This window comes from Tsukamurella sp. II2bb, from assembly GCF_057815145.1.
Genome location: NZ_JBYPZI010000001.1, coordinates 731,494 through 788,404, shown reverse-complemented (window position 1 = coordinate 788,404; position 56,911 = coordinate 731,494). Strand labels below are relative to the sequence as shown.

50 protein-coding genes and 1 pseudogene (2 of these 51 running past the window's edge) are annotated in these 56,911 nt (G+C 72.1%); 20 read left to right on the top strand and 31 right to left on the bottom strand.

From position 1 onward, the window contains the following. The 3 genes from AC21LY_RS04155 to ppk2 all read right to left on the bottom strand — a co-directional run. A protein-coding gene (locus tag AC21LY_RS04155; RefSeq protein ID WP_489045057.1) for an alpha/beta fold hydrolase crosses the window boundary here: on the bottom strand, positions 1-111 show its 5' portion. The gene continues 720 nt to the left of window position 1, outside the view; the window shows 111 of its 831 coding nt (coding positions 1-111); it begins with the start codon at positions 109-111; its stop codon lies off the left edge, out of view. Beyond that, positions 108-977, bottom strand: a complete 870-nt coding sequence (locus AC21LY_RS04150; RefSeq protein ID WP_489045056.1) for a hypothetical protein — start codon at positions 975-977, stop codon at positions 108-110. Before AC21LY_RS04150 ends, AC21LY_RS04155 begins: the two co-directional genes overlap by 4 nt. An 84-nt stretch (positions 978-1,061) precedes the next feature. Continuing rightward, positions 1,062-2,000, bottom strand: a complete 939-nt coding sequence (gene ppk2 / locus AC21LY_RS04145; RefSeq protein ID WP_489045422.1) for a polyphosphate kinase 2 — start codon at positions 1,998-2,000, stop codon at positions 1,062-1,064. Positions 2,001-2,088: 88 nt separating this feature from the next. On the opposite strand from ppk2, the gene AC21LY_RS04140 reads away from it, so the two are divergent. After that, positions 2,089-2,739 carry a TetR/AcrR family transcriptional regulator gene (locus tag AC21LY_RS04140; protein ID WP_489045055.1) on the top strand — a complete coding sequence of 217 codons (651 nt, stop codon included), beginning with the start codon at positions 2,089-2,091 and terminating at the stop codon, positions 2,737-2,739. 10 nt (positions 2,740-2,749) lie between these two features. Here the strand turns inward: AC21LY_RS04140 and AC21LY_RS04135 are convergent, their stop codons facing one another. Genes AC21LY_RS04135 through AC21LY_RS04095 form a run of 9 tightly spaced genes read right to left on the bottom strand, consistent with a single transcriptional unit; the run spans position 2,750 to position 13,514 of the window. Then, a complete protein-coding gene (locus tag AC21LY_RS04135) occupies positions 2,750-3,850 on the bottom strand; it encodes an isochorismate synthase (protein ID WP_489045054.1) in 1,101 nt (366 codons plus the stop codon). Next, positions 3,847-4,470, bottom strand: coding sequence for an isochorismatase family protein (locus AC21LY_RS04130; RefSeq protein WP_489045053.1), 624 nt, complete (start codon positions 4,468-4,470; stop codon positions 3,847-3,849). The genes AC21LY_RS04135 and AC21LY_RS04130 overlap by 4 nt, the downstream gene beginning before the upstream one ends. Continuing rightward, the gene (locus tag AC21LY_RS04125) at positions 4,467-6,131 is read right to left on the bottom strand and encodes a (2,3-dihydroxybenzoyl)adenylate synthase (protein WP_489045052.1); all 1,665 of its coding nucleotides are present in this window, start codon (positions 6,129-6,131) and stop codon (positions 4,467-4,469) included. Before AC21LY_RS04125 ends, AC21LY_RS04130 begins: the two co-directional genes overlap by 4 nt. Next, complete coding sequence (locus AC21LY_RS04120; protein ID WP_489045051.1) at positions 6,128-6,877, bottom strand: SDR family oxidoreductase; 750 nt, start codon at positions 6,875-6,877, stop codon at positions 6,128-6,130. The genes AC21LY_RS04125 and AC21LY_RS04120 overlap by 4 nt, the downstream gene beginning before the upstream one ends. Next, on the bottom strand, positions 6,877-7,743 hold the full coding sequence (locus tag AC21LY_RS04115) for a siderophore-interacting protein (RefSeq protein ID WP_489045050.1): 867 nt from the start codon (positions 7,741-7,743) through the stop codon (positions 6,877-6,879). Before AC21LY_RS04115 ends, AC21LY_RS04120 begins: the two co-directional genes overlap by 1 nt. A 3-nt stretch (positions 7,744-7,746) precedes the next feature. Beyond that, positions 7,747-9,579 (bottom strand): ABC transporter ATP-binding protein, encoded by a 1,833-nt coding sequence (locus AC21LY_RS04110; protein ID WP_489045049.1) that lies wholly within the window; start codon positions 9,577-9,579, stop codon positions 7,747-7,749. Then, on the bottom strand, positions 9,576-11,270 hold the full coding sequence (locus tag AC21LY_RS04105) for an ABC transporter ATP-binding protein (protein ID WP_489045048.1): 1,695 nt from the start codon (positions 11,268-11,270) through the stop codon (positions 9,576-9,578). The genes AC21LY_RS04110 and AC21LY_RS04105 overlap by 4 nt, the downstream gene beginning before the upstream one ends. 1 nt (position 11,271) lies before the next feature. After that, positions 11,272-12,207, bottom strand: a complete 936-nt coding sequence (locus AC21LY_RS04100) for a methionyl-tRNA formyltransferase (RefSeq protein WP_489045047.1) — start codon at positions 12,205-12,207, stop codon at positions 11,272-11,274. Beyond that, the gene (locus AC21LY_RS04095) at positions 12,207-13,514 is read right to left on the bottom strand and encodes a lysine N(6)-hydroxylase/L-ornithine N(5)-oxygenase family protein (RefSeq protein WP_489045046.1); all 1,308 of its coding nucleotides are present in this window, start codon (positions 13,512-13,514) and stop codon (positions 12,207-12,209) included. Before AC21LY_RS04095 ends, AC21LY_RS04100 begins: the two co-directional genes overlap by 1 nt. 124 nt (positions 13,515-13,638) lie before the next feature. Between AC21LY_RS04095 and AC21LY_RS04090 the strand changes: the two genes are divergently transcribed. From AC21LY_RS04090 to AC21LY_RS04080, 3 genes are read left to right on the top strand one after another with little or no spacing between them, the layout of a single operon-like run. After that, positions 13,639-20,511, top strand: coding sequence for an amino acid adenylation domain-containing protein (locus AC21LY_RS04090; protein WP_489045045.1), 6,873 nt, complete (start codon positions 13,639-13,641; stop codon positions 20,509-20,511). Next, entirely contained in the window at positions 20,508-21,545 is a 1,038-nt protein-coding gene (locus AC21LY_RS04085; RefSeq protein WP_489045043.1) for an iron-siderophore ABC transporter substrate-binding protein, read from the top strand. The genes AC21LY_RS04090 and AC21LY_RS04085 overlap by 4 nt, the downstream gene beginning before the upstream one ends. Next, positions 21,542-21,775 (top strand): phosphopantetheine-binding protein, encoded by a 234-nt coding sequence (locus AC21LY_RS04080; protein WP_489045042.1) that lies wholly within the window; start codon positions 21,542-21,544, stop codon positions 21,773-21,775. The genes AC21LY_RS04085 and AC21LY_RS04080 overlap by 4 nt, the downstream gene beginning before the upstream one ends. A gap of 40 nt (positions 21,776-21,815) precedes the next feature. On the opposite strand, the gene AC21LY_RS04075 is transcribed toward AC21LY_RS04080, so the two are convergent. After that, entirely contained in the window at positions 21,816-22,712 is an 897-nt protein-coding gene (locus tag AC21LY_RS04075) for a siderophore-interacting protein (RefSeq protein ID WP_489045041.1), read from the bottom strand. Between the two features lie 20 nt (positions 22,713-22,732). Continuing rightward, on the bottom strand, positions 22,733-23,728 hold the full coding sequence (locus AC21LY_RS04070; RefSeq protein ID WP_489045040.1) for an ABC transporter substrate-binding protein: 996 nt from the start codon (positions 23,726-23,728) through the stop codon (positions 22,733-22,735). A gap of 106 nt (positions 23,729-23,834) precedes the next feature. Here AC21LY_RS04070 and AC21LY_RS04065 point away from each other — a divergent pair, with 106 nt between their 5' ends. Beyond that, positions 23,835-24,761, top strand: a complete 927-nt coding sequence (locus tag AC21LY_RS04065) for an LLM class F420-dependent oxidoreductase (RefSeq protein ID WP_489045039.1) — start codon at positions 23,835-23,837, stop codon at positions 24,759-24,761. 4 nt (positions 24,762-24,765) lie between these two features. Here AC21LY_RS04065 and AC21LY_RS04060 read toward each other — a convergent pair whose 3' ends face one another. The 3 genes from AC21LY_RS04060 to groL form a co-directional block, all read right to left on the bottom strand. Next, a complete protein-coding gene (locus tag AC21LY_RS04060) occupies positions 24,766-25,281 on the bottom strand; it encodes a mycothiol transferase (protein WP_489045038.1) in 516 nt (171 codons plus the stop codon). A gap of 36 nt (positions 25,282-25,317) precedes the next feature. Next, on the bottom strand, positions 25,318-27,252 hold the full coding sequence (htpG, locus tag AC21LY_RS04055; protein ID WP_489045037.1) for a molecular chaperone HtpG: 1,935 nt from the start codon (positions 27,250-27,252) through the stop codon (positions 25,318-25,320). A 190-nt stretch (positions 27,253-27,442) separates the two neighbouring features. Further along, positions 27,443-29,065 (bottom strand): chaperonin GroEL, encoded by a 1,623-nt coding sequence (gene groL / locus AC21LY_RS04050; protein ID WP_489045036.1) that lies wholly within the window; start codon positions 29,063-29,065, stop codon positions 27,443-27,445. A gap of 310 nt (positions 29,066-29,375) precedes the next feature. Here groL and AC21LY_RS04045 point away from each other — a divergent pair, with 310 nt between their 5' ends. After that, a complete protein-coding gene (locus tag AC21LY_RS04045; RefSeq protein ID WP_489045035.1) occupies positions 29,376-29,837 on the top strand; it encodes an SRPBCC family protein in 462 nt (153 codons plus the stop codon). Between the two features lie 3 nt (positions 29,838-29,840). Here the strand turns inward: AC21LY_RS04045 and AC21LY_RS04040 are convergent, their stop codons facing one another. Together AC21LY_RS04040 and AC21LY_RS04035 are read right to left on the bottom strand one after the other, a co-directional pair. Next, a complete protein-coding gene (locus tag AC21LY_RS04040) occupies positions 29,841-31,043 on the bottom strand; it encodes a DUF7373 family lipoprotein (protein ID WP_489045034.1) in 1,203 nt (400 codons plus the stop codon). Continuing rightward, positions 31,040-32,206 (bottom strand): DUF7373 family lipoprotein, encoded by a 1,167-nt coding sequence (locus AC21LY_RS04035; RefSeq protein ID WP_489045033.1) that lies wholly within the window; start codon positions 32,204-32,206, stop codon positions 31,040-31,042. The genes AC21LY_RS04040 and AC21LY_RS04035 overlap by 4 nt, the downstream gene beginning before the upstream one ends. Before the next feature lie 74 nt (positions 32,207-32,280). Here AC21LY_RS04035 and AC21LY_RS04030 point away from each other — a divergent pair, with 74 nt between their 5' ends. Genes AC21LY_RS04030 through AC21LY_RS04005 form a run of 6 tightly spaced genes read left to right on the top strand, consistent with a single transcriptional unit; the run spans position 32,281 to position 39,086 of the window. Next, on the top strand, positions 32,281-33,657 hold the full coding sequence (locus AC21LY_RS04030; protein WP_489045032.1) for a M20/M25/M40 family metallo-hydrolase: 1,377 nt from the start codon (positions 32,281-32,283) through the stop codon (positions 33,655-33,657). Continuing rightward, positions 33,654-34,868 (top strand): molybdopterin molybdotransferase MoeA, encoded by a 1,215-nt coding sequence (locus tag AC21LY_RS04025; protein WP_489045031.1) that lies wholly within the window; start codon positions 33,654-33,656, stop codon positions 34,866-34,868. Before AC21LY_RS04030 ends, AC21LY_RS04025 begins: the two co-directional genes overlap by 4 nt. Before the next feature lie 9 nt (positions 34,869-34,877). Then, complete coding sequence (locus AC21LY_RS04020) at positions 34,878-35,183, top strand: GlsB/YeaQ/YmgE family stress response membrane protein (RefSeq protein ID WP_489045030.1); 306 nt, start codon at positions 34,878-34,880, stop codon at positions 35,181-35,183. A gap of 58 nt (positions 35,184-35,241) precedes the next feature. Further along, the gene (locus AC21LY_RS04015; protein WP_489045029.1) at positions 35,242-35,964 is read left to right on the top strand and encodes a phosphatidylserine decarboxylase; all 723 of its coding nucleotides are present in this window, start codon (positions 35,242-35,244) and stop codon (positions 35,962-35,964) included. Positions 35,965-36,002: 38 nt separating this feature from the next. Further along, a complete protein-coding gene (locus tag AC21LY_RS04010) occupies positions 36,003-36,857 on the top strand; it encodes a CDP-alcohol phosphatidyltransferase family protein (RefSeq protein WP_489045421.1) in 855 nt (284 codons plus the stop codon). A 30-nt stretch (positions 36,858-36,887) separates the two neighbouring features. Further along, entirely contained in the window at positions 36,888-39,086 is a 2,199-nt protein-coding gene (locus AC21LY_RS04005) for an AAA family ATPase (protein ID WP_489045028.1), read from the top strand. A 42-nt stretch (positions 39,087-39,128) separates the two neighbouring features. On the opposite strand, the gene AC21LY_RS04000 is transcribed toward AC21LY_RS04005, so the two are convergent. Next, positions 39,129-39,524, bottom strand: a complete 396-nt coding sequence (locus AC21LY_RS04000) for a hypothetical protein (protein WP_489045027.1) — start codon at positions 39,522-39,524, stop codon at positions 39,129-39,131. A 123-nt stretch (positions 39,525-39,647) separates the two neighbouring features. Here AC21LY_RS04000 and AC21LY_RS03995 point away from each other — a divergent pair, with 123 nt between their 5' ends. The 6 genes from AC21LY_RS03995 to mnhG are packed head-to-tail and all read left to right on the top strand — an operon-like array spanning position 39,648 to position 46,169. Continuing rightward, positions 39,648-42,545, top strand: a complete 2,898-nt coding sequence (locus AC21LY_RS03995; RefSeq protein WP_489045026.1) for a Na+/H+ antiporter subunit A — start codon at positions 39,648-39,650, stop codon at positions 42,543-42,545. Further along, the gene (locus tag AC21LY_RS03990) at positions 42,542-43,126 is read left to right on the top strand and encodes a Na(+)/H(+) antiporter subunit C (protein ID WP_489045025.1); all 585 of its coding nucleotides are present in this window, start codon (positions 42,542-42,544) and stop codon (positions 43,124-43,126) included. Before AC21LY_RS03995 ends, AC21LY_RS03990 begins: the two co-directional genes overlap by 4 nt. Before the next feature lie 11 nt (positions 43,127-43,137). Then, on the top strand, positions 43,138-44,829 hold the full coding sequence (locus AC21LY_RS03985) for a Na+/H+ antiporter subunit D (protein ID WP_489045420.1): 1,692 nt from the start codon (positions 43,138-43,140) through the stop codon (positions 44,827-44,829). After that, positions 44,822-45,520 carry a Na+/H+ antiporter subunit E gene (locus AC21LY_RS03980; RefSeq protein ID WP_489045024.1) on the top strand — a complete coding sequence of 233 codons (699 nt, stop codon included), beginning with the start codon at positions 44,822-44,824 and terminating at the stop codon, positions 45,518-45,520. The genes AC21LY_RS03985 and AC21LY_RS03980 overlap by 8 nt, the downstream gene beginning before the upstream one ends. Next, positions 45,517-45,840 carry a monovalent cation/H+ antiporter complex subunit F gene (locus AC21LY_RS03975; RefSeq protein WP_489045023.1) on the top strand — a complete coding sequence of 108 codons (324 nt, stop codon included), beginning with the start codon at positions 45,517-45,519 and terminating at the stop codon, positions 45,838-45,840. The genes AC21LY_RS03980 and AC21LY_RS03975 overlap by 4 nt, the downstream gene beginning before the upstream one ends. Then, positions 45,837-46,169: a monovalent cation/H(+) antiporter subunit G gene (gene mnhG, locus AC21LY_RS03970; RefSeq protein ID WP_489045022.1), complete on the top strand. Its 333-nt coding sequence runs from the start codon at positions 45,837-45,839 to the stop codon at positions 46,167-46,169. Before AC21LY_RS03975 ends, mnhG begins: the two co-directional genes overlap by 4 nt. Positions 46,170-46,193: 24 nt before the next feature. Here the strand turns inward: mnhG and AC21LY_RS03965 are convergent, their stop codons facing one another. The 11 genes from AC21LY_RS03965 to napA form a co-directional block, all read right to left on the bottom strand. After that, positions 46,194-47,207, bottom strand: coding sequence for a pyridoxal-phosphate dependent enzyme (locus tag AC21LY_RS03965; RefSeq protein ID WP_489045021.1), 1,014 nt, complete (start codon positions 47,205-47,207; stop codon positions 46,194-46,196). Continuing rightward, positions 47,204-48,124, bottom strand: a complete 921-nt coding sequence (locus AC21LY_RS03960; protein WP_489045020.1) for a GHMP family kinase ATP-binding protein — start codon at positions 48,122-48,124, stop codon at positions 47,204-47,206. The genes AC21LY_RS03965 and AC21LY_RS03960 overlap by 4 nt, the downstream gene beginning before the upstream one ends. Continuing rightward, a complete protein-coding gene (locus AC21LY_RS03955) occupies positions 48,121-49,326 on the bottom strand; it encodes an MFS transporter (RefSeq protein WP_489045019.1) in 1,206 nt (401 codons plus the stop codon). The genes AC21LY_RS03960 and AC21LY_RS03955 overlap by 4 nt, the downstream gene beginning before the upstream one ends. Beyond that, complete coding sequence (locus AC21LY_RS03950; protein WP_489045018.1) at positions 49,323-50,129, bottom strand: Rossmann-like domain-containing protein; 807 nt, start codon at positions 50,127-50,129, stop codon at positions 49,323-49,325. Before AC21LY_RS03950 ends, AC21LY_RS03955 begins: the two co-directional genes overlap by 4 nt. After that, complete coding sequence (locus AC21LY_RS03945; protein ID WP_489045017.1) at positions 50,126-51,127, bottom strand: ABC transporter substrate-binding protein; 1,002 nt, start codon at positions 51,125-51,127, stop codon at positions 50,126-50,128. Before AC21LY_RS03945 ends, AC21LY_RS03950 begins: the two co-directional genes overlap by 4 nt. Before the next feature lie 26 nt (positions 51,128-51,153). Beyond that, complete coding sequence (locus AC21LY_RS03940; protein ID WP_489045016.1) at positions 51,154-51,903, bottom strand: ABC transporter ATP-binding protein; 750 nt, start codon at positions 51,901-51,903, stop codon at positions 51,154-51,156. Next, positions 51,900-52,970: a FecCD family ABC transporter permease gene (locus AC21LY_RS03935; protein ID WP_489045015.1), complete on the bottom strand. Its 1,071-nt coding sequence runs from the start codon at positions 52,968-52,970 to the stop codon at positions 51,900-51,902. Before AC21LY_RS03935 ends, AC21LY_RS03940 begins: the two co-directional genes overlap by 4 nt. 75 nt (positions 52,971-53,045) lie before the next feature. Then, entirely contained in the window at positions 53,046-54,182 is a 1,137-nt protein-coding gene (locus tag AC21LY_RS03930) for a glutamate--cysteine ligase (protein WP_489045419.1), read from the bottom strand. A 2-nt stretch (positions 54,183-54,184) separates the two neighbouring features. After that, positions 54,185-54,919, bottom strand: coding sequence for a superoxide dismutase[Cu-Zn] (gene sodC, locus AC21LY_RS03925; RefSeq protein WP_489045014.1), 735 nt, complete (start codon positions 54,917-54,919; stop codon positions 54,185-54,187). 119 nt (positions 54,920-55,038) lie between these two features. Further along, positions 55,039-55,506 carry a LytR C-terminal domain-containing protein gene (locus AC21LY_RS03920; protein WP_489045013.1) on the bottom strand — a complete coding sequence of 156 codons (468 nt, stop codon included), beginning with the start codon at positions 55,504-55,506 and terminating at the stop codon, positions 55,039-55,041. Between the two features lie 19 nt (positions 55,507-55,525). Then, positions 55,526-55,852, bottom strand: coding sequence for a nucleoid-associated protein NapA (gene napA, locus AC21LY_RS03915; protein WP_489045012.1), 327 nt, complete (start codon positions 55,850-55,852; stop codon positions 55,526-55,528). A gap of 177 nt (positions 55,853-56,029) precedes the next feature. Between napA and AC21LY_RS03910 the strand changes: the two genes are divergently transcribed. Together AC21LY_RS03910 and AC21LY_RS03905 are read left to right on the top strand one after the other, a co-directional pair. Continuing rightward, positions 56,030-56,620 (top strand): peptide deformylase, encoded by a 591-nt coding sequence (locus AC21LY_RS03910; protein WP_489045011.1) that lies wholly within the window; start codon positions 56,030-56,032, stop codon positions 56,618-56,620. Continuing rightward, a pseudogene (locus tag AC21LY_RS03905) lies at positions 56,505-56,911 on the top strand (GNAT family N-acetyltransferase, cg3035/Rv0428c family) (its annotated part continues 259 nt past the right edge of the window); the annotation flags it as partial. The gene AC21LY_RS03910 and the pseudogene AC21LY_RS03905, both read left to right, overlap by 116 nt.

Genomic DNA, 56,911 nt, shown 5'->3' with positions numbered 1-56,911 from the left:
GATCATCAGCACCGGTGCGGCCGGGTCGGGCCCGCGGAAGATCCGGACGGGGTTCGTGGTCCCGTCCTTGTACGTCAGCGTCGCGACGGTGGGCCGGGCCGTGGAACTCACCAGTTCCGCCGTTCCGCCCGCCGTGCGGCGACGGCGCCGAGCCCGCCGAAGATCAGGCCCAGCAGCGCGAGCGCACCGCCGAGCGCCGCCTCGGTCACGATCCAGGGGGTCAGGCTGGTCGTCACTTCGCCGAGCGCGGCGTCGATCACCGTCGGGCTCAGTCCGCCGGTCCCGCCCCTGCCCGTCACGTACGACGGTGCCGCCACGCACAGCATCCAGGTGACGCCCGCGGCCACCGAGACACCGAGCCCCAGGTAGAAGAGCATGAAGCCGCGGCGGTGCGCCGCGAGTAGTGCCAGCAGCGCCGCGACGGCCGCGACCAGGGGTGCGATCCACGCGACCTGCCGCATCTGATCGGCCACGTCGGCGTACCGCCCGGCGCGGAACAGGTCCCGGTTCGCACCGGTCCCGGACAGGTCGATCGTGACCCGCTCCGGAACGGTGACCTTGACGTTGTTCGCCTCGGCGACCGACTTGATCATCGGCGCCAGGTCGATCTCGGCGGTGGTGGCACCCCGCAGCCGCTGCTCCGCGGTGGGCCGTACCAGGAGCCACGTGTGCACCTGCCCCACGGCCTCGGTGAAGGCGGGCGGGAACTGCGGGCCGTGCACGTAGGTGGAGACGTAGGGCGTGATCGCCGACAACGGCGGGCGGGCGTCGCCCTGCTCGGTGAGCAGTCGCTGCACCTGCTGCGCGATCTCCTGCGCCATCGCGTCCTGGACGCCCCGATCGTGCCCGAGCGGCTCCATGAGCTGCATGAACTGGGCGCGGTCGAGCACGGTGCTCTTCGCCCAGACCGCGGGCACCGCCACGAAGGTGGCCGCGATCGCCACCAGAACGAGCAGGAAGGACGTCAGAGAACGCACGGCGACAACGGTACTCGACGGTGCCGTCGGGCCCGGTCCGCTCCGCGCACCGTCACACCTCCGGACGGTGCGTGCCGCGCACCGTCAGTCCCCGATCAGGTCCCGGCCCCGCCCGACGATGAGCGGGTCGGGTCCGGTCGCGAGGACCTCGAGGTCCTTGTTGTCGTAGTCGAACTTGTCGAGGATGTAGCGCATGGCGTTGAGACGGGCGCGCTTCTTGTCGTTGCTCTTGACCACGGTCCACGGCGCGTCGTCGGTGTCCGTCGCCGCGAAGACCTCCTCCTTCGCCGCGGTGTAGGCGTCCCACTTGTCCAGCGAGGCGAGGTCCATCGGCGAGAGCTTCCACTGCCGCACCGGGTCGATCTGCCGGATCGCGAAGCGGGTGCGCTGCTCGAGCTGCGTCACGGAGAACCAGAACTTGGTCACGTCGATGCCGTCCTCGACCAGCATCTTCTCGAACAGCGGTACCTGATGGGTCCAGCGCTCGTGCTGTTCCTCGGAGCAGAAGCCCATCACCCGCTCGACGCCGCCGCGGTTGTACCAGGAACGGTCGAAGAGCACGATCTCGCCCTTGGTCGGGAAGTGGTCGATGTACCGCTGGAAGTACCACTCGCCGGCCTCGCGCTCGGTGGGCTTGACCAGCGCCACCACGCGCGCGCCGCGCGGATTGAGGTGCTCCATGAAGCGCTTGATGGTGCCGCCCTTGCCGGCGGCGTCGCGCCCCTCGAAGACGATGACCAGCCGCTGGCCGGTGTCCTTGACCCAGCGCTGCAGCTTGAGCAGCTCGATCTGCAGCAGCCGCTTGTCACGCTCGTACTCCGAGCGCGGCATCCGCTCCGAATACGGGTAGCCCTCGCGCCAGGTGTCGACGACGTGCCGCTCGGGGGTGAGCAGCACCGGATCGTCGTCATCGTCGTCGTTGACGGAGAAGCCCTCCGTCGCGCGGAGGTCGACGATCCTCTGCAGCGCCTCGCGGCCGCTGACCGCGCTCAAATCGATGCCCACGGGCAGGTCGAGATCCATCACGCGCGGAAGGTTACGGGCACGTGCGGACCGGCCGGTGAACGTCGCGTGAACGCGTGGGGGCCGGCCGATCGGTAAACTGTGCGGAATGCCTACCACCGCCAACCGCGGGCGCCGTCGTGCCGAACACCTCGGGCCCGAGCGCCGCCGCCCCCAGGTCCTCGACGCCGCGCTGGAGATCGCGGCGCGCGACGGCCTGGCCGCGGTGACCATCGGCACCGTCGCCGACCGCCTGCAGGTCACCCGGCCCGTGATCTACTCCTGCTTCCCCGACCGCGTCGCGCTCATCACCGAGCTGCTCGACCGCGAGACCGAGACGATGATGACCTACGTCCTCGCCTCGCTGCACAACGCGCACGGCGAGGACCCGGAGACGGCCTTCATCATCGGGATGCGCGGCCTCCTCGACGCGGTCAACGAGCGCGCCGACACCTGGCAGCTGCTGTTCTCCGGCGTCACCGACCCCGAGGTCGTGCACCGCGTCCGGGACGCCCGCGCCAGCCTCGCCCGGCAGGCCGAGGAGTGGATCCGCCCCGCCCTCATCCGCTGGTGGGACATGCAGGACCTGGACGAGAAGCTGCCGATGCTCATGGAGTTGTTCATCTCCGCCTGCGAGGCCGCCGTCCGCTCGATGCTCGACGGTCGCCCGGACGACGCCGGGCCCCAGTGGCGCGGCGATTCGGAGCGGATCGGCCGGTTCTACGGATCCGCCGTCTACCGCGCCTTCCACGGAGCCTGACGACCCCGCCTCAGCTCCGCGCGGTCTCGGTGAGCCGGAACGGGCCCAGGACCGTGCGCAGCTTGTTGCGGGTCTCGGCCAGCTCGGCCTGCGGATCGGAGGCGCCGACGATGCCGCCGCCCGCGTAGGCGCGCAGGCGCGCACCGTCGAGCTCGGCGCAGCGGATGCTGACCCGCCAGTGCCCGTCGCCGTTCGCGGCGGTCCAGCCGACGGCGCCGGCGTAGAAGCCCCGCTCGCCCTCGATCTCGGCGATCGCGCGCGCGGCGGTGCGCCGGGGGAAACCGCAGACGGCGGGCGTGGGGTGCAACGCGAGCGCGAGGTCGAGCGCCGTGGTCGCGGGATCGGCGAGGCGGCCCTCGATCCTGGTGCCGAGGTGCCACACGGGCCCGGCCCGGGTGACCGACGGTGCCGCGGGTACGTCCAGCTCGGCGCACAGGGGCGCGAGCGCGGCGGCGATCTCGTCGACGACGTAGGCGTGCTCCTCGCGGTCCTTCTCCGAGTCCAGCAGGCCCTCGGGCGAGGTCGCGGTTCCGGCGAAGGGATGGCAGAGGACGGTGCCGCCCATCCGCCCGACCAGGATCTCCGGGCTGGAGCCGACCAGCCAGCGGCCGCGATGGCCCTCGCCCGCGGCGCCCAGGTCCACCGCGAAGGCATTGCCCTCCAGGTCGCGCCGCTCGAGCGCGGCGGCCAGGGCGAAGGGGTCGAGCGGCGCGGCCGCCTCGAAGTCGACGGCGCGCGCGAGGACCACCTTCTCCAGCTCCGAGCCCTCGATCAGGGTGAGGGCTCGGCGCACCCGCTCGACGTGCTCGGCCGGCGCCGGGTGCTGCGCGATCTGGGTCAGGGTGGGCAGCTCCACGGCGGCCCCGCTCACTCCGCTCCCGGCGGCCGCCGGCACGGCGCCGAAGTGCTCGGGCACCGTTAAGGCCGCCGGGTCGGCGAGGTCGAAGGGCACGGCGCCCACCACCGCGGGCACGGTCCCGGCGCGGAGCGCGGCGGCCGCGGAGCGCGGGTCGGTGAAGGTCCCGACGGTGCCGCGGGCGGCCAGACGCTGGCCGGCGGCGGTCAGCAGGAAGTGCGGGCGCTCGCCCTCCCCGCTCGTCGGTGCCGTCATCGCAGTGCCTCCAGAATCTTCGCCGTACTCTCCACTCTGCCGCATCGGCCCGACACGTAGGTGAGTGCGTGGGCGTGATCCTGTGCGGAGAAGTCCGCGACGGCGTCGCGCACCACGTAGGACTGCACGTCGCGCATGAACGCGTCGAGCGCGGTGGTCATGACCCCGATGTGGGCGTAGATCCCCACGATCACCAGCTGATCGCGGCCCCAGGCCCGCATCCGCTCGGCCAGGTCCGACTTCGCGAAGGCGCTGTACCGCCACTTGGTGAGCAGCACGTCGTCGTCGGCCGGGGCCAGCTCGCCGATGATGCTCTCGTTCGCGGCCGTGAGACCGGGCCCCCAGAAATCGGCGAGCAACGCGCGCTCCTGCGGGTCCTGATCGCCCGGCTGCGCCGTGTAGACCACGGGCACGCCGGCGGCGCGGGCCGCGGCACGCACCGCCGCGATGTTCGGCACGACGGTGCGCAGCGGCTCCGCATCGGCGACGAACGGGCCGACGAAGTGCTCCTGCATGTCGTGGATCAACAGGACCGCCCGCGCGGGCTCGACCCGCCAGTCGACGGTGTCGGCGTACTCGAACTCCGGCAGGTCGTAGACGACCGTCTTCGGCAGGCTCACAACGTCTTCCCTTCCGTACGCCCGACGAGGTCCGCCAGGGCGCGCCGCAGCTCGCGGCGACTGATCTTGCCGACGCCCGTGGTGGGGAACGCCTCGGCGAACTCCACCCGGTCGGGCACCTTGTACTCGGCTACCCCGCGGGACCGGACGAAGCTCTTCAGCTCCGGCACCGTCGGGCGCTGCACGCCGGTGAGGACGACGGCGCAGGTCCGCTCCCCCAGGAAGTCGTCGGCCACCGCCACCACGGCCGCGTCGATCACCAGCGGGTGGGCGAGGAGGTGGTTCTCCACCTCCTCGGCGGCGATCTTCTCGCCGCCGCGATTGATCTGGTCCTTGGCGCGCCCCTCGACCACGAGGTGCCCGCTCGGCAGCCGGCGCACGATGTCGCCGGTGCGGTAGAAGCCCTCGGCGTCGAAGGACTCGGCGTCGACGCCGCCCAGGTAGCCCCGGATCGTGTACGGGCCGCGGGTCCAGAGGTGGCCGGGCTCCCCGTCGGCGACCGGCGCGCCGTCGTCGTCGAGCACGCGCACCTCGTCGTCGGGCGAGATGGCGCGCCCCTGGGTGCCGAGCACCAGGTTCTCGGGATCGTCATCGCGCGTGTAGTTGACCATGCCCTCGGCCATCCCGAAGACCTGCTGCAGACGACACCCCAGCTCGGGCGTCACGCGCCGCGCCGCCTCGGGCGGGAACCTCGCGCCGCCCACCTGCAGGACGTCCAGGCTGCCCAGATCCGCTGCGGCGGTGGGCGCGGCCTGCAGCCAGAGCATCGCGAGCGGCGGCACGAGCGAGGTCATGGTCACCCTCTCGGCCTCGATCAGCGGGAAGGCCTTCGACGGTGCCGGGTCCGTCCCGAGTACGACGGTGCCGCCGGCCCACAGCACGCCCAGAATACCGGGGCTGCTCATCGGGAAGTTGTGCGCCACAGGGAGAACCACGAGAAAACGAGTGGCGGGACCGAGCCCGCAGATCCTCGCCGACTCGCGGACGGAGTACAGGTAGTCGGCGTGGGTACGCGGGATCAGTTTGGGCACACCCGTGGTGCCGCCGGAGAGCTGCAGGAACGCCAGGCCCTCGGGATCGACGGTGGCGGGTGCTCCGTCCGCGCCCCCGGAGACGGTGACATCAGTCCCGCTCGCCACGCTCCCGGCGACCGGCGCGTCGTCGACCGGCGCGTCGTCGACGACGAACACCTCCACGCCCGTCTCCGCGGCGACCACGGCCGCCATGCCGCGGTGGTCGAAGCGGTTGATCGTGGCAGCGGTGATCAGCGCCCGCGCGCCGGAGGCCCGCACGAAGTGCACGAGCTCGCTGCGGCGGTGAGCGGGCAGCGCGAAGACCGGGACGGCGCCGATCCGGAACAGCCCGAACAGCACCGTGACGAACTCGGCGGTGTTCGGCAGCTGGAGGACGACGCGGTCGCCCTCGGCGATGCCGCGGGCGCGCAGCCCGGCGGCGGTCGCCGCGGCGGCGGCGTCGAGCTCGCGGTAGCTGAGCCGGACGGCCCCGCCGGCGACGTCCTGGGCGACGAGGGCCTCGGCATCGCCGAAGCGTTCCGCGGCCTCGGGCAGGAAACCGGCGAAGGTCTCGCCGGTCCAATAGCCGGCGGCGCGGTAGCGCGCCGCGAACTCCTCCGGGAAGTAGCGGGTCTGCGTGCTGATCATGCGGTCGCGCCTCCGTCGACGGTCAGTACCTGCGCGGTCACGTGCCGCGCGTCGGGCGAGAGCAGGTAGTCGATCGCGCCGGCGACGTCCTCGGGATCGGCGATGCGGCCCAACGGGATCGGGAGCCGGTGCCGGGCCGGGTCGCCCGCGATCGCGGCCTCGGCGGCGGCCGCGCCGCCGAACGCGGTCTGCATGGGCGTGTTCGTGGAGCCGGGCGCGACGACGTTGATCCGCACGCCGCTGCCCGCCACCTCCAGCGCGAGCGCGAGGGTCGCGTTGTGCGCGGCGGCCTTCGACGCACCGTAGGCACCGAGCCCGACCCGCGGGCCGTTGCCCGCGTTCGACCCGACGACGACGGCGGCGCCGGCGCCCCGCTCGGACATCCGGCGGACGGCCGCCGTGAGAACGTGCACGGTGCCGGTGAGGTTGACCGCCAGCGCCGCGGCCCAGTCCTCGGGAGAGGTGTCGAGAACGGCTCCCGTCACGAGGATTCCGGCGCAGTGGGCGAGCGCGTCGACGGGCCCGTTCGCCTTCTCGGCGGCGGCGAGGGCCGCCTCGACCGCGGCGCGCTCGGTCACGTCCAGGACGTGCGAGGTGGCGGTGCCGCCCGTAGCCGCGACGGCGCGCGCGGTGGCGATCAGGCCGTCGGCGTCGCGATCGGCGAGGGCGACGGGGCCGCGGCGGGCGAGCCGGAACGCGGTCGCCGCGCCGATGCCGGACGCGGCGCCGGTGATGAAGGAGTGCATCAGTGCTCGTCCTCGTCGAAGTCGGCGACGCCGAGTTTCCAGTAGCCGGTGATGTGCTGATCGTGCTTCGGCGATCGCCAGGCGTCGGCGATCCAGCGGCGCAGGGACTTGAGCGCACCGGCCTCGCCCGCCATCCAGCAGTACCACCGCTCACCGTCGGGAATCCGCTGCGGGAGAGCCGCGACGGCACGCAGGAGGACATCGGAGGTGCCCGGCTCGTCGGCGCCGCGGTGCAGCCACCGCACCTGGAAGCCGGGCGGCGGGTCGAGCGCGATCTCCTCGGCGGCGTCGGCCACCTCGAGAAGCGCCCACCCCCGCGCGTCGCGCGGGAGCTCCTCGAGCCACCGGTCGATCGCGGGCAGCGCGGTGATGTCGCCGACCAGCAGGTAGCGGTCGTAATGGGGCGGCACCAGGACGCCGCCGGGCGGCCCGGCGACGTGGATCGTCGCGCCCGGGCGAACGGTCTCCGCCCAGTCCGAGCCCACTCCACCCGGGTGCAGCGCGATGTCGATGTCGAGCTCCCCCGCGGCGGCGTCGTAGCGGCGCACGGTGTACTCGCGGGTGATCGGCCGCGGGTCCCGCGGCCAGCGCAGCATCAGGCCGTTCTTCTCCGGCAGGACAGGCACGCCGTCCTCGCCCGGCAGGACGATCTTGACGTGGTCGTCGCTGGCGTGGGTCTGGAAGCCCTCCAGTTCGGGGCCGCCCAGGGTCACGCGGAGCAGGCCGGCCCCGACCCGCCGCGTGCCGCGGACCTGCAACTCGCGCAAGCCGATCGGGTAGGGCACCCGCTCGGCACCCTCGGTCGCGCCGCCGAGCACCTCGGCGATCCGCTCGTGATGCCGGGCGCGATGATCCGTTCGCGTCATGTCCTACTCCTCCTCATCGGGACTGCATGTCGACTGCAGGTGCGGCGGCCGCCCGCGCGCCCACGCTGCCCACAGCCGGGCGTACTCACCGCCGGCCGCGACGAGTTCGGCGTGCGTGCCGCGTTCCGCGATCCCGCCGTCGCGCAGGAGGACCACCGCATCGGCCCGGGCCGCCTGGGCGAGGCGGTGCGCCACGACGATCGCGGTGCGCGCCGCGGTGATCCGCTGCGCCGCGTCCTCGAGCTCGGCGGCGCCGGACGACCCCGCCTCCGCGGTCGCCTCGTCGAGCACCACCACCGGCGGGTCGAGCAGGGCGACGCGCGCGAGCGCGACCTGCTGCGCCTGCACCGGCGTCAGGGCGATCCCCTGCGCCCCGACGACGGTGTCGAGCCCGGACTCGAGGTCGTGGATCCAGGCGGCGCCCGCGGTCTCGAGCGCCGCGGTGAGCGCCGCGTCGTCCGCCTCCGGCGCTACCAGCCGCAGGTCGTCCCGGAGCGGTCCCGCGAAGACGTGCACGTCCTGGGTCACGAGGCAGAGCAACCGCGCGCGCCGCGCGGGGTCGATGCCGGCGATGTCCGCACCGTCGAGGCGCACGGATCCGCCGCCGGCGGGACGGGCCCCCGCGAGGACCGCCGCGAGCGTGGACTTGCCCGCTCCCGAAGCGCCGACCACGGCCACCGTCGTCCCGGCCGGGACCGTCAGATCGATGTCGCGCAGCACCTCGCGCCCGCCGTAGGAGAACCGCACCCCCTCGAGCCGGAGGTCGCCCCGCACGCCGCCGGCGCGCAGAACCCCGGACGGGGGCTCGGGCCGGGGCTCGCTCTCCGCCTCGGCGATCACCCCGACGATGCGCTGCAGCGAGGCCATGGCCGAGGAGATCGGATCCACGACCAGCATGAGCTGCCCGATGGGACCGAACAGGCGCAGGAAGTAGAGGGTCGCGGTCGTCACCATGCCGACGGTGACCGCCCCGTGGTCCACGAGCAGGAAGCCGATGCCGAGCAGCAGGGACATGCCCAGCCACTCCGCAGCGTTGACCCGCCCGAACAGGCGGTTGCCCACGATCCGGATCGCCACCGCGAGCCGCACCACCGCCCACGAGTGCTCCCCGATCCGCGCGCGCCGGTCCTCCTGCAGGCCGAACGCACGAACCGTCGTCAGGCCCCGGACCGAGGCCAACAGCTCGGCGGCCCGGCGGCCCCGTCGGCGCCGCTCCTCGAGGTACTTCTCCGGGGCCTGCCGCCGGTAGCGGCGGATCGCGGAGATGTAGACCGGCGCGAGGACCACCGCGACCAGGAGGAAGCGCCAGTCCAGGGCGGCCATGCCGGCCAGAGTCACGACCACCGCGAAGCCCGCGCCGGTGATCGCCGGGAGGGTCTCGTTGACGGTCCTGGTGAGTTCGGTGACGTCGTCGGTGGTGCGGGCGATGAGATCGCCCGCACCCACGCGTTCGAGCCGCGCCAGGGGCAGGTGCATGCCGCTGTCGATCACGCGCTCGCGCAGCCTCGCGATCACGCGGTCGACCGCGCCGGCCATGAGGACGAAGCCGGACGCCGTGAGCACGGCCGAGACGACGGTCGCCGCGAGCATCGCGCCGCCGGCGAGCCAGACCGCCGGGGCGCCCGTGCGGCCGAGGAGCGGTCGCCCGGACTGGGCGAGGTCGACCACGGCACCCATCAGGCGGGGCGTCACGAGCGCGGCTCCCGCTCCGCAGATCAGCAGGACGACGGCCGCGGCGATCCTGACGCGGTGGGGCCGGAGCGCCGCGCCGACGACGGCGCGGATCCGAGTGCCGTCTGCCACGGACAGCTGTCCGGCCTGCACGGGGGCGCTCACGGGAGCATCCCCGCGGTCGCGGCCCGGGGACGCCGCGCGGTGTCCGGGGCCGTCGCCGCGTGCCAGGCCGGCGAGCCGGTGAGGACCACGGTGGTCCTGCCCGCGCGCAACCGCACGACGCGGTCGACGACGGTGGCCTCGGTGACGGAATCGATCGCCGTCGTCGGATCGTCCAGGACGAGGACGTCGGGATCGGCGTAGAGCGCGCGGGCCAGCGCGACGCGCTGCCGCTGCCCTCCGGACAGCGCCGCGCCGCCCTCGCCCACCTCGGCGTGCAACCCCGCACCGGGTGCGGTGTCGGCGATCAGGTCGTCGAGGCCCGCCGCCAGGACGGCCGCGTCGATCGTGACGGAGCCGCCGCCCGGGCGGGCCCCGAGTTCGACGTTGTCGAGCACGGTCCCGTCGAACAGGTCGCCGTGGTGGGGTGCGACGAGCACCGCCTCGCGCAGACGCTCCGGTGCGATCTCGCCCACGTCGACGGTGCCGATCCGCGCGAGGCCGGGGGGCGGCGCGTCCGACAGGGCAAGGGCGGAGGTCACGGCGGCGGCCGTCGCCGGCGGCAGGTCCAGCACCGTCAGGCCTCCGGGCCGGACGACGATGTCGGCATCCTCGACCCGCAGCGTGAGCGGGCCGGCGGGCACGTCCGCGTCGCCCTGATCGGGCAGGAGCGGAGGCGCCTGCAGAACGGAGAGCACGCGTGCGGCGGACGCCTTGCCCGACGCCCACATGACGCTGGCGACCCGGCCGATGAAGTTCATCGGCTCGGTGAGCAGCTGTGCCAGGCCGATCACCGTGATCAATTGCCCGATGGTGATGCCGCCGTGCACGGCCTGCAGGCCCGCGACGAGCGCGATGGCGGCGACGAAGACGCCGCCGAAGATCGTGAGCGCGGCCGTGAGGGTCGCCGACGCGCGGTTGGCGTGCAGCGTCGCCGCCAGGGCCCGCCGGGACCGTCCGCGGTACCGCTCGACGGCGGCGTCCTCCGCCCCCAGCCCCTTGACCACGCGCACGCCGTGCATCAGGTCCGTGGCGACGCCCGCGGCGCCCGCGGCCTCCGCCTGCTGCCGCGCCACGCGCGCGGACAGCGGCCCGCCGATGCGGTCCGACAGCACGACCACCGCGACCGCGCCGAGCAACGTCGCCACCCCGAGCGGCCAGGAGATGGTCAGCAGGACCGCCGCGGCGAAGACGATGCCCACGAGGTTGCCGATCGGGTAGATCAGCACGCCCTTGGCGCGGGCCACCGCGTTCGTGTCGGCGGAGGAGATCGAGAGCAGCTCACCGGGCATGCGGCGCGGGCCGCCGAGCCCGCGCGGGTCGAGGACGCGGTCGCTGATCCGCATGCGCAGCGCGTGGTCGACGAAGTTCATCGCGATCCAGCCGAGGCGCGAGGAGAACCGGAAGCTCAGCGAGAGGACCGCGAAGACGATCCCCAGCACGAGGATCCAGCGCAGGAGTGCGGCCCCGTCGCCGGTGGCGACGCCCCGGTCGATCGCGAGGCCGACCACCACCGGCACGAGCATCTCGCCGAGCTGGTGCAGCGCGGACAGCACGACCGCGGGCACCATGTACCGGGGGTGGGCGATCATGCTGCGCCACAGGAGGGTGCGCGGCCCCGTGTCCGCGTCCACAACGGGAACGCCGAGCACCGCGTCGGCGCGCGGGGGAAGGGTCTTCGGGTCGTGATCCATCTCAGCCGAGGTACGCCCCGGAGTCGCCCAGGATCTTGGCCGCCGGGTGCTCGTCCCCGTCCGCGGTGCGCACGCGCTCGACGATCAGAGCCGGATTCCCGCCGCGCCAGGCGTCGGGGCCCGCGACCACGGCGATGCCCTCGCCGTCGGGCACGCAGACCCGCCCGGGGGTGCCGCCGTACCGCTTCGACGAGACCGACGCCGCGGTGACCGCGAGCCGCTCGCCGCGGAAGAGTGTGTGCGCGTTCGGATACGGGTCCGACTGCGCGCGCACCAGGCGTTCGATGGCGTCGGCCGGCCAGGACCAGTCGATCCGGCTGTCCGCGTCGGAGCGCTTGTGGAAGTAGGTCGCGGCGGCAGGGTCCTGCGGGATCGGTTGCGCCGTCCCCGCTTCCAGCTCGCCGAGGGCGCGGGCCACCAGCGGTCCGATCAGGTCGACGGTGCGGTGGAACAGGTCGACGGTCCGGTCCCGGGGGCCGACGGCGATGGATTCCTGCGCGATGATCGGCCCGGTGTCGAGCCCGGAGTCCATGAGGTGGGCGGTGACGCCGACGTGCGTCTCGCCGTTGATGAGCGCCCAGATCAGGGGCGAGAACCCCGCGTACGAGGGCAGGAGGGAATCGTGGATGTTGAGCGTACCCAGGCGGGGCATCGAGTGGATCGACTCCGGCAGCCAGGTGCGCCAGTTGTTGGCGACGATGATGTCGGCGTCCGCCGCCGAGACCGCCTCGTAGAGTGCGTCGTCGGGCTTGCGGGCCACGTGGACGGGCACGCCGCGGCTGGTGGCCAGCTCCTCGACGGAGTCGTTCCACATCATCTCGTAGGGATTGTTCGAGACGGGGTGGGTCACGGCCAGGGCGACCTCGTGCCCGGCGTCCAGCACGGCGGACAGGGTGCGGTGCCCCCAGGTCTGGAAACCGAAGGTGACGACGCGCATCAGGCCCCCTTCGCGACGGCGACGGTGGCCGCGGTCGTCTCGTTCTCGCGCTCGATCCCGTCCAGGATCTCCCCGGCGCGGACTGCGACGTTGGACAGGAGCGTGGACCCGAGACCGTGCGTGGCCTCGGTCGCACCCTGCACGTACAGGCCCCGCACCGGCTCGCCGTCGACGACGAGGCGGTAGTCGCGGGCCACGGAGGTGCGGTCCGGCGTGAGCCCCCACCCGGCGAGCACCTCGGACACTCCGGTGGAGCGGAAACCGGTGGCGCACACCACCGCCGTGTAGTCCGCCGCGGTCCGCGCACCCGACATCCGGTCGTGCAGCGTGACCCGCACGCCCACGCCCGACGGGACCGCCGAGGTGACGGTGGTCGCGGGCCGGAAGCGCAGTCTGCGCCGCCCGGTGACCTTCTCCTGGTACTCGACCGCGTACAGCTCGTTGATCAGGTCGAGATCCACGCAGCCGTAGTTCGTGGTGGCGTGCCGGGCCATCAGCTCGGTGCGCACCGGCTCCGGGGCGCCGAAGAAGTCGTCGACGGCGTCGGGATCGAAGACGCGGTTGGCGAACGGACTGTCGTCGGCGGGCTGGAAGCCGTAGGAGTTGAACACGGATTCCACAAAGGCGCTCGGGAATGCGCGGTGCAGGTGCTGCACCACCTCCGCCGCGCTCTGCCCTCCGCCGACCACGAGGAAGCGGTGTTCGGCGTCCGCGTCGAGGTCCTGCGCGGCGAGGTGCTCGAGCAGCCGGTGATTGTGGAAGACCCGCGGTCCCGCGACCGCCCAGGCGGGCAGCCGCTCCCGGAGCCCCGTCGCGACCACGACGGAGCGGGCGCGCGACCGCGACCGTCCCTCGGGCCCGGAGTGCTCGACGATCCACCGGGCACCGTCGGCGGCGCCGGCCTCGGCTGGCTCGACGGCCACGACCTCGGTGCCGTAGGCGATCCGGGCGTCGACGGTGCCCGCGACCCACCGCAGGTAGTCCGTGAACTCCACCCGGGTGGGGAAGAAGGTCTGGTGGTTGACGAAGTCCACGAGGCGTTCCCGGGCCTCGAGGTAGCTCAGGAAGCTGAACGGGCTGCGCGGATTCCGCAGCGTGGCCAGATCTTTGAGGAAGGCCACCTGCATCGTGGCACCGTCGAGCAGCATCCCCGGGTGCCAGGCGAAGGCGGGCTTGCGCTCCAGGATCTCCATGGTGATCGGCGCACCACCGGTGCGATTGCGTTCATCGATCGCCGCCGCGAGCGCGAGGTTCGACGGCCCTGCGCCGATGCCGACGACGTCGGCGGTGGTCTCTTGCTGTGCCATGAGTCTCCAATTCACTTCCGAACGCGATATAGATAGGATAGGCATACCTACCTAAGACGTCCATCGGCTGAGAGGAGTCCTCCTGTGTCGATCACCACAGACACCTGCTCGGCCGCTCGCACTAGTGGTTAGCCTAACCAAATCCATCGGGGCCGGCGCAAGCGCACCGGCGAACCTCAAGGGGAATGCCATTTCCAGGATCGACACAGAACTCGGATCCGCGCAGGTCGGCGACCTGGACCCGGCCGCCTACGACCTGTGGCTGGCGCACCGGACGGCGGCGCACCCGGCCGTGTACACGACGGCCGAGGCCGCCTACCTCGGTGACCGGATCGACGCCGACGCACTCGCGGAGGCGACCCGGGCGGCGCTCGACGAATCCGGGCTCGCGGGCGTGCGGTTCGTCGAGCGGGACGGGATGGTCCTGCGCGTCTCCGGCGCCGGCGCGCCCCGCGTGCGCCGGGCACACGTGCCCGACCTGGACGCGGCCCGGGCCCTGTTCCGCGAGATCGCCACCGCCGTGGTCGATCCCGAGGACGAGGAGCTGGTGGGCGCGACGGTCGCCGAGGTCGCGGACGATCCCTCCGGCACGCGCACGGCCTGGTGCCTCTGGGCGCACCACCTCGTGCTCGACGGGTACGGCTACGCGCTCCTGCGCCGGCGGATCGCCCAGCACTACACGGCGCTGACCGGCGGCGGCGAGGCCCCGCCGGCGCGCCTGCTCCGGCCCGGCGCGCTCCCCGCGCACGGCGGCCCGGTCACCCAGGACGGCCCGGTGACGCCGTTGAGCCGCTGGTCCGAGGCCGACGCGCCCGCGAATCCCGCGCCGGTCCGGGCCGGTCGCACGATCGATGCCGGCCCGCTTCCCCCGGCGTGGGCGTCCTGGGCCGTCGGAGCCGTCGCCGCGTACACCGCCCGCCTCACCGGCGCCGCGGACGTCACGGTCGGTGTTCCCGTGCTCGGGCGCACGCCGTCGACGATGACCTCGCCGCTGTCGGCGGCTCGGATCGCCCCGCTCCCCCTCACGGTGCACCGTGACCGCAGTCCCGCCGCGCTCGCCGCCGGCGTGGAGTCGGCGCTGCGCGACGCGACCGCGGGCGGGCATCGGCGGACCGGGCCGGGCGTGCTCGTCAACGTCAAGCCCTTCCCCTCGTCGCTGCTCCTGGGCGGCGAGGAGGCCGCGGCCGAGGTGATCGCCGAGGGGCCGATCCCCGACGTCTCCGTCTCCGTCGAATCCGTGCGCACCGCGGACGGACCCCGGCTGCGGCTCGACCTGGCCGCGAATCCGGCGGTGTACTCCGCCGGCGAGATCGACGCGCACGCCGAGCGGCTCGCCGCCTTCGTCACCGCCTTCCTGACCCGGCCGGACGCACCGCTGGGCACGCTCGAGTGGCTCACGGCGGCCGACACCCGAGCGTGGCGCACCGCGACGGGCGAGGAGACCCTGATCGACGTCTTCGATGCGCGGGCCGCCGAGAACCCCGGCGCGACGGCCGTTCTCGCGCCGGACGGCACCGCGCTCTCCTACGCCGATCTCCGTCTCCGGTCGCAGGCTCTGGCCGGCCGGCTCCGCGAGGCCGGCGTCGAACCCGGCGACCTGGTGCGGATCTCCGTGCCGCGCGGCATCGAGGTGGTCACGGCGATCCTCGGCGTCCTGCGGGCGGGCGCCGCGTACCTGCCCGTCGACCCGGGGACGCCCTCCGCGCGTGCCGATTTCATCGCCGACGACGCCGCACCGGTCGCCGTGGTCGGCGAGGGCGGCACCGTCGCACCCCTCGAGCCCCGCCTGGGCGCGGCCCGGGTACCGCACGGGACGGCGTACGTGATCTACACGTCGGGCTCGACCGGCGCCCCGAAGGGCGTGCCGATCCCCCACGCCAACGTGCTGCGCCTGTTCACCGCGACCGCCCTGGAGTTCACGCCCGCCGACCGCTGGATCATGTTCCACTCCTACGCCTTCGACTTCGCGGTGTGGGAGCTGTGGGGCGCGCTGCTGCACGGCGGCGCCGTGGTCGTGCCGGCGCGGTCCGACGTCACCGATCCCGGGCGGACGGCGGAGCTGGTGGAGCGGTACGGCGTCACCGTCCTGAACCAGACCCCCGCCGCGTTCTACGCCCTCCAGCACGAGCTCTCTGCCGCCGCCGCGGAGCGCCTGCGGTACATCGTCTTCGGTGGAGAACGGCTCGAGCCGGCCAGACTGCGTCCGTGGTTCGACCGGTTCGGCGACCACGTCACCGGTACCGGGCCCGCGCTGGTGAACATGTACGGCATCACCGAGACCACGGTGCACGTCACCGAGCACGTCCTCCGCGCGACCGACGGCCCCGCGTCGATCATCGGCCGCCCGCTCGCGGACCTGCGCGCGTACGTGCTCGACGAGGACCTGGAGCCGGTACCGCCGGGCCGCATCGGCGAGATGTACGTGGCCGGACCGGGTCTCTCCCCGGGCTACCTCGGGCGGCCCGAGCTGACCGCCGAGCGCTTCGTCGGCGATCCCTTCCGCCCGGGCCGGATGTACCGCACGGGGGACCGCGCGCGGATCACCGCGGACGGGCTCCTCGAGTACGTCGGGCGCACCGACGACCAGGTCCAACTCCGCGGCCACCGCATCGAACCCGCGGAGATCGACGCCGCGGCGGTCGACCATCCCGACGTGGCCGGTGCCGTCACCGTGCTCACCGCCCTGCCCAGCGGCGACGACGGGCTCGTCACCTACGTGCTGGCCCCGCCCGGGTGCGAGCGCGATGTCGTCGCGCACCTGCAGGCCCGACTGCCGGGCTACATGGTTCCCGCGGTCGTCGTACCGCTGCCGGACTTCCCGCTCACGGTCAACGGCAAGGTCGACAGGCGCGCCCTCCCGGCACCGTCGTTCGACGGTGCCGCGGCCGCCGGGGAGCCCGCTCCGACGGGACTGCTCGGCGCCGTCTGCGAGGTCTTCGCGGACGTGACCGGTGCCCCTGCCGTGCACCCCGACGCGGGCTTCTTCGCCCTCGGCGGGCACTCCCTGCTCGCGGTGACCCTGGTCCGCCGTCTCGCGGAACTGCCCGGGCTCGAGGCGATCCGGGCGGCGGACGTCTTCGCCGGCCCCACCCCGCGGGAGATCGCGGCGCTCGGCCGCGAGCCGGCGACGCCGCTCCCCGACGCCGCCGGGCCCACCGCCGGGGCGGCCGGGCCCGGTCCGACACCGCTGTCCCCCGCCCAGGAACGGCTCTGGCTGCTCTCGCGGCTCGACGGTGCCGACGCCTACCTACTCGGCCTGATCCTGACCCCGTCGGACGGGAAGCCGCTCGACACCGACGCGGCGATCGCCGCCCTCACGGACGTGGCGCGCCGCCAGGAGAGCCTGCGGACGCGGTTCCCCGTCCGGGACGGCGCGCCCGTCCAGGAGGTCCTGACCTGGTCTCCGCGTCCCACCGCCGTGGCCGACGTCCGGGCGGCCGTATCCTCCGCGCTGGAGCGGGGATTCGACCTCGCGGTCGCCCCGCCGGTGGCGACCTTCGCCTCACGCGAGGCGATCGGCGTCGCGATGCATCACGTGATCGGCGACGAATCCTCCCGGCAGCGCTTCACCGAGGAGTTCGCGCGCGCCTACGCGGCGCGGCTCGCGGGCGGCCGGGTCGAGGAATGGCCCGCGGACGCACCCGGCTACCGCGATGTCACCGTCTGGCAGCGCGAGAGCGGCGCGGACCCGGCGCGCGACCTCGACTTCTGGCGCTCCACCCTGGCGGGCGCGCCGGTGGAGCCGCTGTGGCGCACGGACTTCCCGCGTCCGGCGCTCCCCAGCGGGGCGGGTGCGGTGGCGAGTACGACCCTCGGTGCACCGGAACACCGCCGCCTCCGAGCCGCCGCCGAGGCGGCCGACGCGAGCGTCTTCATGGCGCTGCACGCGGCGCTCGCGATCACCCTGAACCGGTTCGGCGCCGGCTCCGACCTCTGCATCGGAACGCCGGTCGCAGGGCGGAACCACCCCGCCACGGACGCCCTCATCGGGTGCTTCGTCAACACCGTGGTCCTCCGCACCGACCTGACGGACGCCGCCACCTTCGGCGACGTGCTCGCCGCGGTACGGACCCGCGACCTCGCGGCGTTCGCACATTCCGGAGCGCCCTTCGACGCGGTGGTCGACGCCGTGAACCCGCCGCGTGCGAGCGGGCGGCATCCGCTCTTCCAGGTGATGGTGTCGCACTGGGCCGACGGCACCGCGGACGACGTCCTGATCCCCGAACTCGTGGAGACCGGGACGGCGAAGTTCGACCTGTCGTTCCGGTGCGTGGAACACACCGACGCGAACGGCGCCGCGGGGATCACCGTCGACCTGGAGTACTCGACCGAGATCTTCGCCCCGGCCACCGCACGGCGCCTGCTCGAGCGGTTCCGCCTGGCCCTGCAGACCCTGCCCGCGGCACCGTCGACGCCCCTGACGGCGATCGACCTGCTCACCGACGCCGAGCGCCGGGACCTGCGGGCCTGGTCCGCGCCCGAGCATTCCGAGCCCCGCCGGGAGTTCTCCGAGATCTTCCTGCCCGTCGCGCGCACCGCCCCCGGCGCAGAGGCCCTCGTCTGCGGCCGCGACCGGTACACCTACGGCGAACTCGTGGCGTGGACCGATGCGCTCGGCGCGCACCTGTGCTCGCTCGGCGTCGGCCTGGGCGACGTGGTGGGGATCGCGCTACCGCGCGGGGCGGAGATGATCGCGGCCGTCGTCGCGGTGCTGCGCACGGGCGCCGCGTACGTGCCGCTCGATCCCGGCTACCCGCCCGAGCGGCTCGCCGACATGATCGAGGATGCCGATCCCCGGCTGATCCTGCGCGACCCCGCCTTCGTCGCGGCCTTCGCCCCGGGCGGGGCCCTCGCCGTCGCCGGCGCTCCGCCGGTCGAGGACGTCCGGCGCGCGGCACCGTCGCCCGACGACCTCGCCTACGTGATCTACACCTCGGGATCCACCGGCCGGCCGAAGGGCGTGGAGGTGGCGCACCGCGGCATGGCCGACCTGCTCGTCCTGCAGCGGGACGTGATCGGCATGGGGCCGCACACCCGAGCGCTGCACTTCTCCTCGATCAGCTTCGACCTCGGCTTCTGGCAGCTGATGTGGGGCCTCTGCTCGGGCGGCGCGCTCGTGGTCGCGCGCGAGACGGACCGGCTGCCCGGCCGTCCCCTCCTCGACGTGATCGAGGCCGAACGGGTGAACTTCGTCGGCGTCCCGCCGTCGTTCGCCGCGGCGTTCCCGCCCGACGCTGACCTCGCCCCGGGGATCGACCTGATGCTCGGGGCGGAGAAGCTGACGCCGTCGCTGATCGCACGGTTCGCTCCGGGCCGGCGCCTGTTCAACGCCTACGGCCCCACCGAGTGCACCGTGAACGCGACGCTCGCGTCGATCACCCCGGACCACACCGGGCCGGTGCCGATCGGTCCGCCCGACCCGGGCATGCGGGCCCACGTGCTCGACGACGCCCTGCGGCTGGTCCCGCCGGGCACCGTCGGGGAGCTGTACCTGGGCGGGCCGTCGGTGGCCCTGGGCTACCGGAACCGGCCGGAGCAGACGGCGGAGCGGTTCCTGGACGATCCGTTCGTCCCCGGTGGCCGGATGTACCGCACGTCCGATCTCGTGTGGTGGGGCGACGACGGGCAGCTGTACTTCGCCGGGCGCGCCGACTCGCAGGTCAAAGTGCGCGGCTTCCGTATCGAACTCGGCGAGATCGAGGCCGTGATCGCCGCCGATCCGGCCGTCGCCGACGTCGCCGTCACCGTGGCCGGCGAGCGGATCGTGGCGTACACCACCACGGTCGGCGGAGCGGCCCTCGACGCCGACGCGTTGACCCGGCGCGCGCGCTCGCGGCTGCCGCAGTACATGGTGCCGGCGATCTTCGTCCCGCTGACGGAGTTCCCGCGACTGCCGAACGGCAAGGTCGACCTGAAGTCGCTACCGGAACCCGCTTCGGCGCACAAGATCTCGGGACGCGGGCCGCGCACGCCACGGGAGGAGCGGGTCTGCGCCATGTTCGCCCGGGCACTCGGGCTGGACGCGGTGGGCATCGACGACAACTTCTTCGACCTCGGCGGCCACTCGCTGCTCGCCGCCCGGCTGATGCCGGAGATCGGCGCGGAGTTCGGGGTCCAGGCCACTGTCGCCACGCTGTTCGCCGCGCCCACCGTCGGCGAGCTGGTCGCGCGCCTGGAGTCCGGTGCGGGCGAGGAGGACTCGGGGCTGGGATCGGTACTGCCGTTCCGCACCACGGGCGACGGTGCCCCCGTCTTCTGCTTCCACCCCGCGGGCGGAATCAGCTGGGGCTATGCGGGACTGCTGCGCCATCTCGACGAGCGCTTCCCGCTGTACGGGATCCAGGCGTCCAACCTGGCCACCGGCGCGCGCCCGCCGGGCACCCTCCGCGAGATGGCGCTGGAGTACCTGGAGCGGATGCGCGAGGTCGCCCCGCACGGGCCGTACCATCTGGTCGGCTGGTCGCTCGGCGGCGTCGTCGCACATGCGATCGCCGCGGAACTGCAGGCCGCCGGGGAGCCGGTGGGCGTGGTCGCGATGCTCGACTCCTTCCCCTCCGATGCGTGGCCGTCGGTCCCCACCGAGGAGGATGCGCTCGCGGCGCTGCTGTACATGGTCGGGTACGACCCGCAGCCCCTGGTGGACAAGGGGATCACCAGGCAGGCCGTCATCGACGTCCTGCGCTCGGAGGGCAGTGCGCTGGCGGGCATCACCGAGGTCACCCCCGGTGCGATGATCGACAACTTCGCGAACGCCGTGCACCTCGAAGCCGAGCCGTACCAGGCGGTCGTCGACGCGGACCTCGTCTTCTTCACCGCCGCACGTGATCCCGCGACGTCTGCGACGTACCCGCTGTGGCGCCCGTACTTCACCGGCACGATCCACAACCACGACGTGGACTGCGAGCACAAGGACATGACCCAGCCCGGGCCGATCGCCGTGATCGGCCGCGACCTGAACTCCGCACTCCTGCGGGCAGAAGAAAGGAACACCCCGTGACCGTGAGCCTCCTCCGTGGGCCCCGTCGAGCACGTCTCGCCCTCGCCGCCACTGCGGCCGTGACCATGCTGGTCACGGCCTGTGGTTCGGGCGGATCGTCCGGCGAGCCGTCGGCCTCGTCCGCAGCGGCGGGTTTCCCCGTGTCGATCACCTCAGCCCTCGGCACCGCCGAGATCGCGAAGAAGCCCGAGCGCGTCGTCACGCTCGGGTGGGGCAGCACCGAGGCGGCGATCGCCCTCGGCGTGGTCCCCGTGGGCATGCGGGACATGAAGTCCGACTGCGGTTGCGACAGCGGGATCCTGCCCTGGGTGCAGGACCGGCTCGGCGACGCCAAGCCGGCGCTGCTCGCCGAGTCGAGCAAATCGATCCCGCTCGAGCAGATCGCCGCACTCAAGCCCGATGTGATCCTCGCCGTGCAGTCCGGGCTCACCGCGGACCAGTACACGCAACTGAGCAAGATCGCGCCGACCGTCGCCTACCCGGGCCGCACCTGGCAGACCTCGTGGCAGGACCAGACCTCGCTGGTCGGCAAGGCACTCGGTAAGGACGCCGCGGCCACGACGCTGATCAGTGAGGCGGAGAAGAGGATCGGGGACGTGAAGAACTCCCACCCCGAGTTCGCCGGTAAGACGATCGCCGCGGCCAGCGCCACCACCACCGACGGGCTGAACCTCTACTTCGACACCGACCCCCGAACGAAGCTGCTGCAGGGCTTCGGGTTCACCCCGCTGCCGTCGTTGGCCGCGCTGCGGGAGGCGACGCCGCCCGGCAAGTTCGCCGCACCGGTCAGCTGGGAGAACGTCGCGCAGTACAACCCGCAGGTGCTCACCTCCTGGTTCATCGACGCCGCCAAGCAGAAGGCGACCGAGGAGAACCCGGTCTTCGCGAGCCTGACGGCCGTGCAGCACAAGGCCTACGTGCCGCTCACCGATCCCACGCTGGTCTTCGCGGTGAGTTCCCCGAACGTGCTGAACCTCCCGTGGCTGCTCGACAAGTACGTGCCGCTCCTGGCCACCGCGGCGCAGAACGCATGACGGGCGCCGCGCTCACCGCGTCGCGGGTCCGGGCCGAGGTCGCCGAACTGCTGGAGACGGACGCCTCGTCGATCCCCCTGGACGACAACCTGTTCGACCTGGGCCTGGACTCCATCCGGATGATGACCCTCGTCGAGCGATGGCGCGCCGCGGGGGCCACGGTCGAGTTCCCCGATCTCGCCGAACAGCCCGAGCTCGGGCACTGGTTGACCGTCCTCGGCGCGACGTGATGAACCGCCCGCCTTCAGTGACACCGTCCGGATGGAGCGGCTACAGGCCCGCCGCCTCGAGCGCCTGCTCGTAGAGATCCGTCGCCTCGTCGCGGGACATCCCCGCGGCGAGGGCGTCGGCGAAGACCGCGCGCAGTCGCTCCTCGCCCGCCTCCTGGAACCGGCGGTTCCACGCCTCGGCGTCGAACCGCCAGTAGCCCACGATGTCCGCGCGCCGCCGGTCCCAGCCGAGCCCGCGCACGTGCTTCTTCGCCGCGCGGGAGTCCGCCGCCTCCCCGGCGAGCCAGAGGTAGTGATCCGTGGGCAGGTCGACGGTGCGCAGCACCTCCGGGAGGCGGCTGGGCGCGGCACCGTTGCCGGTACCGATCACCTCGATCACCTCCGTTCCGGGCCGCTGCGGAAGGTAGGCGATCTCGCTGGGGTGCAGGACCTCCGCCACGACCGTGACGTCGATCCCGACGGGGGTGTTCTCGAGGATCCGGGCGAGCGCGGGGAGCGCGGCGAGGTCGCCCGCCAGCACGTGCCGCAGCGCGTCCGCGGGCGGCGCGTACCAGGACCGCGGGCCCGCCGCGAGAAGCCGCCAGCCCGGTCGCGCCGCGCGGAACCACTCCATCGCGGGACCGTGCCCGTGCTCGGCGACGTCCACGACCATGCGGCGGGAAGCGTCGTCGAAGCTACGGACCGTGTAGTTCCGATGCCCCCGGCTCCGTTCCGGGTCCGCGATCTCCCAGCCGCCCAGCGCGTTCGCCGCATCGGAGGGCCGCGTTCGCAGTTCCTCGCCGTCCGCGGACAAGTAGAAGGCGATCGCCTCGTCTCCCGGCGCGATCGGGTCGTAGCCGAGCCCGGCGTCGGGGTCCACGTCGAACTCCACGCGGAGGAGGTTCTCCGCGACCCGGGAGGTTCCGGCGACGGTGAGGACGAAATCGTTCCACTGCATGCGCTGCTCCTTCGCTCGAGCTATTTCCGGAATGCCCGCTCCACCACGTCCAGCGTGGCCATGGCCTTGTCGAAATCGGGGCGTTGCACCCAGTAGGGCAGGTCGAAGGCCCGGTTCGCGGCGAAGGCCGGAAGTGAGGCGTAGACGGGCTGGGTGCGCAGCGACGCCGCGTCGAAGGTCTGGCCGCTGAATCCGACGATGAACACCGAGGGCTGCGTGATCGTGCTCGGCAGCTGCTCGGGCGTGACCTCGAAGGAGTCGCCACCGGCCGTGTAGGGCTTGAACTTCCCGCTCGCGAAGATCGGCGCGGGCTCGATGCCCAGCTTCGCGAACTCCGCCGGCACGCCGCGGTTCTCGATCAGGCCGTACGCCTTGCCCTGCGCGGTCATGGAGAGGAAGGCCACCGGGCCGGGAGGCGGGGTGATCGCGGCCTTGACCTGCGCGACGCGCTCGTCGTACTTCTTGACGGCGTCCTGGTACACCCGCGGCTGGTCGAAGGCCTTCGCGAGGAACTCGAACTGCTGGTTCCTGCTCTCCAGCTTGTTGTCGACCACGAGCGTGGGCGCGATAGCCGTGAGCCGGTCGTAGGCGTCGCCCGCCTGCTTGAACGGGAAGCCGAGGCCGCCGCCGACGATGAGGTCGGGCTTCTCGGCGGCGATCGCCTCGATATCGTAGCCGCCCGCGGGCCAATGCATGAACTTCGTGCCGGCCTTGGTGAAGTCGTCCTTCCACGTGGCGAAGGGCTCGGCCTTCGCGGGATCGCGGTCGGTGTACTCGGTGACCATGGCGACCACCGGCAGGCCGAGGTCGTAGAGGTAGCCCGCGAGATTGTAGTTCAGCAGCACGACGCGCTTCGGCGCGGCAGGAATGGCGATACTCCCCTTCACGGTGCTGACCGTGCGTGTCGCAGACGCCGCGGCGCCGGGACCAGTCCTGCCGCCGCAGCCGGCGAGAAGGCCTGCGGCGAGGACGGCCGCGCAGAGGGCAGCGACGAGGTTGCGCAGGCGGGTGGCCATGAGGCAAGCCTTTCCATCGACGATTTAGGGCAGGCTCATCAAATCATAGCCCCGGGCGGGACTGCGCCACCTCGTCCGGCCCCGGGGGATGGCACAGTGGTCTTCCATGGAGCTACGCATCTTCGTCGAACCGCAGCAGGGAGCCACCTACGCCGACCAGCTGGCCGTCGCCCGGACCGCGGAGGCCGCCGGGTTCGGCGCCTTCTTCCGGTCGGACCACTACCTGGCGATGAACGTCGACGGCGCGCCCGGTCCCACCGACTCGTGGATCACGCTGGGCGCGATCGGCCGCGAGACCTCCACCATCCGGCTCGGCACACTGGTCACCTCCGCCACCTTCCGGTTCCCCGGGCCGCTGGCGATCTCCGTCGCGCAGGTCGACGAGATGTCCGGCGGGCGCGTGGAACTGGGCCTCGGCGCGGGCTGGTTCGCCGAGGAGCACGCCGCGTACGCGATCCCCTTCCCGGACGTAAAGGAGCGCTTCGCCCGGTTCGAGGAGACCCTCGAGATCGTCACCGGCCTGTGGGAGGCGCAGGACCGCTACACCTTCCGCGGCGAGCACTTCTCCCTGGTCGACTCCCCGGCGCTGCCGAAGCCCGCGCAGGCGCACGTGCCCATCGTGCTCGGCGGCGCCGGTAAGAAGCGGAGCGCCGCCCTGGCCGCGCGCTTCGCCGACGAGTACAACACCCCCTTCGTGTCCGTCGCGGAGTCCGCGGGGGTGTGGGCCCGGATCGACGCCGCAGCCGCCGCCGCGGGCCGGGATCCGCGGTCGATCGTCAAGTCGGCCGCGCAGGTCGTGTGCGGCGGTCCGGACAGCGCGACCGTCGCGCGGCGGGCGGCTACCATCGGGCGCGAGCTGCCCGAGCTGCGCGAGAACGGCCTCACCGGGTCGGCCGCGGAGATCGTCGACAAGCTGGGCACCTTCGCCGAAGCGGGCGCCTCGCGGATGTATCTGCAGGTGCTCGACCAGAGCGATCTCGACCACGTCGAATGGATCGGGTCCGAGGTCCTGCCGCAGGTCGCGGGGCTGTAACCGCCTACGGGACGAGGGCGCCCTTGAGGTACGCGGCCGCGCCGAGGTGCTGCGCGCAGTCGTCGACGATGCTCACCAACCGCACGGCGACGGTCACGGGCGGGTCCCACGCCTCGTCGACGACGCGGGCCAGCTCGGCCGGAGTGACCTCCGCGAGGTAGCGGGTGGCCAGCGCGTCGACATCGCGGTAGTAGCCGACGAGCAGCGCGTCGCTGCCGTGCACCTTCGCCGCCTCGGCCCGGCTGTGGCCGTAGCCGGTGGACTCGGGCGGGAGATCGAGGTCGAACCGGCCGTACCAGTCGTTCGCGGTCCAGGCCTCCTCCACGCCCGCGATCGGCGCGAGCTGCGCGTCGATCACCCGAGCGCTGTGCCACACGAGCCACGCGATCGTGTTGGCGTCCGGCACGATCCGGCGATTCGCGATCTCCGCCGTGAGCCCGTCCGTCACCGCCTCCGCGTGCTCGCGAAGACGCGCGAAGGCGTCGATCAGCAGGTCCCGGGAAGCCGTCGCGTCGTCCATGACCCCGACGGTACGCCTACCGCCGGGGTCGCGGACTCAGCTCAGGCCGCGGGCCAGGTGCCGGGCGAGGATCGCGGCGAACTCGGCGGGCTCCGCCGGCGCGCCACCCTCCGCGAGCACCGCCGTGCCGTACAGGATCTCGGCGGCGTCCTTGAGCGCCTCGTCGTCACGGGCGTCCTCGTCCTGCGCGATCCGGTCGCGCAGGCCCTTGACGAGATCGTTCTCGGGGTTCAGTTCCAGCGTGCGGCGGGTGCGGGGCACCTCCTGGCCGCTGGCGCGGTACATCTGCTCCAGCTGCGGCGTCAGGTCGAACTCGCCGCCCACGAGGCACGCGGGTGAGGTGGTCAGGCGGGAGGTCAGGCGCACGCCCGAGACCTTGTCGGTCAGCACCTCGGCGAGCCACGTGGTGAGCGACTCGAAGCCCTCGGCGTCGGGCGTCTCGTCGCCGAGGTCGGCCTCGCCCTTCGCGACGGAGACGAACCGCTTACCGTCGAACTCCGCGCCGGTGGTCCACAGCTCGTCGACCTGGTCGGTGAGGAGCAGGACCTCGAAGCCCTTGGCCGCGAACGCCTCCAGGTGCGGGGAGGATTCGAGCTGGCGCCGCGACTCGCCGGTCGCGTAGTAGATGACGTCCTGCCCCTCGGGCATGCGGGAGACGTACTCCTGCAGTCCGGTGGTGCCGTCCTCGCTGAAGGTCGACGCGAACGACGATGCCTTGAGCAGGGTTTCGCGGTTGTCGTGGTCGTCGAGCAGGCCCTCCTTGAGGACCGCGCCGAAGGCCGTCCAGAAGGTCTCGTACTTCTCCCGCTCGTTCTCGCGCATCGCGGTGATGGTCTGCAGCACCCGCTTGACGAGCCGCTTGCGGATCATCACCAGGTGGCGATCGTTCTGCAGGATCTCGCGGGAGACGTTGAGCGAGAGGTCCTGCGCGTCCACGACGCCGGTCACGAACCGCAGGTACGGCGGGAGCAGCGCCTCGCAGTGATCCATGATGAAGACGCGCTTGACGTACAGCGCCGGCCCCGGCTTCGTGTTGCGGTAGAACATGTCGAAGGGCGGCATCGTCGGGATGAACAGCAGCGCCTGGTACTCGAAGGTGCCCTCGGCGCGGAACGCGATCGTCTCGAGCGGCTCGTCGAAGGCGTGGCTGATGTGCCGGTAGAAGTCCGCGTACTCCTCGGCGGAGACCTCGTCCTTCGGCCGGGCCCACAGGGCCTGCATGGAGTTCAGCGTCTCGGGACCGGCCTTCTCGGCACCGTCGGCCTCGTCCTCGCCGGCCTCGTCGGCGGCCTCGGATGCGGGAAGCACGAGGCGGATCGGGAAGGCGATGAAGTCGCTGTAGCGCCGTACGACGGTGCGCAGGACGTGCGGGGACGTGTAGTCGTGCAGGCTCTCATCGCCGTCGGCGGCGCGCAGGTGGAGGGTGATCGTCGTGCCGTGCTGCGCGGGGACGTCCTCGCCGGTGAGATCGGTGATCGTGTAGGTGCCGTGGCCCTCGGACTCCCAGCGGGTCGCGGTGTCCTCCCCCGCCTTGCGGGTGGTGAGCACGACGCGGTCGGCGACCATGAACGCCGAGTAGAAGCCGATGCCGAACTGGCCGATGAGCTCCGCCGAGGCGCCCTGCTCCTTGGCCTGCTTCGCGGCCTCCAGCTTGCGCTTGAGCTCGCCGGTGCCGGACTTCGCGAGGGTGCCGATCAGGTCGACCACCTCGGCGCGGCTCATACCGATGCCGTTGTCCGCGATGGTCAGCGTGCGGGCCTCGGAGTCGGGGCGCAGTTCGATGTGCAGGTCCGAGATGTCGGCGCCGAGGTCCTTGTCCTGGTACGACTCGAGCCGCAGCTTGTCGAGGGCGTCGGAGGCGTTGGAGATCAACTCGCGGAGGAAGACGTCCTTCTCCGAGTACACGGAGTGGATCATCAGCGAGAGCAGCTGATCGGTCTCGGCCTGGAACTGGAGGGTCTCTGCGGTCACGTCGTCACCTTTCTGAACACGGACGAGGGAGTGATTGACAACTAGTCGTTCCGAAAATCGGGTTCTGCGGGGCTTCGCGGCAAGATTTCCGTCACGGACCCCCGCAAGACCCGAATCTCGGAACAGGGCGGGCCCGGCACCGTCGGAAACGACGATGCCGGGCCCGGGAATCCCTAGCTGGAGGCAGGACTCAGAAGTCCATGCCGCCCATGCCGCCGGTCGGGTCGACCGGGGCACCGGCCTTCTCCGGCTTGTCGGCGACGACGGCCTCGGTGGTGAGGAACAGAGCCGCGATCGAGGCCGCGTTCTGCAGCGCCGAGCGGGTGACCTTCACCGGGTCGTTGATGCCGGCGGCCAGCAGGTCCTCGTACACGCCGGTGGCGGCGTTGAGGCCGGTGCCGGCGGGCGAGTTGCGGACCTTCTCGGCGACGACGCCGGGCTCGAGGCCGGCGTTGACCGCGATCTGCTTGACGGGGGCGTCGAGCGCGACCTTGACGATGTTCGCGCCGGTGGCCTCGTCACCCTCGAGAGCGAGGGAGTCGAAGACGGAACCCGACTGGGCGAGAGCAGCGCCACCACCGGCGACGATGCCCTCCTCGACGGCGGCCTTGGCGTTGCGCACGGCATCCTCGATGCGGTGCTTGCGCTCCTTGAGCTCGACCTCGGTCGCGGCACCGGCCTTGATGACGGCGACGCCGCCGGCCAGCTTCGCGAGGCGCTCCTGCAGCTTCTCGCGGTCGTAATCCGAGTCGCTGTTCTCGATCTCGGCGCGGATCTGCGAAACGCGGCCCTCGATCTGCTCCTTGGAACCGGCACCGTCGACGATGGTGGTCTCGTCCTTGGTGACGACGACCTGGCGCGCCTGGCCCAGGACCTCGAGGCCGGCGGTGTCGAGCGACAGGCCGATCTCCTCGGAGATGACCTGGCCACCGGTGAGGATCGCCATGTCCTGCAGCATCGCCTTGCGGCGATCGCCGAAGCCGGGGGCCTTGATGGCGACCGACTTGAAGGTGCCGCGGATCTTGTTGACGATCAGTGTCGACAGGGCCTCGCCCTCGACGTCCTCGGCGATGATCGCGAGCGGCTTGCCGGCCTGAATGACCTTCTCCAGCAGCGGCAGCAGGTCCTTGACCGTCGAGATCTTGCCGGCGACGAGCAGCACGTAGGCGTCCTCGAGCACGGCCTCCTGACGCTCGGCGTCGGTGGCGAAGTAGCCCGAGATGAAGCCCTTGTCGAAGCGCATGCCCTCGGTGAGCTCCAGCTGGAGACCGAAGGTGTTGCTCTCCTCGACGGTGATGACGCCTTCCTTGCCGACCTTGTCCATGGCCTCGGCGATGAGCTCACCGATGGCCGGGTCGCCGGCCGAGATGCCCGCGGTAGCAGCGATCTGCTCCTTGGTCTCGACCTCCTTGGCCTCCTTCAGCAGGTGCTCGGAGACAGCCGCGACGGCCTTCTCGATGCCCCGCTTGAGGCCCAGCGGGTTCGCGCCCGCGGCCACGTTGCGCAGGCCCTCGCGCACGAGCGCCTGGGCCAGAACGGTGGCGGTGGTGGTGCCGTCGCCCGCGACGTCGTCGGTCTTCTTGGCGACCTCCTTGACGAGCTCGGCGCCGATCTTCTCGTAGGGATCCTCGAGCTCGATCTCCTTGGCGATGGAAACACCGTCATTGGTGATCGTGGGGGCGCCCCACTTCTTCTCCAGCACGACGTTGCGGCCCTTGGGGCCGAGCGTCACCTTGACGGCGTCGGCGAGGGCGTTCAGGCCCCGCTCAAGACCGCGGCGGGCCTCTTCGTCGAACGCGATGATCTTGGCCATTGCGAAGTGATTCCTCCAGATAGGGGCCTGGTCGGCCCGTACTTTGGACACGTCTCTAGGTCGATTCGATGCCCGCGACGGACGACCCGGCGTGTCACCTGCGCGGGTCGCGCGCAGGGCCCGGTCTCACCTCTTCGACCTAGCACTCACGTTATCCGAGTGCTAAGTCGTTTCTAGCACTCGGCACGGTCGAGTGCAAGGTCGATCGCCTCGGCCGCGAGCACCTGCCGCCGGCGCCCGGCAGCACGGCGGCGCCGGCGTACGGTCGTGCGCTGCTCCGGCCGTTCCTACCCGCGGGTAGGATCCGGTCATGGCAACCCCCGTTCTGGAATCGAGCGTCGTGATCGACGCACCCGTGGAGAAGGTCTGGGCCGTCGTGTCCGACCTCGAGGCGATGGGCCGTCGCAGCCCGCAGTGCAAGAAGGTCTTCGTCTTCGGCGGGCCGATCAAGGTCGGCACCCGCATGCTGAACATCAACCGGCAGGGTTGGAAGGTCTGGCCGACCAACACGCAGGTCACCGAGTTCACGCCGAACGAGCGCGTCGCCTTCCGCGTGGCCGAGAACCACACCGTCTGGAGCTTCACACTGGTCCCGGACGGGGACAAGACCACCGTCGTCGAGCGGCGCGAGGCGGCCGGCGGCAAGACCACCGCGGTGAGCAGCGCCCTGGTCGCGGCCCTTCTCGGCGGCAACGAGGACTTCGAGCGCGGCCTGCTGGTCGGCATGAAGCAGACGCTCTCGCACATCAAGACCGAGGCCGAGGCGGTGTAGCCGCTACTTCTGCCCCTGCAGGATGAGGTACGAGGCACCGATCGCCTGGAACGCCTGAATCCGCTGGGTCGAGCCGACCTCGGCCAGGTATCGGCCGACCTGCACGAAACAGGACGTGACCTTGGTATCCGAGCCGGCGTAGCTCGGATACGTGAAGCACCTGGCTGCCGGAGCGCCCGTGACCTGCTCCTCCACCACCCCGGTGTACGACTCGCGGGTCTCCTTGGAGAACTCGTCGAGCACGTGCTTCGCGCCCTGCTCGTCGCGGGCCCGATACACCGCGTTCGCGCCTCGGCCGATCACGTCCACGCCCGCGTCGGCGAAGGTCTTCACCGACCGGGCGACATCGGACTGCTCGACGACGGCGACTCGGGCCGGGATCGAGTAGCCGCCGTCGCCGCGGGCGGGGGCCAGCGTCAGCCTGGCCACGCCCGACTCGTCCCGAGCCAGGCTCGTCACCCTGTCGAGCGGAGTGGGAGCGAACCCGTCGAGGTTCTTCGTCTGCTTCTCGAAGAAAGTGCGGATCTGCTCCACACTGAAACCTCCGTACACGCCGATCACGTACTGCTTGTGGGCAAGGAAGGCGATGGTCGACGCGCCGGTGGTACCGCCGTAATCCGTCGTGTACGCGACGGCGGAGGCGAAGTCGGGAATGGAGGTCGCCACCTTCTTCGGAGTCGGCTTTCCCGCGTAGTCCGTGCCGTCCGCCAACAGCGCCGGCGAGACACCGCGCGCGGCGGCCTCGGGTGACGGCATGCGGACCACCGCCACCGTCACCCCTCGGACGGGCCGACCGGAGGCCGTGGACCCGGGCCTGACGTCGTTCGCGCCGGCCATGGTGCCCAGTTCGGCGGTCCTGCCGAACTGAGCCTGTGCGACATCGCCGAAGACGCTCTTGATGGAGACGTCGTCGAGGGCGGAGACACCGGCGGCGGGCTGCAGCGAGCCCGCGGTCAGCTTGCCCCGGTACTGCATCGCGGGATCGACCTCGTAGATGAGCGGGATGGTCGACGCGAGCCGCAGTCCCTCCAATTCCAGGCCGAACGACTGGGTCACCGCCCCGAGTGTGCGCGGTGCGTCGGCGTACGAGCCTATGTCGGGCTTCGGCACGCCGGACGGGTCGGCGACGGGGGTGCCGGCCACCGTCGTCGAGCAGGAGGCGAGCAGGACCGCCGAGACGACCAGGGCGGCGACGCGGGATCTCATTTCGCCTGCTGCAGGATCAGGTACGAGGCGCCGAGGGCCTGCTGCGCCCTCGCCTCCTGCACGTCGGTGACCTCGGCGAGGTAGCGGCCGACGGGGACCACGCAGTAGGTCCTGAAGTCCTTCGCCCCCGTGTACTGCGCGTACTTCAGGCAGCGGCCGCCCGGGACCCCGCGGACCGTCCCCTCGGTGGCGTCCTTGCGCAGGCTCTTCGTGTCGGTCAGAGCCCGGTCCGCGAGCAGCTTCGCCCCCGCCTCGTCCTTGGCGCGGTAGACCGTGTTGCCTGCATTGGCGACGTAGTCGACGCCGCCGTCGGCGAACTCCTTCACCGCGGCGGTCACATCCGTCGAGAAGGCTGCGATGACCCGCGCAGGCAGGGTGGCCTCGAAGACCGTGGGGGACTGCTCGGCGAGGGTGTACCGCAGCAGATCGTCATGGTCGCGGGTGAGGGTGGAGAACTTGTCCACCGGCGTGGGGGCGAAGTCCTTCAGGGCCGGGATCTGCTGGTCGGCGTACTTCTTGATCAGGTCGGCCGACCCGCTCGTCCACACGGCGATGACGAAGCGGCCGCTCACGACCAGGCCGACCGTGACCTTCGTGGTTCCGGTGGTCTTCGTGTACGCCTTCGCATCCGCGTACCCGGGGACGGCGACCGGGGTCTTCGGCGCGGACGCCTCGCCGTAGAGCGGCGCGTCGGGCGCGAGCAGCTTCGGGTTGGCCACCGCCGCACGGGCGCCCGCCTCGTCCTTGAACCGGAACAGGCCCGTGAGCAGCTCGACGCTGGGCGCGGTCGAGTCGGAGCCGGGCACCTTCGACGTGGCCGAGGTGGTCGCCCCCACTTCGTGGCCCGCGAGCGCCGTTGCCACGCTGTCGCCGTACAGGAGCTTGAGGATGGAATCCATTTGGCCGACGTGCGGCGACTGGCCGTAGCGGATCGCCGGGTCGATGTCCGGGGCGAGCGGCATGATCGCCATCATCCGGAAGCCCTCCGCCGCGGCCCGCGTCTTCTCCGTCATCGGGCCGATGGTGCGCGGCGCCGTCGCGTACGAGCCCGTATCCGGGCGCGGCACGCCCGACGGGTCCGCCTGCGGCGAGCCCGGCACCGTCGTCGAACAGCCCGCGAGTACGAGCACGGTCGCCACCACTCCCAGCGACTTGCGCAACATGGTTCCTCCTCCAGGTTCACACAAGTGAACCACGGCGGGCCTGCGGCGCACTTACGTCGCGCTAGGGTTGACCGATGACCGAGCGCAGCCTGCGGGACACCGTCGAGAACCTGATGGACAAGGCGAAGTCGGACCTGGCGGAGCTGGTCGCGCATCCCTCCGTGCACGGCTCGCCCGAGTTCGGGCTCGGGCCGAACGCGGCCTCGGCGCAGTGGGTCGCGCGGGCGTTCGCCGACGCGGGGGTCGACGGCGTCGAACAGGTCACCACCGTCGACGGGTCGATCGCGATCGTCGGGCACACGCCCGCGCCGCCCGGTGCTCCGACGGTGCTCCTCTACAGCCACCACGACGTGCAGCCCCCCGGCCCGCGGGAGGCCTGGGACTCGGACCCGTTCACGCTGACCGTCCGGCCCGGGCCGGACGGTGCGGAGCGCTGGTACGGCCGCGGGGCCGCCGACTGCAAGGGCAACCTCGTCGCCCACCTGACCGCGCTGCGGGCCGTCCGCGCCGCCGACGGGACCTTCCCGGTGGGCGTGCGGATCCTGATCGAAGGATCCGAGGAGGGCGGCGGCGCCGGCCTCGAGGACCTGGTAGCGCAGCGACCCGAGCTGGCGCAGGCGGACCTCATCGTCATCGGCGACACCGGCAACGTCGCCGTCGGCCGGCCGACGCTGACCACCTCCCTGCGCGGCGTGGCGAGCGTGCGCGTCGCGCTCAGCACGGGCACGTCCGACCTCCACTCCGGCGCCTTCGGCGGCGCCGCCCCCGACGCGCTCGCCGCCCTCATCGCGCTGCTCGCGACCCTGCGCGACCACGCCGGCGACACCACGATCGACGGGCTGGACAGCTCCGGCGTCTGGTCCGGCGCGCCCTACGATCCGGCGCAGTTCGCCGCCGACGCCGCGATCCACGACGGTGCCACGATCCTCGGCTCCGGGACCATCGCCGATCAGCTGTGGGCCCGGCCGGCGGTCACCGTCATCGGCCTCGACGCGCCCGCGACGGCCACCGCCGCCGCGGCGATCCAGCCCCGCGCCACCGCTCTGCTGAACCTGCGGGTCCCGCCCGGCACCGACCCGCATCGGGCGGGCGAGCTCCTCGTCGCGCACCTGCGGAATCACGCGCCGTGGGGCGCGCACGTGGACGCCGCGGTCGAATCCGTCGGCGAGCCCTTCGCCGCCGAGACCACCGGCCCCGCCTACGGGGTCCTTCAGGACGCCCTGGTCGAGGCGTACGACGGTGCCGAGGTCGCCCTCAGCGGCCAGGGCGGCTCGATCCCGCTGTGCACGCAGCTGCGCAGGGCGGCCCCGCACGCGGAGATCGCGCTGCTCGGCGTCGAGGAGCCGCAGTGCCGGATCCACGCGCCGAACGAGTCGGTCGACCCTGAGGAACTGCGGCGCACCGCGCTCGCCGAGGCGTTGCTGCTCACCCGCCTGGCCGCACGGTCATGAGGTCCGTCGACGAGCACCGGGCCGCGGTCGCCGCGCTGGTCCCGCGACGACGGGTCGTCGACCTGCCGCCCGAGGAGGCCCTCGGGCTCACCCTCGCGCGCGATGTCGTCGCGCCGCTCGCGCTGCCGCCGTTCACCAACTCCGCGATGGACGGCTACGCGGTCCGCGCCGCCGAGGCCGCCGCGGGGGCCGTGCTCCCCGTCGCCTTCGACGTCCCCGCCGGCCGGACCGACCTGCCGCCGCTCCCACTCGGGGCCGCGTGCCGGATCATGACCGGCGCCCCGGTGCCCGACGGTGCCGACGCCATCGTCCCCGTCGAGCGGACCGACGGCGGCCTCGAGCGGGTGCGGATCGACGAGGCGCCCGAGCCCGGCCGGTTCTTCCGCGCCGCGGGCAGCGATATTGAGGCGGGCGAGGTGGCACTGCGCGGCGGCGAGCGGATCGGGCCCGCCGCCGTCGGGCTCCTGGCGGCGCTCGGCCACCCGACGGTCCGCGTGACCGCGCCGCTCCACGTGGCGGTGCTGTCCACCGGGTCCGAGCTGGTCCCCCCGGGGACGCCGCTGCGGCCCGGGCAGATCTACGAGTCGAACGCGCCGATGCTCGCGAGCGCGATCCGCGAGGCCGGCGCGACCGCCGAGGTTCTGCGGTTCGTCGAGGACCGGCCCGAGACGCTCCTCGCGCGCCTCGCCGAGCGGGTCGCGGCCGGTGGCGTCGACCTCGTCGTCACCACCGGCGGCGTCAGCGCCGGCGCGTACGAGGTGGTCAAGGACGCGCTGGCGTCCCGCGGCGTCGGCTTCGTCAAGGTCGCCATGCAGCCCGGCATGCCGCAGGGCTGCGGCACCGTCGGCTTCGACGACGGTGCCCGGGTCCCGTTCGTGACCTTCCCCGGCAACCCGGTGAGCGCGCTGGTCTCGTTCGAGGTCTTCCTCCGCCCCGCGCTGCGCGCGGCCATGGGCCTGCCGGACCGTCCGCGGCGGCGCGCACGGCTCGCCGGGGCGCTGGACTCGATCCCGGGAAAGCGCCAGTACCTGCGCGGATACGTCACGACATTGGACGACGGTACCGATTCGGTCTCGGTCCTCGGCGGGCCGGGTTCGCACTACTTACGATGGTTGTCACAGGCGAACTGTCTGCTGGACGTCCCGCCGGAGGTCGAAAAACTGGCCGAAGGTGCGGCGGTGGACGTGATCGACCTGAACGGCACCCTCTAGGAGGCACACATGATCACGCAGTACGCAGACACCGTCATGCTCGCGTCGAAGAACTTCAGCGCCGGCTGGTTCGCCTGGATCATCATCGGTGGCCTCGCCGGTTGGATCGCCAGCAAGATCATGGGCACCGACAAGGACATGGGCATCGTCAAGAACGTGCTGGCCGGCATCGTCGGGGGCTGGCTCGGCGGCTACGTCCTGCGCCTCTTCGACGTCCAGACCGGCGCCTTCGGCTGGATCCTGACCTTCATCACCGCGCTGGTCGGCGCGTGCGTCCTGATCGGATTGGTGAAGCTGGTCACCGGACGCAAGTGATCGCACCGTCGGGTGCGATGATGTCACCCGACATGACAGCGAACAGAGAGGACGTCAGGTGGCGCGCCGACCTCGCACGCCGGTCGACGGGCATCTGACCGAGCACTCCACCGGAATCGAGCACATCGCCGAACTGATCCGGCACACCGTCCCGCCGCTGCACCCCGCGGGCACCCCGTTCATCGCGGGCTCCCTCGGGGTGGCGGCGGTCGGTTACCGGAGGAAGTGGGTCCGGGTTCCCGCCCTGCTCACGGCGGCCGCGTGCGCCGGCTTCTTCCGGCACCCGCCGCGCGTCCCGCCGACGGGGACGGGCATCGCCGTGGCCCCCGCCGACGGCGAGGTGACCCTCGTCGACGAGCACGTCCCCCCGCGTGAGCTGGGCCTGGGCGACCGCCCGCTGCCCCGCGTCTCGATCTTCCTCTCGGTCTTCGACGCGCACGTGCAGCGTGCGCCGCTGTCCGGCACCGTCGACTCCGTGGTGCACACCGACGGCGCCTTCCTCTCCGCCGACCTCCCCGAGGCCAGCGACCGGAACGAGCGCACCACGGTGCGCCTCGCCACCGAGCACGGACCCGTCGGCGTCGTCCAGATTGCGGGCCTGGTGGCGCGCCGCATCCGCACCGACTGCGCGCCCGGCGACACCCTCGAGCTGGGCGAGACCTACGGCATCATCCGGTTCGGCTCCCGCGTCGACACCTACTTCCCCGCCGGTACCGAGCTGACCGTCCACAGCGGCCAGCGTGCGGTGGCGGCCGAGACCGTGATCGCGCGCCTGCCGTGACCGGCTCCGCTACCGGGCAGCCCCGCCCCGTCGGCATCATGATCCTGCCGTCCGTGCTGACGGTGGCCGCGCTGTGCGCGGGGCTGACGGGCGTCCGCTTCGCGGCGGTCGGGAAGGTCGACCTGGCGCTCATGCTGGTCGTCATCGCCGCGATCCTCGACGGGCTGGACGGCCGCGTGGCGCGCCTGTTGGGCGCCTCGACCAAAATCGGCGCCGAGTTGGACTCCCTCGCCGACGCGATCAACTTCGGTGTCACGCCCGCGTTCATCCTCTACTTCGTGTGCTTCCCGGGCTCGCCCGCCGGGTGGATCGTCGCGCTGCTGTACGTCGTGGCGATGGTCCTACGACTCGCACGGTTCAACACCCTCGCCGCCGACCCGACGGCGCCCGCCTATACCAAGGACTTCTTCGTCGGGGTGCCCGCGCCGGCCGGCGCGCTCCTGGTGCTGGCGCCGCTCGCCGCGCGGCAGGAGTGGGGCGAGGGCTGGTGGGTCAGTACCCCCACGGTCGCGGTCTGGACGCTGCTCGTCGCGGCCCTGACGGTCTCGCGGATCCCCACCTCGAGCTTCAAGTCGATGACGGTGCAGCCCGCCAAGGCCGCCGGCGTGCTCGTCCTGGTGGCCGGCCTCGCCGCGCTGATCCTCACCTACCCGTACATCGCGCTGCTCGTGGTGATCGCCGTCTACCTCCTGCACATCCCGTTCGCGTGGCGGTCCAAGCGCTGGGTCACCGCGCGGCCCGAGGCCTGGGATCGCAAGCCGGCGGAACGTCGCGCGATGCGGCGCGAGCAGCGTCGCCCCGTGCGGCCCAACCGCCGGGCCGCGCTCGTCGGGCGCGGGAGCCGACGGTCCTCCGCCCGCCTGGGCCTGCGCCGTCCCACCGGCGAGGACTGACGGACCTCCTCCGCAACTAGGGTGGGTGACGTGTCGACCCTCTCGCTCACCATCCGCCTGCAGACCTCGGCCCTCGAGGCACGACGGGGCATCGTCCGGATCCACCCCGAGGCGCTCGCGGCGCTCGGCCTGCGCGAGTGGGACGGGATCGAACTGCTCGGCGCGCGCCGCACCGCCGCGGTCGTCGCCGCGGCACCGTCGGGCAGCGCCCCGGGCATCGCGCTGCTGGACGAGCTGACGATCGCCAACTGCGGCCTCCGCGAGGACGCGACCGTCGTGATCTCCCCCGCCACCGTCTACGGCGCCAAGCGGGTGCTGCTGCGCGGCAGCGCGCTGACCCGGTCGGCGCTCGACGGTGCCGCGTTGCGGCAGGCGCTGCTGGGGAAGGTGGTGATGCCGGGCGACAGCGTCTCACTGCTGCCGCGCGACCTGGGGCCCGGCACGTCGACCGCCGACGCCGTGCAGCAACTGTCGCGGCTCGTGGGGATCACCTGGACGAACGAGCTGCTCACGGTGGTCGGCGTGGACCCCTCGCCGGGGCCGGTGTCGGTACAGCCGAACTCGGCCGTGCTCTGGGCCGACGACGAGGGCGTCGCCGCCACGCCCCCGGCCGAGGTCCTGACCGTCACCGCGGAGGTGCCGGACACCGAGGCGCCGCCCGTGCGACCCGTCGCCGACCTGGTGGGCGCGGACAGCGCGGTGCGCCGCCTCACGGAGTGGCTGTCCCTGGCCCTCGACGAGCCCGAGCTGCTGGCGAAACTCGGCGCGCCCGCCCGGCTCGGGGTGCTCATCACCGGGCCCACGGGCGGCGGCAAGGCCACCGTCGCGCGGGCCGTCGTGGCGCCGCGTCCCCTCGTCGAGCTCGACGGTGCCCTCACCGGCGCGCTGGAGCCGCAGGCGCGGCTGGCGCGGGTGCGGGACGCCGCGGCGCGCGCGATCGCCGCGGTCGGCGACTCCGGGTCGGCGCTGCTGATCCGGGACGTCGAGGCGCTGCTGCCGGCGACCCGCGAACCCGTGTCGACGATGATCCTGGACGAGCTGCGCCGCGTCGTGGCGACGCCACGGGTCGCGCTGCTCGCCACCACGTCCGCGCCGGGCGAGCTGGATTCGCGGCTGCGCGAGCCGGATCTGGCGGAGCGGACGGTCACCGTCGACCTGCCGGACGCGAAGCAGCGGGAACAACTCCTGGACCTGCTGCTGCGGGAGGCGCCGACGTCGGACCTGGACCTGCACGAGGTCGCCCTGCGCGCACCCGGTTTCGTGGCGGCGGACCTCGCGGCGCTGTGCCGGGAGGGAGCGCTGCGCGCGGCGGCGCGGGTGGTCGGCACCGACGAGCGAATCGCCATCACGCAGCCCGACCTGCTCGGGGCGCTCGGCGTGATCCGGCCGGTCTCCCGATCGGCGACGGAGGAGGTCTCGGTCGGGTCGATCACCCTCGACGACGTCGGCGACATGGTGGAGACCAAGCAGGCCCTCACCGAGACGGTGCTGTGGCCGCTGCGCCACCCGGACACCTTCGCCCGCCTCGGCGTCGAGCCGCCCCGCGGCGTGCTGCTCTACGGCCCACCCGGCTGCGGCAAGACCTTCGTGGTCCGCGCACTCGCCGCGTCGGGGCAGCTGTCGGTGCACGCGGTCAAGGGCGCGGAGCTGATGAACAAGTGGGTCGGCGAGTCGGAGAAGGCCGTCCGCGACCTGTTCGCCCGGGCCCGGGGCAGCGCACCGTCGCTGATCTTCCTCGACGAGGTCGACGCGCTGGCCCCGCGGCGCGGACAGTCGAGCGATTCCGGGGTCGGCGACAAGGTGGTCGCCGCGCTGCTCACCGAGCTCGACGGTGCCGAGCCGCTACGCGACGTCGTGGTCCTCGGCGCGACGAACCGTCCCGACCTGGTCGATCCCGCGCTGCTGCGACCCGGGCGGCTGGAGCGGCTGATCTTCGTGCCGCCGCCGGACGCCGAAGCCCGGGCGGAGATCCTCAGGACCAGCTCGCGGTCGATCCCGCTGGCCGACGACGTGGACCTCGCGGCGCTCGCCGAGCAGTTGGACGGCTACTCCGCCGCGGACTGCACCGCACTGCTGCGGGAGGCCGCGCTCACGGCGATGCGGCGCGACCTGGATGCGGCCACCGTGACCGCCGCCGACGTCGAAGCGGCCAGGCTCGCGGTGCGCCCGTCGCTCGACCCCGTCCAGGTCGCGGACCTGCAGGCCTACGCGGATCGCCGGGCGACGTAGGCACGTTCCGGCACCGGGGCGCGGATTCGGCGAGCGCCCCGGCTACACCTTGCTCACGGAGTAGAACACCGCGTTGGGGACGGCGGCGGCCTGGACCGAGCTCACGGTGACGACGTAGCCCTTGCCCGAGAACTGGGCGGACTGGGAGGCGTTCTCCGGACCGCCCACGCCGGCCCCGAGAGCGAGGTAGCCGGCGTCGGTGAGCTTGCGCTTGGCCTTCTCGTAGCCGCCGTCCCCGGCCTGCACCGTCACGTTGAAGACGGTGACGCCGCCCTGCGAGCGCTCCCCCGCATCGATGAGATTGCCGTCGACGATCGGCACCTCGTTCTTGGGGAACGCCGCGGGCAGGGTGACCGCCGTGGCGGGAGCGTCCTTGGTGTCGTCACCGCAGCCGGCGGCACCGAGGACGAGCGCGCCCGCCGCGAGGAGGGCCGACACGCCCCGGACGACGCGCCGTGAAGTGGTCGGACGATCCGTCGACTGGTCCATGCAGCTTGCGACACCCCTACCGGTAGAATCTGTCAAAGAAACGACACCCCGCTCATGAAGGACGGAGTGCCCTTGCTAGTCATCCTTGTCTGTTTGTCATTGGCGACCTTAGCCGCCCCCCTGGTGGTCGGCCGGTTCGGCGCGCGCGGATTCCTCGGACTCGCCGTCGTGCCCGCGGCCGCCCTCGCGTGGGTCGTCTCCGTCTGGCCGGTGAGCGGCGAAGCCGACCGCACCGAGTCCCTGCAGTGGGTTCCGGCCCTGAACATGAACCTCGACCTGCGATTGACGCCGCTCGCCGCGATCATGTCTGTCCTCGTGCTCGGCATCGGCGCCGTGATCCTGGTCTACTGCGCCGGTTACTTCACCGGCGTCACCAACACCCGCAAGCTACCCACCTTCGCGGCCGAGCTGGTCGCCTTCATGGCCGTCATGTTCGGCCTCGTGGTCAGCGACAACATGCTGGCGATGTACGTCTTCTGGGAGCTCACCTCGGTGCTGAGCTTCCTGCTCGTCGGCTACTACGCCGAACGCGCCACCAGCCGCCGCGCCGCGACGCAGGCACTGCTGGTGACCACACTCGGCGGCCTCGCGATGCTGGTGGGCATCATCGAGCTCGGCGAGCACTACGGCAGCTACCTGTTCTCGGAGGTCATCGCCCGCGCCGTCGCCGACCCGTCGACCATCTCGATCGGTGTCGAGGTCGGCGTCGTGCTCATCCTGGTCGGCGCGATCAGCAAGTCCGCGATCGTGCCCTTCCACTTCTGGCTCCCCGGCGCCATGGCCGCGCCCACGCCGGTCTCCGGCTACCTGCACGCCGCGGCCATGGTGAAGGCAGGAGTCTTCCTGGTCGCGCTGCTCGCGCCCGCCTTCGCGCAGCTCACCTCGTGGCGGGTCATCGTGCTGGGCCTGGGCATCCTGACGATGATCCTGGCCGGCTGGCGCGCGCTGCGCGAGTTCGACCTCAAGCTGATCCTCGCCTTCGGCACCGTCAGCCAGCTCGGCATGCTCATGGTGCTCGTGGGCACGGGCGAACGGAACGTGGCCCTCGCGGGCATGACGATGCTCACCGCGCACGCCCTGTTCAAGGCGACGCTGTTCATGGTGGTCGGCATCATCGACCACGCCACCGGCACGCGCGACATCCGGCGCCTGGCGCTCCTCGGCAACCGGCAGAAGGTCCTGGCCGTCATCGCCGCGCTCGCGGCCGCCTCGATGGCCGGTATCCCGCCGCTGTACGGCTTCGTCGGCAAGGAGGCGGGCCTCGAGACGATGCTGCACGCCTCGCTGCCGTCGCCGATCCCGGTGGTCCTGCTAGTCGGCCTGTCCGCGGGTTCCGCGCTGACGGTGGCCTACAGCATTCGTTTCCTCTGGGGCGCGTTCGGCCGAAAGGGCCAGTCCAAGCCGACGAGCGCCGTCGAGAACATGCACGCGATCAGCCCGCTGTTCCTGGCCGGCCCCGCACTGCTCGCCGCGCTCAGCCTCATCGACGGTGCCCTCTCGCCGTGGCTCGACCCCGTCCTGGCGGAGTACCCGGATCAGGCCTTCCCGCCCGCGGAGGAGCCGTATCACCTCGCCCTGTGGCACGGCTTCACCCTGCCGCTGCTGCTGACGGCGCTGATCATCGCGACGGGCGTCGTCATCGCGCAGCCGCACAGCCCGTTCGCCCGGCTCCGCCGCCGGAACAGCGTGCTGCTCGGCAACGCGGACCGGCTCTACGACGCCACGCTGCGCGGCGCCGACGTGCTCTCGCTGCGCATGACGCAGAGCACGCAGCGCGGTTCGCTGCCGCTCACCCAGGGCACGATCCTGCTCACGCTGGTGCTGTTGCCGGTCCTGGTACTGGCCTTCGGGACTCGCGCGCGACCCGACCTGCAGGTCGAGGTCTCGCCGCTGTTCCTGGCGATCTCGGCGCTGATGTGCGCCGCCGCCGTCACGGCCGTCGTGCTGCGGAACCGGTTGGCGACGGTGCTCGTCGTCGGCGTGACCGGCTACGGCACGGGTGTGATCTTCGCGGTCTACGGCGCGCCGGACCTGGCGCTGACGCAGTTCCTGGTGGAGACGCTGACCCTGGTGATCTTCGTTCTGGTGCTGCGCAAGCTGCCCGCGGAGGCCCCGATCACCGGCAATCGCCTCTCCCGCACGGCTCGGGCCCTGCTCGGGGTGGCGGTCGCGGCGATGGTGGTCGTGGTGGCCATCGCCACGCGCGCGGCGCGGGTGACCGCGCCCGTCGCGGACCGGCTGCCCGAACAGGCCTACAAGTTCGGCTACGGGCACAACACGGTGAACGTGATCCTGGTGGACATCCGCGCCTGGGACACCTTCGGCGAGATCTCCGTGCTGCTCGTCGCCGCGACCGGCGTCGCCTCGCTGGTCTTCCGCAATCGCCGGTTCGGGGCGGCGCCCCGGGTCAGCGCCGCCGCGGCGGCCGCGGCGGCGGCCGCGCCGGGCACCACCTGGCTGCGGGGCAGCGCGCTCCGCGATCCGCGGCACCGTTCGCTGGTCCTGGAGATCACCTCGCGCCTGGCCTTCCCCACGATCATGGTGGTCTCGGTGTACTTCTTCTTCGCCGGCCACAACGCACCGGGCGGTGGCTTCGCCGGCGGCCTGACCGCGGGCCTGGCCCTCGTGCTGCGCTACCTCGCGGGCGGCCGGTACGAGATCGGCGAGGCGCTGCCGCTCGACGCGGGCCGCATCCTCGGCACCGGCCTGATCCTCGCGGCGGGCGGCAGCATCGTCTCCCTGCTGCTGGGCGCGCCGGCCATGTCGTCGGTCGCCTTCGAGTTCGTCCTGCCGGTCTTCGGCGATGTCAAGGTGGTCACGGCCCTGATCTTCGACGCCGGCGTCTACCTCATCGTCGTGGGCCTCGTCCTCGACGTCCTGCGCAGCCTCGGTGCCCGACTCGACCTGGAGGGATCCCCCGCCGACATGACCTCACCGATCCCCGTCCAGACCGGGGGTGGTGCACGATGATCGTCGACATCGGTCTCTTCACCGCGATCGCCGTCATGGTGGCCACCGGGGTGTACCTGCTGCTCGACCGCAGTCTGACCCGGATGCTCATGGGCATCATCCTGGCCGGTAACGCGGTGAACCTGCTGATCCTCGCGCTGTCCTCCCCGCCGGGCAATCCGCCGATCGTCGGCTACTTCTCCGACGGCCGGCTCACCGAGGCGGATCCGCTCGCGCAGGCGATGATCCTCACCGCCATCGTCATCACGATGGGCATGGCGGCGTTCATCCTCGCGCTCGCCTACCGGTCCTTCACCATCAACACCGACGACGAGGTCGACGACGACCCCGAGGACACGAAGGTCCTCGAGCGCGACGTCGACATCGCCGCGAACGATCCCGACTACGACGCCTCGGACGATCCGATCACGGGCGCACCGTCGGCCCTCGGCGACGCCTTCGGCCCCGACGGCGAGCCCCTCACCCCCGAGCAGCTCGCGCAGGCCCGCGTCGACGTCGTGGACACCGGGGCGCTCCCGCTGCCCAGCGTGCCGCGAGAGAAGCAGCTGCCCCCGGCCGCGGAGAAGGGGGACCGGCGATGACCGAATCGTTGATGCTCGCCCTCATCCCGCTGCCGACGGTGCTGCCGATCGTCGCGGCCGCGATCACGATGGTGATGGGCCGGCACCCCCGGCTGCAGCGCCTGATCTCGCTGCTCTCGCTCACGGCGATCGTCGCGGTCTCCGCGCTGATGCTCTACTACACCGACCGGCACGGCACCGTCGCGCTGCACGTGGGCGGCTGGGGCGACCGGGACGACAAGGGCAGCCCGCTCGGCATCACCCTCGTCGCCGATCAGCTCGCGGCGCTCATGGTGCTGGTCTCGGCGATCGTGCTGCTGGGCGTGCTCGTCTACTCGGTCGGGCAGGGTATTCGCGACGGTGACGAGCACCAGCCCGTCTCGATCTTCTACCCGACCTATCTGATCCTCGCGGCGGGCGTGTGCAACGCCTTCCTCGCGGGCGACCTGTTCAACCTGTTCGTCTCCTTCGAGATGCTGCTCGCCGCGAGCTTCGTCCTCCTGACGGTGGGCGGCAGCGCCGACCGGATCCGGGCCGGCGTCTCGTACGTGATGGTCTCGATGGTCTCGTCGGTGATCTTCCTGCTGGGCATCGCGTACGCCTACTTCGCCACGGGCACGCTCAACCTCGCGGACATGGCGATCAGGCTGCAGGACCTGCCGTCGGGCACCCGGGCGACGCTGTTCGCGGTCCTGCTGGTGGCCTTCGGGATCAAGGCGGCGATCTTCCCGCTGTCGACCTGGCTGCCGGACTCCTATCCGACGGCCCCGGCCCCGGTCACCGCCGTCTTCGCGGGCCTGCTCACGAAGGTCGGCGTCTACGCGATCATCCGCGCGCACACGCTGCTCTTCCCGGGCGGCTCCCTCGACGACGTGCTCATGATCGCCGGCCTGCTGACCATGATCGTGGGCATCCTCGGTGCGATCGCGCAGACCGATATCAAGCGTCTGCTCTCGTTCACGCTGGTCAGCCACATCGGCTACATGATCTTCGGCATCGCGCTCTCGACGCCGCTGGGCCTGAGCTCGACCATCTACTACGTGGTGCACCACATCCTCGTGCAGACCACGTTGTTCCTCGTGGTCGGTCTCATCGAACGACAGGCGGGCGCCGCCTCGCTGCGCCGCCTCGGCGGGCTCGCCGCGGCCAGCCCGGTGCTCGCGATCCTGTTCTTCCTGCCCGCGCTGAACCTCGGCGGCATCCCTCCCTTCTCCGGCTTCGTCGGCAAGGTGGGACTCCTCGAGGCGGGCGTGCGCCAGGGCTCGGTGCTGGCGTGGGTGCTGGTCGCGGGCAGCGTGATCACCAGCCTGCTCACGCTGTACGCGGTGGTCCGCGTCTGGACGAAGGCCTTCTGGCGCCCCCGGTCCGACGCCCCGGAGGGGCAGCTGGCCGTCGCGCATCCGGAGGCCCTGCTCGACGATGCCGGCGTCATCGACTTCGCCGACCGCGAGGACCCTGGCCGGATGCCGCTGAGCATGGTCGCCCCGACCGCGGGGCTGCTCGGCGTCGGGCTGATCCTCGCGCTCCTGGCGGGGCCGATGTTCACCGTGACCGACCGCGCCGCGGAGCAGTTGATCGGCCGCGCGGACTACGTCGAGGCCGTGCTCGGCCCGGAGGGCGTCGCCAGGCTGAAATCGCCCGACGGTCACGGCGGGTGGCAGGCGCACTCGACGGCGCCCGGCACCGTCGAACCGCAGAACCGGGAGGGAGGCACGCATGGCTAGGCGACTCGTGACGCGCGTCCTGCCCGACCTGCGCGACGGCCGCGCCGTCCTCGTCAAGGTGGGACAGCTGCTCTGGCTCGACGCAGTGTGGGTGATGCTGTGGGGCGGCGTCACCTGGGGCAACATCGCCGGCGGCCTGCTCGTCGGGCTCGCGATCCTGTTCCTGCTTCCGCTGCCCCCGGTGCCCGTCGAGGGACGCGTGCACCTCGGGGCGCTGCTCAAACTGGGCGCCGTCTTCGTGGTCGAGATGTTCCGGTCGTCGATCGACGTGGCGTGGCTGGCGATCCGGCCCGGCGCGATGCCGCTCAGCGCGGTCCTGCGGGCGAAGGTCTCGATCAAGTCCGATCTGGTGCTCACGCTGCTGGTCGACATGATGAACCTGATCCCGGGCACGATGGTGCTGGAGATCGATACCAAGCGGCGCCTCCTCTACGTGCACGTGGTCGACGTGAGCAGCGAGAAGGCGGTGCGCCAGTTCTACCGCAGCACAGCGCGTCTCGAGCGGCTGTTCATCGACGCCTTCGAGCGCGATAACGAGTGGCACGCGAGTCCCCTGCACGGCATCGACGACGACGAGTACCACCACGCCACCCCGGCGGCACGGAGCCTCGCGGGCGACGCCCGGCGGATGGCCGCGCCCGAGATCGCCTACCGCAAGGCACGCCGGACCGAGGACGAGGAGAAGGCATGACCATCGTCTTCGTGATCACCGGCACGGTCCTCGTGGCCGCCGCCTTCCTCACCACCTACCGGCTGCTCCGCGGCCCGAACACGCTGGACCGGGTCGTCGCCGTGGACGCGCTGGTCGCCATCGCCGTCGGCGGCCTGGCCGTGTGGGCGGCGTACAGCCGCAACTCGTCGGTCATCCCCGGGATCGTGGCGCTGTCGCTCATCGGCTTCGTCGGCTCGCTCTCGGTGGTGCGGTTCCGGGTGCCCGACGATGCCGGGACCGCCCCGGCGCCGCCCGACGAGACGCCGGACATCGCGCCGCGGAACGGAGGCCTCCGATGATCATCGACATCGTCTCGTCGATCCTGTTCCTGACCGGCGCGGCCTTCGCCGTGACCGCCGCGATCGGCATCATCCGCTTCCCGGACACGCTGACCCGCATGCATGCGGCCACCAAGCCGCAGACCCTGGGACTGCTCCTGCTGTTGGCGGGCGCGATCGTGCGGATGACCGACTCCGTCGACGTGTGGATGCTGGTTCTCGTGGGCCTGTTCACGATGATCACCGCGCCGGCGGTCGCGCACCGCGTGGGTCGCGTGGCCTACCAGGAGCAGCGCCTGCGGGACCGGACCATCGAGCCCGACCAGATGGAGACCGGCAGCCGGGATTAGCGGCGCCGGCCTCCGTCGGAGCACTCAGTCGGACGTGCCGGGCCGCCGGGCCCAGGCCATCCGCGACCAGGGCAGCGCGATGCCGGACGGATCGTCGACCAGCCGAGGCCGCACCGGCCCGTCGTCGGCGGGCGGAGCTTCCGCCAGCGCGCGCACGTAGCGTTGCCCGGTGTCCGGAAGCACCTGGACGGTGGCGTCGACCGGCTCGGCGCACCTCTGCTCGTACTCCGCCACGGCGTGCCCCGCGCCCGAGGAGAGCCCCGCGAACACCGCGTGATCGGCGAGCAGGCGGTGGGCCCCGCGCCGGGCGACCTCGTAGGACACCCAGTGGATGACGTCGTAGAGCCGGTGCCGGACGTTCTCGAACGGGATCGACGAGCCGATGCCCGCGATGAGCATGGCGGGGTCCTCCACGTGCTCGGCGCCGAAGGTGACGCTGCCGAAGGGCTGCACTCCGACGAGGTGCACCCGGAGACCGGCCTCCTCGAAGCCCAGCCGCAGCGCCCCGCTCGAGACGCCGGATCCCACCGGCGCGACCAACCGCAGCGACGCCACACCGTCGGCCGCGAGCACCGCGGCAGCGCTCCGCGCGATGTCCCGATAGCCCAGGTAGTGCACCGGGTCGTGGTACTGCCGCATCCAGTGCAACGACGGGTCCTCGGCGAGCAGCTCGATGATCCGGCGGACGCGGCGGTCCTGGTCGAGCCTCAGCGACTCCGACGGCGGCATCTGCTCCAGATCGACACCGAGAGCGAGCAGTTGCAGCCGCAGGCACTCGTCGATCGTGGTGGATCCGACGATGCGGCAGCGCACGCCGGCCTCGTGGCAGGCGAGCGCCAGACCGTAGGCGTAGATGCCGGACGAGGAGTCGATGACGGTGCCTCCGGGCCGGATTCGTCCCGCGTCCAGTGCGAGCCGCAGCGCGGCCCGGGCCGAGGCGACCTTCATCGACTCGAACCGCAGGAGGTATCGCGTCTCGGCGGCCCGGATGAGGGCGGGCCGGCTCAGCGCCTCGGCGATATGACCGTAGCTCTTCATGCGGCTCCTCCGATCGGCATGGGCTCGGCTGCCACCTGGAATCCGGCGGCTCGCACCCGGTGCGCGGCGCGCCGCACCTCGTCCGTGGCCCGGGTGTCCGCGAACAGCAGACCCGCCACGTTGCCGGAGTGCGCCACCTGGACGCCGAGCGCACCGGCGCCCTCGGCCGCCGCGATGAGTCCGTCGAGATCGCGCTTGTAGTGCCGACTCTGGTTGAGTTGCGCACTGCGCGTGGCGACCGCGGCCACGGCCGCGGCGTCCCCCGCGGTCACCGCGCGGCGCAGCAGCGCCCGCAGCTCCTCGTACTCCGCCACGTGCCCGGCGCCCGTGTGCGCCAGGGACAGCGTGTCGACGGGGCCGCCCAGCACGCAGCGCACGAGGAGCATCCGCGGGAGCCGAGGTCCGAGCGTCTCGATGACGTGACCGTGCCTGTGCGCGAACAGGATCGGCTGGTCCGACCAGAGCGGATCGGACGCTCCCTCGGCACCGATCGCCAGGCGCGCGACGGTGTCCGTGTCGAGCTCCACGCCGCCGGAGTCCGCGACCGCGCGGACGGCGGCGAGGACGTCCGCGGTGGAGGAGCCGAGACCGAGTCCGACCGCCGCGGTCCGGGTCACGCGAAGTTCACCGCCGGTGAACCGGGGCGCACCGTGCGCACACAGATGGGCGACCGTCGCCTCGGCGGCGCGGCGCGCCTTCTCCAGATCCCGTGCACGGGAGCCGGACCCGACCCGCACCTGGCCGGTGGAGTCGGGCACGAAGACCGCGACGGAACCCACGGAACCGATCGGCACCGTCACCAGCCCTGGGCATTCGTCGAAGACGGGACAGCGGAAGCGCCCCTGGAGCAGTTCTCCGTGATGGCCGGTACAGCGCCCCACACCCACGCCGGGGGCTCCGGGGCGGCGCGCGCTCATGTGACCGGCTCCTCGGTCCGCAGCCGGGTCCGCGCCCGCAGGGCGAAGACAGCGGCGAGCGCTGTCGCGCCGCCGAGGGCGAGCCCCACCCCGGTCCACCCGCCGGTCGCGAGTGCGGCTCCACCGACCGTCGCGCCCGCGAAGACCCCGACGCTCTGCGCGGCGCCGTTGAGCGAGAGGACGGTGCCGCGCACCGCCCCGGCCCCGCGCACGAGCGTGGTCGTCACCGCAGCGGCGATGACGGCGTGCGCGGCCGAGACGACCGCCACCAACGGCCACGCCACCGCGATGTACGGGACGGTGTACAGCGCGATCATCGCGGCCGCGGCGACCACGATCGCGATCCCCGTCGTACGGAGCAGCCGGTCCGTGCCCTGGTCCTGCATCACCCTGCCGCCCACGAAGTTCCCGAGGAAGAAGGCGAGCCCCGATGTCGCCCAGACCAGGGAGAACCAGCCCGTCCCGATACCGAACCGCTCGGCGAAAGCGGCCGCGATGTAGGCCAGCGAGCCCATGAATGCCAGCGTGCGGAGCAACGAGATCGCCAGGACGTCCAGCGCACCGGGGATCGACCGCACGGTGCGGAAGGCCTCGAGGTAGCTCAGCCGCGTGTCCCCGCCGCTGGTGTCCCGCCTCCGCGCGACCAGGACCGCGACCAGGACCAGGACGACCGCGGTGGCTGCCATGTCCGCGCGCCATCCCCACAGCACCGCGGGGGCGGCCAGCACCGGCGCGGCGAGGACGGCGGTGAGCGTCATGGTCGACGAGATCAGTGTCGCCGCCCGCGCGGACGCCGCGGGTGTGTCGAACCGGTCGGCGGCCATCGCCGAGAGCGCGGGATTGAGGACCGCCGTGCCCGCCCCGATCAGGAGGCAGAAGACGATCCACGCACCGGTACTGCCCTGCAGCGCAAGGCCACAGCCCACGGCGAAGACGAGCAGGGCCGATGCCGCCACCGCCGACCGCGAGAGCCGGTCGAGCAGCGGCGCGGCCGCGACGCCGACCAGCAGCGCCGCCACCCCGCCGAGGCCGCGCAGACCACCGATCAGGTCCACGCCCGCGTGCGCGTCCGCGGCGATCGCGACGAGGAAGTTCGCCATCACGGTGAACGGCACCAGCCCCAGCGCGGCGGCGACGAGCATCGGCCAGATCGCGCGCACGAGTATCCGGTCGGGTACCGGGCGGTCCGCGGCCGTGCTCATGAGGCACTCCGGTACAGGTACATCGGCGAGGCGTCCGCGGAGAACTGCGAGAACGGGAAGTGCTCGGCCGAGAGGGCGGTGAGGCCGGCGCCGAGGAAGGCGCGGGCGACGGCGGCGCCGCTCTGTGCGTACACCGCCAGCGGCACGTCGCGCTCCCTGCAGACGGTGAGGATCTCGTCGAAACTGCCGTTGCCCAGGCTCATTCCGGTCGCGAGCACCGCGTCGGCCTCGGCCAGGACCGCACGGTGATCACCCGCGACGGGGTCGTCCCAGTGCGTGCGCTCCAGGTTCCGGTCCGCGAGCAGGGGCTCTCCACCGCGCTCCCGGATCGCGGCCACCAGTGGGTTCACCACGCCGATCAGCGCGACCCGCGCGCCGGGCGCGAAGTCCAGCAGTTCCGCGACGGCCGCGTCCCGGGCCACCGCGCGGACATCGGGGGTACCGGTGGGCAGTGTCCGCAGTACCGCGCGCGGGTCGTCGCGGTGGGGCGCAGCTGCGCCCAATGCGGCGTCGGCGGCGGCGATCCGGAGCGGCTGCGCGGGGTGTTCGAGGAGGGTCGTGAGGGGCTCGCCGGACAGGTCCGCGATATCCGGGTCCAGCTCCCTCTCCTCGAAGGCGCAGGCGCCGAACGAATCCCCGACGCGGATCAGGACGTAGCGGTTGCGGTAGCGCTGGTCGCTGCCCGCGAGGCGGGTGCCGTGCGCGACGAAGAAGACACTGCGGGCCACCGCACCGTCGGCGGCCTCGCGGGCGAGCTCGACGACGTCGGCGACGGATGCGGGAGCCGGGGCGGGCGCGGTCATCGGGCGGCTCCGCTCTGCTCCAGGTAGTCCGCGAGCGCCGCCGCGGCGTCGAGGTTACGGGCTCCCGCGATCATCTCGGCGTAGTCCACCACGCGGATGCGGTTCTCGCGCACCGCAGGCGAGTCCTTGATCGGCGACGACTGCCGGAGGTAGTCGATCTTCTGCTGCGCGGGCTGCTTGTCGTAGTCGACGATCACGATCACCTCGGGCTGGGCCTGCACGACCGACTCCCAGCCGACCGAGGTCCACCGTCCGTCCACATCGTGGGTCACCGAGCGACCACCGGCCAGGGAGATCACCTGATCGGCCGCGGCTCGACGGCCCGCGGTGTACGGCTCCGCCGTCCCGGAGTCGTAGATGAACACCGACGGTTTCACCGCCTTGCGGTCGGCGCGCTCCCGGAGCACGCGCTCGCGGGCGCGCAGGTCGCCGACCAGCTTCGCCGCGCGGTCCTGGACCCGGAAGATCGTCCCGAGGTTCGCGAAGTCGGTGTACGTGTCGGCCAACGGGTTCGCTTCGCCCGCGGTCGGCTTATCGCCGTAGTTGTAGCAGGTCTCCTCCTGCATGTAGCTGTCGATGTGCAGCTTTCCCAACGATTCCGGCGTCACTCCACGGGCCGGGCTGAAGCCCGCCTGCCAGCCGGCGAAGACCCAGTCGGCCTTGGCGGCGACGAGCGGTTCCTGAGTGAGGACGCCGTCGCTGAGGATCGGAACCTTGGCGTACTCATCGCGGTACGGGGACTTCGCGATCACGCCGTGCACCGTCTTCGGGAGCACGATGCCCTTGATCCGGTCGGTCAGGCCCAGGGCGAACATCTTCTCGATCGCCGCCACGTCGTAGGGGACGGCCGCGGTCGGTGACCGGTACTGCTGGTGCACACCGCAGTTGGTCACCTCGATGAGGTCGGTCGAGGTGTCCGCGGGGCGCGCGCCGCAGGCGGCGAGGCTGAGCACGGCGCTCGCCGCGACTGCCGCGGCGAGGAGGGAGCGGTGATGCATAGGGCGATCCTTTCGATCGATCGGTACTAGAGTTCGAAGCGGACCCGCGGCGGGCCGGTCCCGGACGCCGCGACGGTGGGACGGACCCCGTAGACCTCCGCGATGCGCTCCGGCGTGAGAACCTCCGCCGGGGTTCCGGAGACGACGACCCGACCCGCGGCCAGGAGCACCAGCCGGTCGCAGCTCTGCGCGGCGAGGTCGATGTCGTGGATGGCGGTGACGGTGGTCTTCGGGGTGGCGCGCAGCAGCCGCAGCAGGTCGAGTTGATGCCGTACGTCGAGATGGTTGAGGGGCTCGTCGAGCAGGAGCACCGGGGTGGCCTGCGCGAGGGCGCGCGCGATCAGGATCCGTTGGCGCTCACCGCCGGAGAGCCCGAGGACGCTGCGCCGGCGGAGGTGCGCCGCGCCGACCGCGTCGAGGGCCGCCGTACAGGCGCGCACCGCCCCGTCGGTCCCGGCGTCGCCGTGCGCGAACCGCCCCAGCATGACCGTCTCCTCGACGGTGAATCCCAGGTGCCCGGACTCGCTCTGCGTCACGGCGGCGATGCGGCGCGCACCATCGCGACGGCCGAGAGCGCCGAGGTCCTCCCCACCCACGCGGACGGTGCCCTTGGTGGGCGTGAGGGCGCGGTACAGGCAGCGCAGCAGGGTCGACTTCCCGCTGCCGTTGGGTCCGATCAGGCCGACGTGCTCCCCGTCGTCGATGGCGAGCGAGATCTCGTCGAGGATCCTGCGGCCGCCGAGCTCGACGGTGATCCGGTCCAGGTCGACCCTCACGCCGCACCTCCGAGCAGTCCCCCGCGCCGGCGGAGCAGTACGACGAAGACCGGCACCCCGACCAGGGCCGTGACGATGCCGAGCGGAAGTTCTCGAGGCGCGACGGCCACGCGGCTGAGGAGATCGACCCAGACCAGCAGCAGCGCGCCGACGAGTGGCGCGAGCAGTAGTACCCTCCGATGCGCCGGCCCCACCATCATCCGCACTGCGTGCGGGACGACCAGTCCGACGAATCCGACCGTGCCCGCGACCGAGACGAGCACCGAGGTCATCACGACGATGACGAGGAACAGCGCCCGGCGGGTGCGGTGCGGGTCGAGGCCGAGGGCGGCCGCCGCCTCGTCCCCCTGGGAGAGGACGTCGAGCACCCCGGCGAGGCGCCCGGTGATCAGGCCGCACGCGGCCACCGTCACCGCGACCAGCGGTAACACCGACCACTGCGCGCCGCCCAGCCCGCCGAGGAGCCAGAACATCACCGACCGCGCGGCGTCCCCGACCGGGTCGAAGAAGACGATCGCGCCCGCCAGTCCCTGGAAGGCGAAGGCCAGCACGACGCCCGTGAGCACCAGCCGGACCGGGCTGAGGGCACCGTCGGGCGTCCGGCTGAGCAGGTAGACCAGCAGCGAGGCGAGCACCGCGGTGACGAACGCCGCCCCGGCGGTCCCGGCGACGCCGACGCCAGCGACCGCACCGGTGGTGACCACGAAGCTGGCACCCACCGACGCACCACTGGAGATGCCGAGGATGAACGGATCGGCGAGCGGATTACGGACGAGGGCCTGGCACGCCACGCCTGCCAGCGCAAGCCCGGCACCGACCAGGGCGGCGAGCAGAACCCGGGGCAGACGGAGGTCCCAGAGGATCGAGTACGCCGAGTAATCCTCGCGGGCAACCGTTCCGCCGCTCAGCGCGGCCCACAGCAAGCGTCCGGTATCGCGCAGCGGAACCGCCGCGGCGCCTTGGGACACCGCGATCGCCATGGACGCGGCCAGGAGGGCGGCGAGGACGCCGGCGACCAGCACGGGGTGGGCACCGACGCCGTACCGCCGGTCCGAGGTGGACAACACGCGGCAAGATTAGTAACGATTACTTTTGTTAACAAAGATGCATGCGTCTATGGATGCCCGCCACACCCCCGCGACTCACGGGAGGATGAGTTCGCCCGTCACCGAGCGCACGACGTCGCGGTAGGCATCGGTGCTGCACACGCCGCCGGCCGTGGCCCGCTGTCGCTGGTAGGACGCGCCGCGGCGGGGGATCTCGGTCACGGCGGCCAACTCACGGGAACAGCCCAGCCGCCGCGCGATCGGGGTCAACTGCTCGAGCAGATCGTCGAGATCTTCGGTGACCAGGCGCTCGTTGTTGTCCGCGTCCTGGATGATGATCGCGTCGAGTCCGTACCGGGCGGCGCGCCACTTGTTCTCCTGGACGTGCCACGGCGGCAGGGTCGGCAGGGTCTCGCCCGCGTCGAGCCGGGAGTCGAGCCACACGACGAGGCAGTGGATCAGCGCGACCAGGGCCTCGAGCTCCGCGAACGAGGACATACCGTCGCAGATCCGCACCTCGATGGTGCCGAGGTGGCACGCGGGCCGGATGTCCCAGCGGATCTCGTTGAGGTGATCGATGATCCCGGTGGTCTTCTGGTCGTGCACGAAGCGCTCGAACTCACTCCACCGCTCGAACTGGAAGGGCAGGCCCGCGGTGGGCAACTGCTGGAACATCATCGCCCGGGTACTGGCGTAGCCGGTGTCGTGCCCGCCCCACATCGGGGAGCTCGCGGAGAGCGCCAGCAGGTGCGGGTAGTGGTTGAGCAACGCCGAGATGATCGGCAGCACCTTGTCCCGGTGGTTCACGCCGACGTGCACGTGCACGCCCCAGATGAGCATCTGCCGGCCCCACCACTGAGTGCGGGCGATCAGCTCGTCGTAGCGCGGATTCTCGGTGAGCTGCTGCGCGTTCCACTGCGCGAACGGGTGCGTGCCCGCTCCGAACAGGTCCATGCCCATCGGGTCCGAGGTCTCGCGGACGGCGCGGATGACCGCGGCCAGATCCGCCATCGCCTCCGCCGTGTTCTCGCAGACGCCCGTCACCACCTCGACGGTGTTGCGCAGCATCTCCGAATGCACCTGCGGCGCGATCTCCGGGTTCGCGGCGCGGACACCGTCGAACAGCTCCCCGGCCCTACTGACCAGGTCCGCGGTCTCCCGGTCGACGAGTGCGAATTCCCACTCGACGCCGATCGTCGGCCGCGCTGACGCCTCGAAGGCGACGGTCTCGATGACTAACCGACCTTGATCACGCCGCAGGCGATGCGCCCGCCGGCATCGCCGGTGTTGAGGGTGGTCTCGTCCGGCACGGGCTGACCCGGAACGATGTTGGTGTAGCGGGCGGACGGGATGTTGCCGAAGTTGTCGGGCTTCTCGTGGATCACGAGCGCGTTCCCATCGGTGTTCTTCTTGATGTCGGCGAGGGTGAAGGCGCCCGTGCTGGTCACGGTCTGACCGGTGCCGTTCGCGTTGACGAAGACCGAGACGAGGTCGCCGGTCATCGGGTGGCCGGTGGCGCCCGACTTCTGCCAGTGGCCACCCGCCGAGCCGAAGTTGGTGGCGGAGCCGGGCGCACCGTTCTTCGCGACCGAGTTCGGCTCGCACTTGCCCACCTCGTGGATGTGCATGCCGTGGAATCCGGCGGACAGGCCGGTCACGCGCACGTCGATGACGACCACACCGTCCTTCTCGGAGAAGGTGGCCTTGCCCGCGCTGCTGCCGTCGGGCTTGACGAGCGAAGCCTCGGCGGAGCCGGACGACGGCGCGCTCGCGGCCGGCTTCTCCCCGCCGTGCGCGGCGTTCGGGTCGAGGCTGCGGACGGGGCCCTGGGCCGGCACCGACGCACCCGTGACGACCGCGGGCGTCGTGCCGGGGCTGTCCGACCGCGGCTCGTCCGGAGTGCAGCCCGTCAGGGCGAGTGCCGCCACCGGAAGGATCGCGATCGGGGCGAGGAACTGACGCTTCGTCATCGATGACTCCTTATGGAACGGCTACCTGGGGCTGGGCCGCCCTGTGGCTGGTATTGCCCGAAATCATATCGGGGCCGATGCCGGGCCGAGGGGCAGGTCCCCGGTGCGGCGTCCGCGGGCTACTTTTTGACGACCGCGACGGCGAGCGCGCCCGCACAGGGCTCGAGTCCGGCGGGCCGGAGCGCAGTAGCGGCCCCCGGAAGTGCGGTGGCGACGGTCTTGGCCGCGTCCTCGCCACCCTCCGCGAAGTACACGGTGGTGGCGCGCGGGGCCGCAGGACGGTTCGGCCATGCGGCGGGATCGCCCGCCTGCACGGTGATGCCGGCCTTGGTGAGACGCTCGCGGGCATCGACGACGGGCGCCTTCGCGACGGAGATCAGGCACGCCGTCGGCTGGGCGGGTGCGGGCTGCGCCGTCTGCGTGGCGGCGGCCTTGATCTTCTCCTCCTGGGCGTTCAACGCCGCCTGCGGGTCGTCGTTGCGCGTCACGAGCCCGTGGACCCCGATCGCCGCGAGGATGATGGCGGCCGAGATCAGGATCATGATGATCGTCCGGATCGGGACGGCCCGGGTGTTCTGAGTGCTCACGACACCCGACTGTATCGGATCACGTGATCTCGAAGCCGAGCTTGCGAGCGGCCCGAGCCTTCTGCCTGCTCGCCCGGACACGACGCAGACGCTTGACGAGCATGGGATCGGCGGCGAGCGCCTCGGGGGTGTCGACCAGCGCGTTGAGCACCTGGTAGTACCGGGTCGCGGAGAGCCCGAAGAGCTCTTTGATCGCGTCCTCCTTGGCGCCGGCGTACTTCCACCACTGGCGTTCGAAGGCCAGGATGTCGTGTTCGCGCCTGGTCAGGCCGTCCTCGCCGCGCTCGTCGACGGGGTGCGCGTCAGTTCGGACCGTCTTCTGCGCGGCCGCACCGGCGCCCTCCATGCGTTCCCCTCGCATTCGAAATAACACTTCTGTAGTTCGCGTCAATCTAACCACGGCCGGCGCCGGCGCCCCGAGGCTCTGGACGCGTGTGTCGCGAACTCGCCGGGCGAGCCGCCCCGTCCGGCCCGGCCGAGTGCGCCTGTGCGGCCCGCACCGCCCCCGGACTACCGTGTAAGCATGTCCGTCCTCCCCATCGTCATCGTCGGCGACCCCGTGCTGCACACCCCCACGAAGCCCGTCGAGCTCGACGCCGACGGCCGGCCCTCCGCCGAGGTCGTGGCCCTGCTCGACGACATGTACGAGACGATGGACGTCGCCAACGGCGTGGGGCTCGCCGGCAACCAGGTGGGCCGCGGCCTGCGTCTGTTCGTCTACGACTGCCCGGACGAGGAGACCCGCGAGCGCCGCCGCGGCGAGGTGATCAACCCCGTCCTCACCACCTCCGAGATCCCCGAGACCATGCCGGACCCCGACGACGACTGGGAGGGCTGCCTCTCCGTCCCCGGCGAGTCCTTCCCGACGGGCCGCGCCGCCTGGGCGAAGGTCGTCGGCACCGACCGCAACGGCGAGCCGGTCGAGATCGAGGGCACCGGTTTCTTCGCACGGATGCTCCAGCACGAGACCGGCCACCTCGACGGCTTCCTCTACACCGATGTCCTCACCGGCCGCTACGCGCGCCAGGCGAAGAAGCTCATCAAGAAGCAGGGCTGGACCGTCCCCGGCCTCACCTGGGTGCCCGGCACCGTCGAAGACCCCTTCGGGCACTGACGTGCCGGTTCCCGGCGACCGGGTCGTGATCCGGCGGCTGCTGCCGTCCGGGCAGGCCTCGGACGTCATCGGGACCCTGCTCGCCGACGGTGACCCCCTGCGGGTCCGGGCGGACCGCGACGGCGCGGAGCATCTCGTGCCGCGGGACGCGGTCGTCCGATGGAAGACGGTGCCGCCCCGCCCCGTCCGGGCCGGCGAGATCCGGTCGCTGGACCTGGCGCGGGCCCGGTCCTGGTGGTCGGTGGAGCGGGAGTGGATCGACGGCTGGCTGTGCCGGGCCGCCCCGGGCGT

What these genes read in the sequence shown, in the direction of transcription:
- ppk2 (WP_489045422.1), bottom strand. Translation starts at nt 2,000, where the DNA reads ATGGATCTCGACCTGCCCGTGGGCATCGATTTGAGCGCGGTCAGCGGC.
- AC21LY_RS03990 (WP_489045025.1), top strand. Translation starts at nt 42,542, where the DNA reads ATGATCGTCGACATCGGTCTCTTCACCGCGATCGCCGTCATGGTGGCC.
- AC21LY_RS03975 (WP_489045023.1), top strand. Translation starts at nt 45,517, where the DNA reads ATGACCATCGTCTTCGTGATCACCGGCACGGTCCTCGTGGCCGCCGCC.
- AC21LY_RS04020 (WP_489045030.1), top strand. Translation starts at nt 34,878, where the DNA reads ATGATCACGCAGTACGCAGACACCGTCATGCTCGCGTCGAAGAACTTC.
- napA (WP_489045012.1), bottom strand. Translation starts at nt 55,852, where the DNA reads ATGGAGGGCGCCGGTGCGGCCGCGCAGAAGACGGTCCGAACTGACGCG.
- sodC (WP_489045014.1), bottom strand. Translation starts at nt 54,919, where the DNA reads ATGACGAAGCGTCAGTTCCTCGCCCCGATCGCGATCCTTCCGGTGGCG.
- AC21LY_RS04100 (WP_489045047.1), bottom strand. Translation starts at nt 12,207, where the DNA reads ATGCGCGTCGTCACCTTCGGTTTCCAGACCTGGGGGCACCGCACCCTG.
- AC21LY_RS04105 (WP_489045048.1), bottom strand. Translation starts at nt 11,270, where the DNA reads ATGGATCACGACCCGAAGACCCTTCCCCCGCGCGCCGACGCGGTGCTC.
- AC21LY_RS04095 (WP_489045046.1), bottom strand. Translation starts at nt 13,514, where the DNA reads ATGGCACAGCAAGAGACCACCGCCGACGTCGTCGGCATCGGCGCAGGG.
- AC21LY_RS04120 (WP_489045051.1), bottom strand. Translation starts at nt 6,877, where the DNA reads ATGCACTCCTTCATCACCGGCGCCGCGTCCGGCATCGGCGCGGCGACC.
- AC21LY_RS03945 (WP_489045017.1), bottom strand. Translation starts at nt 51,127, where the DNA reads ATGCATCACCGCTCCCTCCTCGCCGCGGCAGTCGCGGCGAGCGCCGTG.
- AC21LY_RS03980 (WP_489045024.1), top strand. Translation starts at nt 44,822, where the DNA reads ATGGCTAGGCGACTCGTGACGCGCGTCCTGCCCGACCTGCGCGACGGC.
- AC21LY_RS03910 (WP_489045011.1), top strand. Translation starts at nt 56,030, where the DNA reads ATGTCCGTCCTCCCCATCGTCATCGTCGGCGACCCCGTGCTGCACACC.
- AC21LY_RS04075 (WP_489045041.1), bottom strand. Translation starts at nt 22,712, where the DNA reads ATGCAGTGGAACGATTTCGTCCTCACCGTCGCCGGAACCTCCCGGGTC.
- AC21LY_RS04040 (WP_489045034.1), bottom strand. Translation starts at nt 31,043, where the DNA reads ATGAGATCCCGCGTCGCCGCCCTGGTCGTCTCGGCGGTCCTGCTCGCC.
- AC21LY_RS04135 (WP_489045054.1), bottom strand. Translation starts at nt 3,850, where the DNA reads ATGACGGCACCGACGAGCGGGGAGGGCGAGCGCCCGCACTTCCTGCTG.
- AC21LY_RS03960 (WP_489045020.1), bottom strand. Translation starts at nt 48,124, where the DNA reads ATGAGCGCGCGCCGCCCCGGAGCCCCCGGCGTGGGTGTGGGGCGCTGT.
- AC21LY_RS04030 (WP_489045032.1), top strand. Translation starts at nt 32,281, where the DNA reads ATGACCGAGCGCAGCCTGCGGGACACCGTCGAGAACCTGATGGACAAG.
- AC21LY_RS03965 (WP_489045021.1), bottom strand. Translation starts at nt 47,207, where the DNA reads ATGAAGAGCTACGGTCATATCGCCGAGGCGCTGAGCCGGCCCGCCCTC.
- AC21LY_RS04080 (WP_489045042.1), top strand. Translation starts at nt 21,542, where the DNA reads ATGACGGGCGCCGCGCTCACCGCGTCGCGGGTCCGGGCCGAGGTCGCC.
- AC21LY_RS03950 (WP_489045018.1), bottom strand. Translation starts at nt 50,129, where the DNA reads ATGACCGCGCCCGCCCCGGCTCCCGCATCCGTCGCCGACGTCGTCGAG.
- AC21LY_RS03955 (WP_489045019.1), bottom strand. Translation starts at nt 49,326, where the DNA reads ATGAGCACGGCCGCGGACCGCCCGGTACCCGACCGGATACTCGTGCGC.
- AC21LY_RS04140 (WP_489045055.1), top strand. Translation starts at nt 2,089, where the DNA reads ATGCCTACCACCGCCAACCGCGGGCGCCGTCGTGCCGAACACCTCGGG.
- AC21LY_RS04060 (WP_489045038.1), bottom strand. Translation starts at nt 25,281, where the DNA reads ATGGACGACGCGACGGCTTCCCGGGACCTGCTGATCGACGCCTTCGCG.
- AC21LY_RS04025 (WP_489045031.1), top strand. Translation starts at nt 33,654, where the DNA reads ATGAGGTCCGTCGACGAGCACCGGGCCGCGGTCGCCGCGCTGGTCCCG.
- AC21LY_RS04010 (WP_489045421.1), top strand. Translation starts at nt 36,003, where the DNA reads ATGATCCTGCCGTCCGTGCTGACGGTGGCCGCGCTGTGCGCGGGGCTG.
- AC21LY_RS04045 (WP_489045035.1), top strand. Translation starts at nt 29,376, where the DNA reads ATGGCAACCCCCGTTCTGGAATCGAGCGTCGTGATCGACGCACCCGTG.
- AC21LY_RS04065 (WP_489045039.1), top strand. Translation starts at nt 23,835, where the DNA reads ATGGAGCTACGCATCTTCGTCGAACCGCAGCAGGGAGCCACCTACGCC.
- groL (WP_489045036.1), bottom strand. Translation starts at nt 29,065, where the DNA reads ATGGCCAAGATCATCGCGTTCGACGAAGAGGCCCGCCGCGGTCTTGAG.
- AC21LY_RS04070 (WP_489045040.1), bottom strand. Translation starts at nt 23,728, where the DNA reads ATGGCCACCCGCCTGCGCAACCTCGTCGCTGCCCTCTGCGCGGCCGTC.
- mnhG (WP_489045022.1), top strand. Translation starts at nt 45,837, where the DNA reads ATGATCATCGACATCGTCTCGTCGATCCTGTTCCTGACCGGCGCGGCC.
- AC21LY_RS03985 (WP_489045420.1), top strand. Translation starts at nt 43,138, where the DNA reads ATGCTCGCCCTCATCCCGCTGCCGACGGTGCTGCCGATCGTCGCGGCC.
- AC21LY_RS04115 (WP_489045050.1), bottom strand. Translation starts at nt 7,743, where the DNA reads ATGACGCGAACGGATCATCGCGCCCGGCATCACGAGCGGATCGCCGAG.
- AC21LY_RS04125 (WP_489045052.1), bottom strand. Translation starts at nt 6,131, where the DNA reads ATGATCAGCACGCAGACCCGCTACTTCCCGGAGGAGTTCGCGGCGCGC.
- AC21LY_RS04035 (WP_489045033.1), bottom strand. Translation starts at nt 32,206, where the DNA reads ATGTTGCGCAAGTCGCTGGGAGTGGTGGCGACCGTGCTCGTACTCGCG.